We start from the raw sequence: 45,917 nt of genomic DNA, 5'->3' as shown, positions 1-45,917 counted from the left end.
GCCGGAGGCCGTTCGATCGCCAGTGTCGCCCTCCGGTTCCGCTTCGCTCCACCTACGGCCAACACTGGCGATCGAGGCGTCAATGCACTAACAATCCCCGCGGACCACTCGGTGGGGGCCAGTCACTGCCGGACTCTGGCACATGGGTCGCCTCGACGACCTTGCCTGGGTTTATGCGAGCGAGAATGCAACCAAGCAGGAAGTCGACCAGAGCAATCCCCCTCGCGATGCCGCCTTTATCGCAAAGCGGGACGCCTGTTCCGATGCCGCGTGTCTGTGTGATCTGCTGATCAGCCACACGAACGATAGCCTCGGCGGAGAATCGCCGTATTCCGCACGTTGAAACCACGGCCCCCGAATGGCTCCGGCGATTTTTCATTGCTGATGATATCCCGGTCCCTCGGCTTGTTCGCATAATCCAGGCTCCATGCCGGCAATGGCCGCGATCTTGCGAACCGCCATTCCAACCGAATCCGGGTGTGGCCGGTAGAAGACGGTCCGGTCAGCGAAACCGGGACATTTCCGAATTCCAGCATCCGGCGCTCGGAAGTATCCTTAGCTAGATGCGCTGGGTCGCGACGATACGCGCGCGTGCCAGTCCGTTACGGCCGACTTGCCAGCCATAGGATCAAGTCCGATCAGCACCGCAAAATCGATCACCGTGAGTGCGGCGATGTCGGCGATCGTAAAACTGTCTCCGGCCAGGAATGAACGGCGGTCCATCAGTTCTGTATCAAGCCACTGCATCGCGCGCGCCAAGACCGCCCGGTTGGATTCACCAAAGACCTTGTGCTGCTCGATCAGCGCTGCCGTCGCCGGATGCGCATGACGCCAGAACATCTTCGTCGGTTCGCCGAGCTGGATATCGATCCGTCGCGTCCACATGTCGATGACGGCCCTTTCCTTCGCGTTGCCGCCGAACAGCGGCGGCTCGGGATGCTGTTCGTCGATATAGCGGCAGATGGCGATTGTTTCACATATCGTCGTGCCATCGTCGAGTTCGAGCACGGGTACTTGGCCCAGTGAGTTGCGGCCAAGATGATCGGCCGACTTATGCTCGCGTTCGGGCAGGCTCAGCATGACTTCGGGCAAGGCAATGCCCTTCTCCGCCGCAAAGATGCGCACGCGGCGCGGGTTCGGCGCCGGCAAGTTCGCGCTGTACAATTTCATGTCATTTGTCCCTTCGAAGATCAGATACGGAAGTCGAGCGAGACGCCGACCGTGCGAACCGAGTCGGGGCTGAGATACTGCAGATATCCGCCGGGATTGAGGGTCGTGACCGGGCTCGGATTTTTCTGCGCCGCCCAATGCTTGTCGAGCAGGTTGATCGCGAACAGCCCGACGCGCCAGCGACCGTCTTCCGCGCCGATGCCGATGTTCATGCCCAAGAGGCCGAAGGCCTTCTGGATCGTCCCGGGATCGCCATTCGCCGAATAGTTGACGTCCGACTGGCCGCTGAAATTGACTTGGAACTGCCCCCGCAGATCGTTGCCGATCGCGCGCTGGTAATCGGCGACCAGATTATAGCTGAACCGCGGTGCGCCCGAGAGCCGATTGCCCGCAGCGTCGAAAAAGCCGTCAATCGAATTGGGATTGGCAGGCGGCGCCACGCACGGCCCTCCCTGCGCCACCTTGGGCTGGCCGAAATAGCATTGCACGCCCTCGAAACGGCCGTAGCGCGCATCGACATAGGCACCGCCGCCGCTGAGGGTCAGTTCCGACGTTGGACGCGCGACGATGCTGAATTCGATGCCCTTGCTCTTCAGCGACCCGGCGTTGGTGATCCGGTTCGCGTAGCTGGCGCTCGAAAGATCGGCGACCTGCGCCTGGAAATCGCGGACCCGCATCCGGAACGCCGTCGCGTTTACGGTCAGCCTGCGGTCGAACAGCGACGCGCGGATACCCAGTTCGATATTGGTCGGGATCTCGGGGGCGACGCGCTGGTCCTGGTTGACGTTGGATACGGTGAGCCCACTGAACCCCGGTCCCTTGTAGCCGCGCGAATAGGTCGCATAGGCCATGACGTCGTCGGTGAGGTCATATTGCGCGCCGATGCGGAACGAGAAATTGGTGTTGTCGACCCGCTGGCGCAGCGACAGCGTGACGGCACCGGGGATGGGCCGTGCGCCTGGAACCGTCCCACGGCTATAGTTCAGCCGCAGATCGTCATAGGTCAGGCGTCCACCGAGGATGAAGTTCAGCCGTTCGGTCGCGTGGACATTGGCCTGCGCATAGCCAGCGATACTCCGCGAATGGACGCGGTTGGTCAGATTGGCGTCGAAGATGGTGCCCGGCGGCGCGGTAGGGACGAGCCGGATTACGTTGCCGTTCGACGCTGGGACGATCCATTCAAGCAACCCCTGCTGGTCGATATAGCCGGTCACCCGCTGGTCGAAATAGAAGAGACCCGCGACATAATCGATCAGCTTGCCGCTGGGCGAGGTCAGGCGCAGTTCTTGGCTGAACTGGTCGAGCTTGTTCGACCCGCCGTTGCGATCGACATAATTGATCGTCGTATTGTCGCCGTCGTAAAAGGATTCGCGCGTCGATCCGCGCCAGGCGGTCAGCGATGTCAGCGCATGATCGCCGATATCGTAATTGACTTCCATCGACACCCCGCCGCGCTGCGCCGAGCCCGACGAGCGGCCCTTGATCGCCACCTCGCGATTGCTGTCGGATGCGACGATACCGTATTGGGCGAGGCTGACCGCAGGCGCATAGCCCGGCGTCACTTTCGTCCACACCATCGAGCAGCAGAAGCGCCCGACCTCCGAATAATCGCCCGACAGAAAGATGCTGAGACCGTCGGCTGGTTCCCACAGGAATTTGAGGCCGCCGCCGTAGTTGAGCTGGCCGTCGACATCCTTCGGCTGGAACGGGCTGCGGTTGGTGACGACGCCGTCGCGTTCCTTGATGAAGCCGAACGCGCGCACCGCCATGGTATCGGAAATGGGCAGGTTGGCGATCAGATTGCCGACATGATGGCCGTTCGATCCGAACTCCGCGCGCCCGACCAGCTCGCTTTCGCCGATTTTCGGCCGCACCGTGGTGAAGGAGATCAGGCCCGCCGAGGCGTTTTTGCCGAACAGCATGCCCTGCGGCCCGCGCAGCACCTCGACCCGTTCGATATCGATCAGCGTCGATATGGTCGACGGATCGCCGAGCACGACGCCATCGACGACTGTCGAGATGCTTTGCTCGATCCCGGCCGAAAAGCTGCTGGTGCCGATGCCGCGGATCAAAAAGCCGGAGTTGCCGGCGCTGGTGCTCTGCTTGTACTTCAGGCTCGGATCGATCAGCGTCAGCTGCTGCGGCGACGTGATGTTGAGCTGCTGCAGCGTGTCGCCGCGAACCGCGGTCACGGCGACGGGAACGCGCTGGACGCTTTCGGCGCGCCGCTGCGCCGTGACGACGATATCCGATCCATATGCAGACGCGCCGGCCCCATCGTCCTGCGCGCTGTCCGCAGGCCGGTCGCCCGCCTGCGTCTGCGCCGCGAGTGCGGTGGGAAAGGCGACGCCCGACAGGCCGACGAGCAAGCAAGCAACGGTTTTGCGTATAGGCATCAGGATATCCTCCCACCCGGATTTGCCGCACTTCTTATTGGTGCGAATTGCATTCATAGATTCTAACTTGAGCAATAGTCAATACGCTAAGGCTTGCTTTTTGGCAGCGGGAGTGTTTGATCATCCGATGGCCCCGACCAGCCCTTCTCTGCGAGGCAGCGATGGCGATGCCGCCGCGCCTCCGACCGTCCTGACGCGCCGCGCGATCTACGATCTTGTCTGGTCACAGCCGATGTCGAACGTCGCGGTGGGGTTGGGCCTGTCGGCCAACGGGCTGGCGAAAATCTGCGACCGCCTGCTCATCCCCTATCCGACCCGCGGCTATTGGGCGAAGGTCTATGCCGGCAAGGACCAGCCGCAGACGCCGCTACCCACGGCGCCCGACGATGTTCCAGCCGAGGCGACGATTACCCGCAATCGCCTGCCCTCGCGCCGGCCGCGCAGCCGGATGTCGCGCGACGAACGCAGTCAGCAGATACTGGACGAGGCGATGCGCATCGCGCGGGCCGAGGGTGTGCACGCGGTTTCGCTGAAACGGATCGCCCGCGATATCGGCATCAGCGAGGCCCAGATCTATAATTATTACAAAAGCCTAGCCGAGGTCCTGGTCGCGATCGCGCGGACCGAGCTCACGGAAATGAACAAGGCGCGCCTTTCCGCCGCCCGCAACTGCACCGACCCCAAGATGCGCTATACGCTGACCACGATCGCCTACCTTCGGCAGGTCAGCCAGCGCGGCGAAATCGTCCAGGAGCTGCTCGCGCTTCCCGACGTTCGCCTTGCCCTGCGCAGCGAGCATGAGGATCGCCGCCGGGTGAACCGTGACGTGCTGGGCAGCGCTTTCGAGGAAGCTTACGGCGTGCCGGCCTGGGCGAGCACGTTCGTCGGCACCCTGTTGACCGCGATGTCGCTACGCGGCGGCCGCCTGCTGGCCCGCGGCAAGGCCGACCTCGAAACCATCGAGCGGCTGATCATGCCAGGCATCGGCGCCGGCATCGACTATATGATCGACGAACATGGCCACCGGGCGGCGGCGTCACAACAGGTCGACGCCTGACGCCAACGCGCCGTCGGCGGACCGGTCGCCCTGCAAGGCCGACAGCGTCGCCTCGACGGTGTCGCCGCACAGCCGCCTCGCCCGCTCGCGCGCCGAACTGCCCTGGAATACCTGCTTTCCCGACTCTTCGGGCAGGGTGATGAGAAGCTGGACAATGATATTGGCCTCGCGCGCCGATATGCCAAAGGCGCCCCGCAATCGGCGCACGAGCGGCAGCAGCAACAGGCCGCTTCGCGCGGTGACATGCGCCGTCTGTCCCTGATTCAGCAACGGGTCGGCCAGCAGGATGTGGAGCAGCGGGCCGCGATCGGCGACTATGTCGAAATACAGGTCCGCGCATGCCCGCGCTGCCGCGACCGGGTCCTCGAGCGCGGCCAGCCGTCCAAGTTCGCGTCGATCGACGCTGGTCAGTTCTTCTTCGACGAGCGCGGTGCCGAGCGCGATTTGGCTGGGGAAATAATTATACACCAGCGCCTTGCTGACCCCCGCCGCGACCGCGAGCTGGTCATAGGACAGCGGCAGTCCGCCCTGCGTCAGGACCCCGCGCGCGGCATGGCCGAGCAAGTCGGTGCGGCGCTCGTCGCGGCTGGAGCGGGGGGAGCGGTGGCGTGGCATGTCCGGCATCGGCCCTCCTATCCTGGTCGCAGGCTTTTCGCAGCTGATCGATGCGGCATAGCCTAGTGCCTGCCCGGAGCAAATGCCTGCCTGCCCTGTTCTGTCTGCGACTGCTGCAGGTCATTCACCAGCGCGACATAGGGGCGATAGGCGATGAGGATGAGAAGCAGCGAAATCGCCGCCATCACCACACAAACCAGCAGGATCGAGAGATGGATCATGTTGGGGTCGCGGAACACATGATCGTTGAGCACCGCGATCAAGGTCGGACCGAGGCCGAGGCCGAGCATGTTCACGACCAGCAGCGAGATCGAAATGGCGGTGCCGCGCATCTGGTTCGGCACCATCTGCTGCAGGATGGCGGGGCTCAGGCCGTTCATGAACGTTGGTAGGAAGATCGATGCCGCCAACGGCAGCAATGCCCAACTCGCGTCGGGAAGCAGCGTATAGCCGACGATGAACGGAATGGTCAGGAGCTTGACGGCGATCGCGATGCGCAGCCGCCCGCCGGGCCCGTGACGGCGGGTCATGACGTCGCCCAGCCATCCCCCCATCAGCACGCCCGCCGTGCCGAAGACCAGCAGCAGCAAGCCGTATGTGTGCCCGATCTCGACCGCTGTCCAGCCATGGCGGCGGATGAACATCGAGGGCACCCACGCCGCGACGCCATATCCCGCCACCGCCGAAAACCCCATGAACAGGTTCACCGATATAAATGCGCGGCGATTCTCGTTGAGGAAGGCAAAAACCTCGCGCAGCGGCGGCGCCTCGGGCTTGCCGGTACCGTCGGGCGCGTCCGACCGGCGAAGCGCTCCCTTTCGCGCCGGTTCGCGGAGCGACAGGGCCAGCAGCGCCACCAGCAGACCGGGAAGCCCGACGATCAGGAAGACCGTCTGCCAGGGCCTGATCTCTCCCACCAGGGGCACATATGCAGGGCCGGCTTCGATGGCCCCGGCGATCACCGTCGCACCGATGACCAGCGCCAGCCCGCCGCCGATGAAAATCCCGATGCTGTAGACGGCGAGCGGCAAGCCGACCTTCTGCGGCGGAAAATGGTCGCCGATCAGCGAATTTGCCGCCGGTGTGAGAACGGCCTCCCCCGCCCCTACGCCCATGCGCAGCATCAGCAGCGCCCCATAGCTGCGCACCAGTCCGCATCCAGCCGTCGCGACGCTCCAGAAGGCGATGCCAGCAGCCACCAGCGTTGTCCGGCGCTGCGTGTCGACCAGGCGCCCGAGCGGCAGGCCGGCGAGAGCATTGCATACCGCAAAGGCGAGCCCCTGCAGAAGGCTGATCTGGGTATCGTTGAGATTGAGGTCGGTCTTCATGGGCTCGACCAGCAGGCTGAGGATCTGTCGGTCGAGGAAAGAAAAAACATAAGCCAACGTCAATACGCCCACCACATACCAGCCATAGGCCGTTGAGGGATATCCCTCATCGGTCGGTGCGAGACCGCGAGGTAGCGCGGCCTCTCTCGCGATAGCCCCTTCGTGCAACGTCGCCACTGGCTTCTCTCCCATATCGCACCTCTTTGTCTTTGGTGTGCTCCACCTATCACTAGTAGTGCGATATTCAATATAAATTCAGCGATCAGACGACAGGCCAACGGTTGACCGAGGAGGAGAATAAAAGAATGTGCTTGGGCCGCGGAAACCCGTAAACAGGGATGTCATCTGGAGCGTCGAAGCTCGACCTGCACAAGGGGCGGGCAATCGCAGCCGGAGATCTCCGTTAGTAAATCCGATCGTGGCCGTCAGCGGCCAGGCGGCTTTAAGGCCCAAATTGCGAGAAACAGACGTTGGGAACGCGGCGCGAATTCCTTGCACGGAGAAGGACTTCAAGTCCGGCGTCTTCAAGTCCGGCTCCGGTAGTCGGCTACAGTCCGGGCACGGCTCCGCCCGCCAGCGCTTCTTGCACGCAGGCCTGCTGGAAAGCGCGCGCGGCGCCCGGATCGGCGCGAGCCAGCGCCGCCACCGCTGACGTCGCCGCGGCGAGTCGTTCCTTGGGCAGACCCTCGGTGCGCATGTCCCACCAATCGCGGACCTGCCAGCTCGGACCCGACACCTGCCCGTCGGCGGCGAGCTGACCGACGAACATCTCGACATGCGCGCGGCACGCCGCCTGGCGCGAGCCACCCTCGCCTGGGGATGACGTCGGGGCCGTCCGCCGGAGACGCTGGGCGCGGTAGCTTGTGAGCAGCGTGCGGCCATCGATCAAGGGCACGCGCTTCACTTGCAGGGCCGGATCGCGCCGGCAGACCATTCTCAGGCTATGGTCTGCGAGGTCGTTGGCGGGCCTTTCGGCCTCGCCCTCGCCGAACGATCGCAGTGTCTTGCCCGCGGCGGAAAAGACCGTGCCGCCGAGCAACTGCGACTTGAGCGTAAGGCAGTCGGCTCGGTACGTCGCCGTCGTGAACGCCCCACTGTCGGCATCATCCTGCGGCAGCACAAAGGCGGTGCCGAAATCGATCGTCGCGTTGCCACGATCGACCCAGCGGAGATCGAAATATTTAGCGCCATTTGGCCCCAGCGTGTCCGGCACGACGTCTGCCCGCCCCGCTTTGGCAATGAGCGCGGCAAGCTCTTCGCCGGCCGCGCCTTCGTCGCCGGCCGTCCCGGCCAACGCAAGCCGATATTGTCCCTGGGCCCCGTCGATCAGCCCGAGCGCCGCATAGGCTCGCGCGAGATCGCGATGCCAGCCGGGCCCTATCGTGAGCATATGATGCCGCGGCGCCACCAGGGTCTCGAGGATGCCCGCGGCCTCCGCCAGGTGGCCCGCGCCGATGGCTTCGGCGGCAAGTCGCGCCGACCCGGCGTCGCGTTCGGTCTGGCTGCCCGCAAGGGGAGGAGGCGCATCGGCTGCCCAGGCCAACGCCGCACTGCCCGCGACGAGAAGCAGCGCGGCGACGGCCATTCGCCGCAGCAGCGCGGATCGCATCGCCGAAACTTTCACGCGCTGTGTCGTTCGACAGCTGCGCCGCGGCATATAGACCCTCGTCATCGAACTCCCAATCCTTACCGCGCGTCCCCCGGGCAATGTGCGGGGCCTTTGGCAAGGATTCTGCCGTGGCCGACGCCTCGGGGGGTGCTGACTGCCTCTGGCCGATTACTTGCGGTACTGCCACTGGTAGGCAGGAATATTGTCTTTGCGAAGGAAGTCCGCAGTCCAGAAATGAAGCATCAGTCCGGGCTTGCCGCCATAGGCTGCAGACTGCACGAAAGCGTGGGTCGGACACGGGAGCATCTGCGAACGCGAAGTGTCGATCAGCTCAAGACATTGACCCACGAACCGCGCCGATTTCGGTCCTGTCCCCTCAGCGCCCGTGAGACGCGCGATGACCGTTCCCGCAGGAGCCGTGATCTTCTTCAGATGGAGGTCCGCCGTGTCATTCTCCACCACCGTGACGACGCCATTTGCCACCGATAACCCGATCTTGTGATCGACGCCGTACCACTCGCCGTCGATCGCCTTGACGGGATCAGCCGGCAAGTCCGGCACCGTCTGGGCGGTAGCAGGCGCTACAGCAAGCATCAGAGCTATAATTATGGTCGCAGTTCGCATCGTTTTCCCTCTCGCGATGATAAAGCTAAAAACCAGTGGTCTTCATCGGATCGCAGCTGTTCCTGAGAAACTGCATCGCCCTGAAAAGCCGTTCCCCCTGCACCTCGTCGGCTGGCCAGAACACGTCGCTAAAACCTTCATTGAGGCGGCGGACTTCGATCATCGTCTTGACCGAAGGGCCGTAATCGGATGCGAGCAGCGCCTCCGACCAACCCGAGCGCGGCCAGAAATAGACTTCGGATTTAACCCAGTCGAGATACGCGGTCTTGCCGTCGGACGTCTTGATATCGGTAACGCAAGGCTCCTTCGGATCATATGTGCTGGCGCCCACGAGTCTCGTCACCGGGACGGCCAGTTGGAGTCGCTGCATCGCGCCCAATTGATCGAAACGGGTCGAGAATCCAGCAGGTAGCTGGTTCTGCGATGCGAACAAGTTCAGGAAGCGAACCGCGTTCTCCTGTGTTTGTTCTTGCCCCAGGGCGACCGGGACGGGCCCCAATGCGGTCAACCAGACTGCGATTGCAGTAAAAATTTTAATCCGAAAGGCCATACCCTATCGATCCTGTTTTCAAAGCGTTTGGCAAATCGCGGAAAGAGCTCGCGCCGTGTCGCCTAGCATAGCCATGCGGTCGCGTTCCTCGGGCGCTTCCAGCTGATCCCGATGCAGCGAAAGCCCAAAGCTGGTACGAACATCTCCGCCGACGGGATCGGTTCCGTTGAGAATTGCGCCCGTCAGATTTAGAAAGCTGTCAGCGGCGGTGGCGACCGAGGTCTCTTGCCAGTTAACGAGAAACACGCCCGTCGTGCCGTTGTGATCGACGACGATGCGGGTCACGCACGGGTCTTCGGGCCGCGCCGACATGGTATGGGCGCCGACGAGCGCATTGCCGAAATTCGAAACGAAGAGCTTTGCCGAGGTCTCGGAAAATTCCTCCTGCAGCCCGAGAGCACGGGCCGCCTGCTGCGCGAAAGCAAAACCGTCATTCGCCGAGGCGCGCACCCAGTCGGCCGCCGCGACGGGATCCGAGCCGGGTATCGAACGATCAAAGAGCAGCGTGCCATAGAGCATCTTGCTCTTCGCATCGCCGCCCTCGGCTCCGATCTTTGCATAAGGCTTCGCCGCAGCGAAATTCTTCGGGGTAATCGCGCCTACGAAAAGAGCCTGTGAATATTCCGAGGCTGCCAGGATCGATCCCGCGTCGGCCGCCTTGCGCAGAAAATCGAGATATCGGCCGTGATCGACGGGGACTCCGGTGCCATAGAAATAGTCGAGAGCGAGCGCGTGGAGGCCAAAGGGAAGACCCGTGTCGGCGGCGCGCTGCGCCCAGCGAAACGCCTGGGATGGATCCTTGGGCACCCCCGCCCCGGTGGCATAGGCACTGGAGATGAGGGCCATCGCATGCGCGTCGCCTCGTTCGGCGGCGGCGAGAAGCTGCGGCGCCGACGCCGGAAGCCCCGCAAGCCGCCTGAGTTCGGGCGCTGGAAGCCGGACCCATTGCGCCTTGGCGATGCCCCAGGCGTCGCTTGTAGCAACAACGGATTGCGCGGCCGCAGGCGCCGCGCCGGGCGGCATTGCTGCCACAAGAGCGCCAACCAGCACCATCGCCGCTGAAGGAATGCGTATTTCCATAATATTGATGTCCCCCGACAATCGATCGAATGATTTTGCAGCGCCCGCCCTTCAGCGCTCGATCGAGATCCGCACCGAAGGCTGCACCTCATTTGCGGCTTTGCCGCGGCATGCAAAGTCGGACGGGAATATATATTCACGTCCGGCGCCGACCGTCGCTCGCTCGCCCAGCGACGATGTCACCCCCGCGCCGACGCCGTCGCGGCGGCAAAGATAAGTCTTGTCGCCGCCGGCACCAATCGAGCAGGCGCGCGCCTCGACCCCCGTATTGACGCATTTCCACGCCACTCTGATTTCGTCGCGGTCCACCTTGACGGCGTAATAGACCGCGACGCCGTCGCTCTCGTCCTGGAAATACCATTTCGAGAAGCCGGTCTGCGCCATGGCGGCCGCCGGATTCACGGCTGCAAGGACAGCCATCAGAAATAAGCAGCGCTTGCCTATATTCATCGTTCAACTCCTCCATGGGCGGAAATCACCGTCCAGCCCGTGATTCGTCCGATTTCAGCCTTGCGCAGGCGGTCGGCGACCGCTTCGCGGTAAGTGTCGAAGGGGCCAAGGCAGTTGAGGATCCCGATGCCGGTGACGCCGCTGCGTTCCAGGTCGCGTTGGAACGCATCACGCGCGCCTCCGGCATCGGGAAACCCGTCGAGCGCCAGACGCGCACGATAGATGCGCGATTGCCGCACGATCATGTCGGGTCCGGCAGGCAGGTCGTTGCACCAGTAGAAGATCACTGTTTCCTCGCCCGCAGCCGCCGCGCCCCCTCCGGCGGTGACTGCGCCCGTCAGCGAAGCCAATACGCCTGCGCCTATCGTCCCGACTTTTCCCATACCCCTCTTCAAGCCGTTATTTTCGGGGCTAATTGCCGTGGGCGGCTGGCTACGCATATCCCCATTTGTAGGGTATCGGCCCTCTCGCTATCGAAAGACCGATGCCACGCAGCGATTCGAATGAGGGGACGGGACCGGCGGATGCCGATTATGCGCTCGATTGGCTGAACGAGCCCGAGCGGCTGCTCGATCGGGCCCGAGCGGAGCCCGACGCGCTCGAAGCCTATTTTCACGGGCTCGACGCTGCGCATGCGTTTACGGCAACCTCGCTGGTCGACACCGAAGCACTACATCTGGCCGTCGCCACACTGCGCACCCGGCAACTTATCGCGTCGACCGGCTTCGACTTTCCGGACATCGCTCGCCACATCGACTGGGACGCGGCGGAAGTCGTCCAAGTGCAGGCGGAGGTTCGGGTCGAGCCGTTCGGAAGCAGACCGATGGGGCTGCCGTCGCTGATCTATGTACACGGCCGGGAAGCAATGACGTGGGATCTGCCCGATGTCATCGCGAACGCACTTACGGACAAATCCGAAGACCGAGCTCTTGTCATCGCCACGCCGGCGACGCCCGAACGGCCGTTGCGGCGCGCCTGCATGGCGTTCGCGATGACGGGCCTCGAGACGCGCGTGACCGAAGCGACGCTGAAAGCAGGCAGTATCCGTGACGGCGCGCTTGCTGCGCGCGTAAGTTATGCGACTGCGCGCGAGGCCATGTCATCCGCGCTCGCCAAGGTCGGCGCCCGGCGGTTGCCCGGTTTGCTGCACAGCCTTTCGCTCCTCGCCTTCGGCATTTTTCAGACAGGCGAAGAGGCGCCGGCGATACTCGTCGATCGCTGGGGACTGAAGCCGCGACAGGCGCAGATCGCGATGCTGCTCGCGCAGGGGCTTACCCGCGCTGAAACCGCCCGCGCCATGGAAATTTCCGAAGCCACGGTGAAAAAGCAGGCCGACATCCTCTTCCAGATCCTGGGCGTGTCGGGCGCGGCCGAGATGGTCCGCTTGATCAGCGTCGCAACTGTCATGCAGGCGCTGACGTCCGCAAGCCACGGGCGCATCAGCTGGATCGACGGCAGTTCCGAACCGCTCCGCTTCGTCCATGCCGCGGGCGGGCGGCGAATTGCGATCTCCGAATATGGATCTCCCAAGGGCCGCGCCGTTGTCATCCTCCACAGCAGCATGACGACGCGGCACCCGCCCCGGCAGCTGGTCGCACAGCTCTTGAGCGAAGACTATCGGGTGATCACCATTGATCGCCCCGGCTTCGGTTTGACCGATCCGAGCGGAGCTGAAATCGGAACAGTCGATCGGGACATTTTTGCCGACGCTGCGCACGACATGGCGCTCGTGCTCGACAAGCTGCGGATAGACCGGACCGACATCATCGGACGCGGCGGCGCACAGGCCGCGGTCGCGTTCGCGGGAGTTTATCCAGACCGCTGCGGAAAGGTCGTCCTCGTCAATCCCGACCCCATATCTTCGCGCGACGAGCGCCGGTGGGGCGTGCTCGGTTCGTTCAAGGAAGCCTATCAGCGCCGCCCCGGGCTGATCCTTCCCGCCGCCCGGCTTATCGCGCGGGCGATGACGCGCGACTATCTCGGGAAGGTCCTGCTCAAATCGATGCGCGGCAGCCCGCCTGACGAGTCCCTGCTGGCCGATGATGATGTCGTTGACGATTATTACCGCGCCGTCCGAATGTTCGCCACCGGGCGGCTCGAGGGCTATGTAAGCGAACAGCTTTATTTTGCCCGCGGCAACACATTCGAATATCCCGTCGACGGCTCCGGCTGGTCGATTCTCATCGGCGGGCACGATACCCTTTCCGATCCCGCCAACGCCCTCGCCTACTGGCGTGACCTGCTACCCCAAGGCGAGTTTGAAATACTACCAGACCATGGACGGCTATTTGCATATGCGGATCCAGCTCTGATTGTCTCGCGCCTCAGGAGTTGATCGGAACGCAAATGGCCGGAAGCGGAACGGCAGATCTTGGAGCAAAAGTCGCCGAAATCGGACATCGGTTGCTTTGGCAAGCTCGCGGCGGGAACGGTCCGAGATCGGGCAGATAGCGATTTGACGCAATGCGGCGGCAGACATGCGCACGACGGCCAGCACTCACCCCAGGATAATATCCGCGGTGAACGTATAACCGACGCCGTAGACGACCTTGATCGCGGACGGGGCATTCGTGGTCCGCTCGAACTTGCGGCGCAATCGGCTAACGACCGCGTCGAGATGACGATTGTCGAAATGTCCCCCGGGGCGGGCAAGCGCGGCCACGATATCGTCGCGCGCGCAAACGTCTCCCTGACGTTCGCACAACAGGTTCAGGAACGCGAATTCGGTCGCCGTCAGCTTCAGCACCTGCCCGTCTGGCGTGATCATTGCCCAATTGGCGGTATCCAGGATCCAGCGCCCCTTGCCGCTCTCCGCGATCGTCCGCCGATTTCCGGTGCGCCGCAGCAGGCTGCGGATGGCGGCTTCGATCTCCCGCAATGTGCTGTGCTTGACGAGATAGATGTCGGCACCGCTGTCGAAACCGCGGACGCGATCGGCGCTGTCGCCGAAGGCGGTCAACATGATGATGCCGCAATCGTGGCTTTGGCGGATTTCCATCGCCAGGTCGAAACCGTTTCCGTCGGGCAATCCCACGTCGAGGATGACGACTGCGGGTCGAGGGCCATCCGCGAGCGCCGCGCGCATGTCGCGCGCCGCGGCGACACCCGTGACATCAAAACCGCGCAACGCCAGAAAGTCGCCAAGATCCTGGCGCAGGCGGGGTTCATCCTCGACGATCAGAATGTGAGTCACGCCGTCACGCTCCCATAGAGAGGTCGGTCCCGGCGTTCGACCCGCAGCGGAATCCGGACGACGGCCACGGTGCCGCGTTCGTTGTCGAACTCGAAATCGACCGCTGCACCGTGATAAGTCAGGAGCCGGCGGGCGGAATAGATTCCCAAGCCAGTGCCCGCGATCGTCATACTGTTGGAAGCTCGAAAGAAACGACGCCCGACTTTGTCGCGCTGCCCTTCGGGAATGCCCATCCCTCGATCGCGCACCTCGATCACGAGGCGGGCGCGCTCCTCCCGGACGGCAATGCGGACCGGGAAATGGTCCGGCGAATATTTCAGGGCATTGTCCACAAGGTTGATCAGGACCGTAACCATCATTTCAAGATCGGCGAGGAAGATGGTCTCCGGTTCGGCCACGACCTCCAGGCGATGGCTACATCCCATCAGCGCAAAATGCTTCTGCACTTCCCCGAGAACGATGCCGATCGGGATTGGCTCGGGCCGATAGGTATGTTCGCGGTCGTTGGCCATGAATCGATCGATCAGGGCGAACAGGCGATCGAGTGCTTCGTCTATCCCCACGAGCCGTTCCCGGGTCGCTTCGGGCGATCTGTCGCCGACCAGGCCGATCATTTCTGCTGAATTGCGAATGATGGCGAGCGGCGTGCGGAACTCATGGCTGACGATCCGCATAAGATCGATCTGTTCTTCGCGTAACGCGCGCTCGGTCGCGAGGCTCACGCTCAGATCCTTCTCGAGCCGCCGCCGTTCCTGCACTTCACGAGAAAGGCTCGCGTTCCTTTCGCGCAAGTCTGCGGACAACCGTGCGCTCACCATGAAGAGCAGGCATGCAAAGAGAGCGATCAGGAACAGGGTGCCCTGCAACAGATACCAGGCATTGCGGTCAGCGAGGACCGGTGCGCTTTGAAAATCGGCGGTCAAGCCGATCTCGAGGACGCTCTGGACGATGCTCGCCAGCATATATTGAGCAAGTACGGCGATCGTGGCCCAACGCAGGGCTACCGGCTGCACGCGGTCGCGCGCGAGACCGAGGCACATCATCGACATGATGATCACAGTGAATATGGTCGAGGCATGAATGCGCGCTGCAATATTGCCCGGATCCACGGCGACGAGTGCGCTCCAGACTGCGGTATGGGCGATCAGCAATGAAATGCCGATCCAGCTATAGCGAGGCTGGCCGAGAAAGCGTGCGAGCCCTTCGGCCAACAGGACGAGCCCGATCTTGATGACCGTGTTGGGGATGACGATCGCACCCTCCGCCGGATCGCCGCCGCGCACGAGCATCAGCGATATTCCCGCTGCTATCGCGACGAAACCCGCGGCGAGAAACTGGAGTTCGTAAAGGTGCCGCCACGCGCGCCAGACAAAAATCCAGACCAGCGCCTGAAGACATGCCGTTGCCAGTGTGACGATCAGAATCGTCTCTAGATCAAGCATGTCGTTCGCGCGCCCATGAAAGCGCCATCCGATATTTCCGGTCGCAACTCAATGCTTTGCGTTGGATTAACCTTGGCATTCCGTACCAGCGTCGGCAGAATCGGTCAGAATTGATCGGAATTGATCGGTAGAAATGCCGGCCTTTGCTCCACTAATCTGGCCCGCAACATGACCCGGCGCGGGCGTATCAGAGAGGCCGCATCCGCAGCATTCGCGCGGACACCATGCCCTCTGGGCCGGATGGCGGCATGTGATCATGAATCAGGGGAAAAATCATGCGTCCACTGCGCGTAAAACTGCTTGCCGCCGCCACCCCGCTCGCCATCGCGGCCATGCTGACGCTGCCCACGACGGCACGCGCCGACCCGACGCCCGAGTGCAATGTCGGCACCGGCGCGAACAGCACCGAATGCGGCGAGAACAGCGACGCCAGCGGTCTCAACAGCACCGCCGTCGGCCGGGACAGCACCGCGAGCAGCACCGCCACCACCGCGATCGGGCATGGCAGCACCGCCAGCGGCTTTGCCGCCACCGCCACCGGCAGGGGCAGCGAGGCCAGCGGCATCCGCAGCACAGCGACGGGCGCGAACAGCATCGCAAGCAGCGATTTCAGTACCGCAACCGGTGCGAACAGCGTCGCAAGCGGCTATTATACAACGGCCACCGGTACCGACAGCGTCGCGTCAGGCGACGGCAGCACAGTGACGGGCGTAGCCAGCTTGGCGTCGGGCCTGCACGGCACGGCGATGGGATTCCAGGCCGAGGCCGGCGGAACGTCGACGAACGGCTTTACCAATTCCGGCACGACCGCGCTGGGCGCCCTCGCGCAGGCGGGCACGGGCGCCGCCGGCCAAAACAACGCGACCGCCGTGGGAGCGAACGCCAAGGCCAATGCCATCGACGCGTCGGCTTTCGGCCAGGACGCGGGGGCCTCGGGCGACTATAGCACCGCGATCGGCACAATCAGCCGCGCCACAGGCACCCGCAGCACAGCCGTCGGACAGAACAGCATCGCCAATAGCGCGAACAGCACCGCGCTCGGCCAGTTCAGCGTTGCCGGCGGCGCAAACAGCACCGCAATCGGCCAAAGCGGCAGAGCCGATGGCGCGAGCAGCACCGCCGTCGGCCACGACAGCATTGTCTTCAACGACTATGGCACTGCGACTGGCGCCAGGAGTCTGACAGCGGGCGAATCGAGTACGGCTATCGGCCATTCCGCCCAGGCCGGCGGCTTGTGGACCGGCCAATATTATTCCAATGCCCGCTCGACAGCGATCGGCGCCAATGCGGAGGCGGGCGGGACCGCGGCCGGACAGACCGACGCGACCGCGGTGGGCGAAAACGCCAAGGCCCACGCCCTCGGCGCTTCCGCCTTTGGTCAGGGCGCCAGCGCCACCGGCGACGGCGCGGTCGCGCTGGGACAGGGATCGGTGGCGGATCAGGCGAACACGGTCTCGGTCGGCGCGGTGGGCGCCGAGCGCAGCATCGTCAACGTCGCCGACGGCACCGTCGCGGCCGGATCCACCGACGCCGTAACGGGCGGGCAGCTTCATACGACCAACCAGGCGGTCGCGGCGGCGCAGGCGACGGCGGACACCGCGCTTGCCGGCGCGACGGCCGCGCAAGCGACAGCAACCACCGCACTGAACAATGCTGCGGCCGCCCAAGGCACGGCCGACACGGCACTGGCCAACGCGGCGACGGCGCAAAACACCGCCAATACGGCGCTGGCCAACGCCGCGACCGCGCAGGCGACCGCAGAAGGCGCCGCAAGCGAGGCGGCCATTGCGCGCACCGAGGCAGCGACCGCACAAACCCGTGCGGACGCGGCTCACGACCTCGCCAATGAGGCCATCGCGAGCGGCGCGGTAACGCGCCAAACGGCGGAGCTGGCGCTCACCAATGCGAACAATGCCCAATCCGCCGCCGATGCCGCCGCCGTGAAAGCCACGGAGGCGGAGACGGTCGCCGTTGCCGCGCAGACCAATGCCAACCTCGCCCGCTCGATTGCCGAAAGCGCCTCGGCCAACGCCCAGATCGCCAAGGCGAGCGCCGACGAAGCGCTGGCACGTACCGATTATATGGCGATCAACGGCAGCGGCGCCCGGCCGACCGCGACCGGCGCGAATGCGATTGCGATGGGCTCGGGCGCGAACGCCAGCGGCCGTGACGCGGTCGCGATCGGCACCGGCGCCCGGGCGACCGACGGCGCGGCCGTGGCGATCGGGCTCGGCAATGTTGCCTCGGGTGATGGAGCGGTTGCGATCGGCGACCCCAATCTCGCGACGGGGCGCGGTGCGGTGGCGATCGGCGCAGACAATCGCGCGACCGGGCTTGCCGCCGTGGCCATCGGCGCCGACAGCGTCGCCGAGGGGCAGTCGGCAATCGCTCTGGGCAGCAATGCCCGGGCGACGGCAGCGGGAGCGGTTGCGATCGGCGAGAATGCGGTTGCGAACCGGGCGGGTCAGGTATCGCTCGGATCGACGGCCTCGACCTATACGCTCGCGGGCATCGGCTCCGCCGCGAGCCGCGCGGCGCAGTCCGGTCCGGTGAGCTACGTGACATCGGACGCAGCGGGCAATCTCGCGCTCGCCGATTTCGGTCCGGGCGATCTGGCAAAGATCCGCTTCGACCTCGACCGCGTCCGGCGCGACGCGCGCTCGGGCACCGCCGCAGCAATGGCGATGGGCCATGCACCGATGCCATCGGAGCCGGGGCGGACCAGCTACTCGCTCAACGGCTCGACGTTCCGCGAAGCGCAGGCGATCGGCGGCGCGATTGCGCACCGGCTGGATACCGAAAACCCCTTCGCCCTCACCGCGGGCTTCGCTTATGCGGGACACGGCAACAATGCCGTCCGCGTTGGCGTGGCGGGAGAATTCTAGAGCATTGGCAGTCGCGGACCGAGCGGTTGCGCCTGAGATCTATCTGTGGAGGTCATCCGGGCCGGAGCCTTGACGCGCTCTGGCCGATTGCGGCCAGTCCATTCTTGGAAGCAGACAATAAGAATGCGGACGTTGTTGCCTCCGCGATCGAACCGGCTGCTGGCCGATTGCTCCGATAGATAGTCTTCTAACTTTGGACGTGCATCCCATTGCAATCATGATACATGCGCGCTCGCAATCGCTTGGGCGCGAAGTGATTGCGACCTGGCAGGGGCCCAAGAACAACAATCGAAGGATTATCGAAGCTATGAAGAAGTTTCTGACGGTCGCCGCGATCAGCGCGGCGCTGGCACTGGGCGGCTGCGGCAAGAGCGAAGACCAGGCGGCAACGCCGGCCGGGACGGTGAAGCGCGAAGCCGGCAACTGGAAGACCGACGTCAAGCTGGTCAAGTTCGAGATGCCAGGCGTACCCGACAATGTGAAGGATCAGATGTCGAAGCAACTCGCAGCCGCCAGCGGCACCGAACAGTGCCTCACGCAGGAACAGGCTGAGAAGGAAGACGTCGCCGGCGCACTGTCGAAGGGCTATGGCGAAGCCTGCACCTGGAGCAAGAACCAGATCGGCGACGGCAAGATCGACGTCGCAGGCACATGCACACAGGGCGCGCAGAAAGTCGAACTCGCACTCGCGGGAACCCTCGGCGCCAAGAAGACCGATGTTCTCGTGACGTCGAAGGGCAAGTCGCCGATGGGTGGCGGTGACATGGAAATGCAGATGCAGGTTACCAGCAGCAATGTCGGTCCCTGCAAGGGCTGAACGGCGCGCAAAAGCGAGCGGATGAAGGGGCGCGGTTCATACCGCGTCCCTTTTCAACGTCCAGACGAGCCGCATATCCGCTATCGAAAAGCCGTTCAGACGCTTGCCACTCATGGCCGGTTTCGGACTGGCAGCTTCCAAGAGGTAAACCTGGAGAAGCAGACGTTCGATACCGATGGAACGAGGCTAACAGCTCGCGACCGTTCGCGGACGTTCGTTGCCACCACCCAAGTGCCCGAAAACAGATATTCGATTGTTGACCGACAGGCACGCGTGCGGTTCACTACGGGTATGCTCAAAGGTGAAATCACGATCCGGCATGCCACTTTGACCGACGCCGGGGAAATCGCTGCAATCCACTGCGCGAGTTGGCGAGATGCATATGCAAATGTGCTAGACCCCGGGTTCTTGTCGGGGCCAATTGAAGATGATCGACGCGCCATATGGTCGGAACGATTGGAGAGGCCTGATCCAAAAAGGCTGATCCTTATTGGAGAAGGCAGCGATACTGTTCCAGTGGGCTTTGGATGTGCATATCGCGATCTTGATCCAGTCTGGGGTAGCTGGATTGACAATTTGCATGTCCGCCCCGGCCTTCGTGGTAGTGGCATTGGGCGGCACATTATAAGGGCTGTTGCCCGCCGCATTGAGGCGGACGCTGCAACCCGCGGCCTGCACCTCTGGGTGTTCGAAGCCAACGAGGCGGCTTTACGATTTTATCTTCGATTGGGTGGTGAGGTCGTTGAACGCGACACATCACAAATACCAGCAGCGAGGGAAGCGACAATCCTGCGCATCTTTTGGCGGGATATCGCAGTGCTGAGCGGGCGACACTGTTGAGAAGTTGCGGCCACTTTCCAAAGTGGCTGGCTAAAAACTGCCCGAGTACTCCCCATGCCGTTTCTGCCATATTGGCGGTCGGCCGTCCCTCCAACCGTCGCAACCGCAGGCCTTGGCCGACAGCGGACCGTCCGCTCGAGAGCCTGGAATATGCGGAACGGACATTGGCGAGCATTCGTCACAAGTTGCGCAAAGGAACGATGCGGCCGCCTCGCGTGACGAAGGCCAACACGCGATTTGGCTCAAGCAAATCGCCGAATAAGCGGCATGACTCTTCGCGCCAGTGCGGGAATGAAACGGGCCAATCGGGACCGACGCGGAGATTCCAGCATGAACCGGGGCGGCATGTCGGGCCGCCGAAGCGCGAGCCGGGCAAGATCCTCGCCGAGCAACATGCCGGCGCACAGCCCATAGCCGTTGCACCCTTGGCCCGCGAAAAGGTGCGGCCCGAGTTCGAGCAGTTGCGGCAGCTTGTCGTGCGTCATCAGGATATGACCACGATCCAGCGTCTCCCATTGCGGCGACGCGGCATCGGGAAAGGCGCGCATGAATTTTTCGGTATAGATGGCCACCGCATCGGACAGCGACGGTTGGCCCGGCCCAGGCAGTACCGTCGCGACAATCCGTCCGTCGGCCGTAAATGTCCCGCCGAATACCGAGACATCATCGAGATCGGCAAAGGTCGGCGCGCCCGGCAGGGCTTGCCGCTGCGCCTCGGTTAGCGGCGCCGAGCCAATCAACAGGCAATCGATACGCCACGCGATACGATCTAGTCCCCATCCGGTGCCGGCGCCGCCATGCACGGCCGAAATCACCGTCGTGGCGTCGATTCGTCCCGCACCGCTCTCTACCGCCCAGCGCCCATTCGCCTGGCCCCGGATGCCGGAAACCGGGCTCTGCTCAAAAATGCGGACGCCCTGATCTTCGCAAACCCCGGCGAGACCTCGAACATAAGCGCGCGGGTTCAGCGTTCCGCCCGAGGCGAACAGTAACCCCTCGACATAGCGCGGGCTTTGCACATGGTCGGGAAGCGCCTTGCCGAGCAGGGTGACATCGGCTCCTACCCGTCGCCATTGGTCGGCGAGATCTGCGAACGACGCGCCGGTGTCCGGCTTGGCTGCCAAGGCCAGATAGCCGCCGCCGACCGCGCCGCAATCGAAGGGCATCACTCGTGCCCGCTCGATCAGCGCTGCGCCCGCGCCGGCTAGCGCGGCGTTTAGCATCGCGCCCCGCTCCGCGCCGAGCGACGCCTCGACGCCGCGCGGCGTCTGCGCGCCCCAGACCGGCGCGACCCCCGCCGCATTGGCCCCCGACGCGCCGGAGCCCACGACATCGGCCTCAACCAGCATGACAGAGAGGCCGTGGCGGCTCGCGACGTCCGCGGCGGTCAGTCCGATCAGTCCTCCGCCGATGATCGCAACGTCGCATCGCGCATCGCCTTGCAACGGTGCGCGCGCGTCCTCCTCACGCGCCCCCCACACCGCAGGCGGCGCTGCCACGTCGTCGCTCATCGCCAAGTCAGGCGCCGAGAGCGGCTTCGAGATTGGCAATATATTTTTCGATATTGCCGCGCGACAGGCCGCGCAGTTCCTCGCTCTGATCCGGATCGACCGGAATGAACTGGGTGCGGATATGGAACATGCAGGCATCGGGGCCGGCGGGGACCACCTGAATGCGCCCGCGATAGCCGGCCCAGGGAAGCGGGCCGTAGTCAACCATGTCATAGCCGATGACGCGCTCGACATTGTCGAGTTCGATGAGCCGTTCGACGACCGATCCGCCGCCGATCGCGGGATCGAGATGATAGGTGCGCAGTGCGCCGATCCCCCGCCCCGTCGCCTCGACCCGCGCGACATAGCCGCGCGTCAGTATGTTGCCCGAGAAATCTCCGATAAACTCCCAGGCTTTATCCGCAGGCGCCGCGATGCGGCGTGCAATTTCTACCGACAGCATATCACTCTCCTCAGCGGATGAAGTCGGCGCCGGGGTGCGCGCGCGGGAAGGTCTTCAGATAATCGACGAAGCGGCCAAGTGCCTTGTCGCTGCGCGTGAACATGCCGCGCGTGAAGCGGATCGTGTTCAGGATCTCGACGTCCTGATCGACCACCGCGATTTCGAGCGCCTGCGCGAAATCGAGCGTTTCCTGCACGCGCCTGTCGTCTTCGGGCGTGCCGTCCGACTTTTGCGTCGCGATCACGAAATAACTGCGGAGCGTTCCGGGCCGGTGGATGCCGCACGGATAGAGGAAGGCGAACCAGCGTCCGTTCACGCTGCCCATCTGATAAAAGATATTATTGCCGTGGATGCCGACCTTATATTCGATCGCGGCGCCGGTTTCGCGAAAGCGGCCCTTCAGATCATAATTATAGCCATAGTCATGCCAGTTGATATCGTTGGTCGCGTCGCCCTCGATCTCGATACCATGGACGATGTTGATATGGTTGAAATCGGTGGTGTTGCACATGAACACCCATGGATCGGCGAGCAGGTCGAGGTGGGGTATCTCGGCATGGAAGGCGAGTTCCTCGTCCGGAAAGCCAAGGTCGGGAAGATCGTACAGCGCTTCCTCGCCATTGAACGCCCAGATCAGGCCGAAGCGTTCCTGCACCGGATAGCGGAAAACGCGCATCGCGCCGGTCAGCGGGTCGTTGGTGGCGGTCCGGGCGCATTTGCCGTCCATGCCGAATTCCCAGTGATGGAAGGCGCAGACCAGCCGGTCGCCCGCGACCTTGCCGATCGACAGGTCGGCGCCATTGTGCGGGCAATAGGCGCTGACGACATTGGGGGTGCCGTCCTCGCTGCGATAGACGACGACCCGGCCGTCGAGGAAATTGCGCCCGAGGACGCCCCCCGGCTCCACGTCGGTCGACCGGCACATCGGATACCAGTTTTGCGAAAAGCGGTCGTCCTGCCCTTCATAGGTCACGCCGCGGCCGTGCCGACGGCGATCGAGCAATTCGATCGCCGCCTGCTGGCCGTTGAGCATATCTTCGAGATCGCGAACATGCGCCGTCATCGGTCTGATCCTCAGAAATTGAAGGTCGCGGCGACGCCATAGCGACGCGGCTGACCCGGATAGGCGATGTCGTTGGCGGCGGCGGAAAACTCCTTGGCGAAGAATTCCTCGGTGTAGCGTTCCTTGAACAGGTTGGTGACGTAGAGACCGATGGAATAGCGCTTTGCGTCATAGGTCAGCCGCGCATTGACCAGATGGACCGCATCCTGACGGTCGGCATTGTCGACGTGCCAGAAATTGCCCGAGCGGCCCGAATAATCGACGCGCGCGACCAGATCGGCGTCCGGGCTGACCTCCGCCTTATATTGGCCGAACAGCGTGTAGGACCAGCGATAGGTCAACGGCACCTTGTTGCCGCGGAACAATGCGGTGCCGTCGAAATCCTTGATCTTGGTATCGATGAAGCCGAGCGAGGCGCCGAACTGCAGGTTGCGTGACGGCCGTGCCTGCGCCTCCACCTCGAAACCGAGGATATCGGTCTTCGCGACGTTGACGATGCCCTGATCTGCGACGTTGAGCACGAAGACCTGCTGGTCCTTGTACTTCATGAAAAAGGCCGCAGCGTTGAGCGTGACCTTGCGGTCGGCAAGGCTGTTCTTGGTACCGATCTCCAGCGTATCGGCGACCTCGGGGCGATAGATTTCGGGGAAAACCCCGGTCGGCGGATTGAAACCACCGCTGCGGAAACCGCGCGCGCCGGTGACGTAGATCATGTGATCGGGCGACAGGCTGTATTTGACCGACAGCTTGGGCTGCCATTCGTCGAAGCTGGTCTTGCGGACCGCCCCGCCGCCCAGCCGGTCGGTCTGCGTCCGGCGATCGTGATCGTAGCGCAGCGCCGCAGTCAGTTCGAGCGCATCGGTCGCATTATAGTTGAACTGGGCATAGAGCGCCTTGGTCAGGATATCCTCGTCCGCGCCGGCCACCGGCAGCGGCAGATAGGCCGAGGGCGGAAGGCCGCTGGCCGTCGCATCGGGCGACAGGAGGATGATCGTGTCGATGCTCTTTTTCGCATCGAGCAGATAGGCGCCCGCCGTCCAGCGCAGCCGCTGCGACGAGGGCGAGGAGAAACGGAATTCCTGGCTGAAGCTTTCATAACCGCGGATCTGGCGCGCGCCGAGGAGCGAGGCAGGCGTCCAGTCGAGGTCTTCGAGCAGGTCGATCTTGGTGTCGTTATACGCGCTGACCGACGACACCGTGAACGGATCGAATTCATAGTCGATCTTGAGCGACCCGTCCTTGGTCTTGCGCGGGCTGGTACCGAGGAAGTCGTTCTGGATAGGGATGCCGGTGTTGTTCGCCTGCCCGTCGGGAAGCGGAATATACCATGACGCGCCGCCCTTGAGATCGCCATAAGCGCCGCGCAGGTCGATCGTCAGGCGATCGGTCGGCGTCAGGATCAAACGCCCGCGCAGGTTCAGATCCTCCGCGAAGTCGACCTTGCGACCCAGCGTGACATTGTGGAGTACGCCGTCGAACTTGCGATAGTCCGCCGCGATACGGAACAGCAAGAGATCGGGGACCAGCGCACCGCTGAGCGAGCCCGACAGGCGGCGATCATCGCCATTGGCATAGTCGATGCCGATCCGGCCTTCGAGGTCGTTGGTCGGACGGCGGGTGGTGATGTTGATCGCGCCGCCGATCGCGTTGCGGCCATAGAGCGCGCCCTGCGGCCCCTTGAGCACTTCGATCTGTTCGAGATCGTAGAGCGCCTGCTTGATCATGTCGGTGGAGGTCATCTGCACGCCGTCGATGACCAGCGCGACCGGCGCTTCGCCGTTGCGGACCTGGCCGATGCCGCGAATGCTGATCGCGACGGTGCCCGCGTCCTGCGCGTCGACCAGCGAGATGTTGGGCATCAACACAGTCACGTCGTCGATGCTGCGGATGCCCGCATCCTCGATCGCCTGCGCCGAGAAGGCGGTAATCGAATCGGGAACCTGCTGCAGATTTTCGGAGCGTTGGCGGGCGGTCACGATGATCTCGTTACCGTCGCTGACCTCTTGGGCTTCCTGTGCGGCGGCGGTGCCGCCCAAAAGACAGGCCGAACCCAGCAGGCCGCCCAACAAGGAGCTTCGAAAAATCATCATGCAGTCCCCTTCATATGACGCCGGGCTTTTTGTCCGGTCGTTGAAGCCAGATCCTATGGGGACGATCTGCGCTTCGTATATCGGGAGAAAAGGTGGAGAAGGTCAGATCAGGCGCATCTTGCGCGCTGCGGCAATCGCCCGCGAACGCGTCGCGACGTCCAGCTTGCGATAGATGTTGATGCGGTGCGTCTTGATCGTGCTTTCGGCGACGCCCAGGCTGCGTGCCATTTCCTTGCTCGACATTCCGTCTGCCAGCGCCCGGAGCACCTCGATCTCGCGCGGCGTGACGATGATCTCGCTTGCCGCCGGCAGGATGGCCAGCGCCCCCCGGCGCGCGCTCGGGCTGTTCTGCCGCAGCCGCGCGACGACGCTGCGCTGTGCCGGTTCGAAAAGGTGGAGAGCCTCTTCACACGCTTCAAGCGCCAGCGGCAGCAAGGCACCGAACTGCGACACGATGCCGATCAGCCCCTCGCTCTCGGCGGTTTCGAGCGCAAGACGAAAGCGATGCGCCGCCTCCACCCGCTCGCCACCGACGGCAAGGGCGGCAGCGCGCAGGATGTTCATCTCCATATCGAGCGCAACCGACCCCGCGTCCGCCACATCGGCGGCAAACGATGTCAGGTCATGGCCGTCATATCGACCGCTCTGCAGGGCGCATGCCAGCACGGCGATGCCATAATCGCACGCCAGCCGGCGGTCGCGCTGGCGGAACAGCTCCTGCGGCGGCCCAAGCGTGTCGAGCAGATGCGCAGCCTGGTCCATATGCCCCATGCTGAGCAGCATCCGCACGCGGATCAGGTCGAGCTGATAGCGCAACCGCGGCAGGTTGCGACGCTCGGCCGTTTCGCGCCCGCGGTGAATGATCTGTTCGGCCTGCGCCAGATTGCCCGTTCGCACCGCGAACCATGCCTGCGTCGCATAGGCGGCGACGAAAACATCGTGCCAGCCCTCGGTCGCCTCGATCACCGGCAGCGCGGATTCCAGCAGGTCGGTCGCGGTCGAGAGATTGCCCGACAGATAGAGCGTATAGGCGAGCAAGGCGATCGCCACCGCGACCTGCGGGCTGCCTTCACCGAAATGGCGCGTTGCCTGTTCCAGACTGCGACGAAAGAAGAGTTCCGCCTCGCGCCGACGCCCTGTCCGCATCTGCGACAGGCCGAGATATTGATAGGCGTAAACTTCGAGCAGCGGCAGCTGATGCAGGCGGGCGAGCTTGCAAGCCTTCTCTCCATGGACGCGGCACCACAGGTCGTCACCGCGGTCGAAACTGGCGAGGCTCGACAAATGATGCAGCAGGACGCGCAGCGTCGGATCATGCCCTTCGAAGGCGAGCTGGCGCTCGAGCACCGGCAGGCATTCGGGCGGGAAGCTGCGATCCTCGTAAATCAGTGTGACGAGATCGTTGCACAGCATTTCGCACGCGAGCGCGGGATCGCTCTGCTCGACCTCCGCGATCGGTCGTGCCGCAAAGAGGCCGTCGAGCAGCGACCGTGCCTCGACCAACCGGCCGTGCTGCGCGGCATAATAGGCTTGCCCCAATGTCACGCGTGGGAAATCGCCGGGCGTGACGGGGTCGAGATCGTCGAGATGGCGGAGCAGCGACAGCCCGCCGCGGATCGCCATGCGCCACCCCCCCGCTTCCTCGATGATCGCAAGGGCCGCCGCCTGATCGGATACCAGCGCCGCATGCGCCAGCGCCTCGGGCAACAGATTCTCGGCCGCCAGCCAGGCCGCCGCACGCAGATGGAGGGCGTCGAGACGCGCCGGACTGCCACGCGACAGCGTGTCGTACAAAAACTCGCGCAGCAGCGGGTGAAAGCGATACCAGACGCCTTCGTCGTCGAGCGGCGCGATCAGCAGATTCTGGCGGCGCATCTGATCGAGCATCAGTGCACCATCGTCGCGGCCCGAAATGGCGTCACCCAGCCCCTTGCAGATACGCTGCGCGATCGATGTTTCGAGCAGGAATTGCTGGATGTCGGGCTCCAGGCCGGCAAACACCTGTTCGGCCAGATAGTCGGCAAGGTCGGTCGAGCGCCGCGTCAGATGATCGAGCGTGTCGACATGGTCGCGCCCGGCCAGCCACAACCGCAGCAATTGCAGTGCGGCGGGCCATCCCTCGGTCCGGTCGACCAGTTCGGCCCACTCGACCTTGCCCGACTGGTCGGCGATGAAGGCGCGTGCCTCGCTGTCCGAAAAGCGGATGTCGCTCTGTTCAATCTGCAGCAGTTGCCCGCTGACGCGCAAGCCCGACAGCGCAATTTCGGGCTGCCCACGCTGTGCGACGATGATTGCCGCGTGCGACGGCATACGTTCGATCACATATTCGAGGAAGCGATTGGTCGCGGGCGACGCGATGCGGTGATAATCGTCGATGATCAGCCGCACTGGCTCTTCGCTGGCATCGAGCGCAAGGACGATCGCGCGCGCGGCGGATTCGGCGGCGAGGCCGGGCAGGCCCGCATCGATCGCTTCATGTGAATATGGCAGGGGCAACCCGGCGCGGTGCAGCGCCGCCATCAGATAAGCGAAGAACTGATCGGCCTCGAACTTCGAATCGTCGACGCTGTACCAGGCGACGGCGACGTCTTCGCTGCGCCACTGGGTATGGCATTGGCTGAGCAGGGTCGTCTTGCCATAGCCGGCGGGTGCCGAGACGACCGTCAGATGCTTGGTCGACCGCGTGATCCGGTCGACCAGCGCCTCGCGCCACAAAAGGTCGATCGACCTGTTCGGGGGAGCCAGTTTCGTCCGGATCAGCATCGGGGAACCATGCCACAATCCGGCCGCTCTGCTATCCACCTTATTGGTGGATTGTTCGCCCCGCTTGCCCCGAGCAGGAAAAAGGCCCGATTTCGAAAGGCGCACGACCCATGACCAAGACCATATTGTTCGTTCTGACCGGCCATGGCGCGCTGGGCGATACCGGCGCCAAGACCGGCGTCTGGCTCGAGGAACTCGCAACGCCCTATCAACTGCTGACCGGCGCAGGTTTCGACATATTGTTCGCGACCCCTGGCGGCGTGGCGGCACCGCTCGACCCTGCCAGCCTGGAGGAGCCATGGCTGTTGCCCGCCGGTCACTGGTTCCTCGATCAGCAGGACGCAGTCACGCAGCTCGAAACGCCGCTCGACATCGCCGATGTCGATGCGGCCCGTCTCGACGCCATCTTTCTCGTCGGCGGCACCGGGACCTTGTGGGACTTTCCCTCCTGCGCTCCGCTGGGCGCGCTGGTCACGGCGCTGGACGAACAGGAAAAGCCCCTCGCCGCCATCTGTCACGGCGTCGTCGGCCTGATGACGGCAACGACGCCCGATGGTGCACCTCTGGTCGCGGGCCGCTCGCTGACCTGTTTCAGCAACGCCGAAGAAGCCATGCTGGAATATGACAAGCTTGTCCCGCTCCTCGCGGAAACCGGGCTGGTCCGTCAGGGGGCCATCTATGACAGCGCAGCCCCGTTTGAGTCAAAGGTCATCGAGGACGGGCGCCTGATCACCGGCCAAAACCCGGCCAGCGCCGAGCCGCTTGCGAGGGCGTTGATCCGTCAACTCGGGGCAGCGCCAAGCTGAAGCAGGTACCCCCCTCGGCGGTTGGAGACTGGCAGCTTTTGGGCGCGAAACAAAGAGAGCGGACGTTCCGGTCAGTCCAGAGCGCTTGCTCTAGATAACGGCCTTATTGTGAAAGCTTTCGGCGAACGAAGCCAAGCGTTCCCATGACACTGGCGAGCTGCATTTCATGCTCGCCCTCGGCCATGGTGCGCCCGAGAATGTCGAGCACTGTGGCAGCGGCGCGGCGGACGGCATCAACCAGCGTCACGTCGCGGGCGACACTGGCGGTCAGAAGACCGGTAAAAAGATCGCCCGTCCCGACCGGCACCATCGGCAGACGCGGCGACGACAGCCGGGTGCAGCTCCTGTCCTCGAAGATGATATTCTCCAGCAAGCCGGCTGGCGTGTCGACAAGCTTGCAACCCGTCACGACCACATCTGCGCCGCGCCGCGCCTGAATTGCCACAACGGCTGCCTCCAGCTCGCGCCAGGTCAACGGCTGGCTGCCCGCGATCAACCCGACTTCGAACTGGTTCGGGGTCAGCAGATCGGCGAGCGGAACCAGTTCTTCGCGCAGGCATTCAACGACCTGATCGGCCACGAAGACCCCGAGATGGGCGTCTCCCATGACGGGATCGCAAATATAGGTGATACCGGGGTTTATCTGTCTCGCCCGCTTGACGAAAGCCGCCACAACCTCGCCATTCGCGCGAGAGCCGAGATAGCCGGAAACGATATAGCGGCTCGTCTCGATGAGTCCGCGTTCCTCGACCCCGCGCAGCAGATCGCCGACAAGCTCGGACTCCAGCACCCGGCCGCGCATGGTCTCGAAACCCGGATGGTTGGAAAGCAGCGTCGTCGGTACCGCCGCGACGTTCAGTCCATGCGCCTGCATCGGCAGAACCGCGGCGCTGTTGCCGACATGCCCGTGCACCACCTGGCTCTGTATTGAGATGACGGAGGTCGTCATAGGCATGGTCCGGGATTTCATTTTGAAACTCCGTCGTTGACGGTCGGGGCGGTGCGCACGCGGCGCGGGAGACAGCCGTTCAGAACAAGCGAGGCGACGAGGCCGATCATCAGGCCCCAGAATGCTCCGCCGATGCCGAACAGCTTGATGTTCGCGGCGGACGCGAGAAAGGTGATCAGCGCTGCCTCGCGGGACGCCGGATCGGCCATCGCTGCCGCAAGACTCCCGCCGATCGTACCGAGGAGCGCGAGACCGGCCAGCGTGGTGATGAAGGTCGCGGGAAACGCCATGAAGACGGCGGCCAGCGTCACGCCGAACACCCCGACCAGAATATAGAAGCAGCCCGCGGCAATGCCTGCGATCCAGCGCTTCGACGGATCTTCATGCGCCTCCTCGCCCGTCGCGATCGCTGCCGTAATGGCTGCGATGTTGAAAGCATGGGAGCCGAAGGGGGCCATGACGAGCGAACCGAGACCCGTCACCGTGACGACGGGATTGGCGCTCGTTCGGAACCCGTCGTTCCGCAGCACGAGCATCCCCGGCATATATTGACCGGTCAGCGTGATCAGGAACAGCGGCAGTGCGACGGAGAGCAGCGCGTTCGGCGAGAAGACCGGCATGGTGAAAACCGGCGCCGCGAATTCCAGCGTCAACCCCGAAAGGTCGACACGGCCTTGCGTCAGCAGAAAGGCGAGCCCGATCAGAAGGATGCCGACGACCGCGTAACGGGCCGAGAAGCGCTTCAGCGCGAGATAGGCGACGATCAGCAAACCGGCCAGCAACGGATCGGCACTCGCGCCGCCGAAGGCCCCGATACCGAACTGGAGCAGGATGCCCGCAAGCAGGCCCGAGGCGATGCCGGGCGGGATCAGGCGGATGACCTTCTCGAAACAGCCCGACATGCCGAGTGCGATAAAGGCGGCCGCCGAGATCATATAGGCACCGACTGCTTCGGCATAAGGCGTCGTCGCCAGCGCGGTAACGAGAAACGCCGCCGCCGGGGTGGACCAGGCCGTGATGATCGGCTCACGATAGCGCCAGCTGAGGAACAGTCCCGTCAGCCCCACGCCGATGGAAACCGACCAGACCCACGATGCCGTGAGATCGGGGCTCAGGCCGGCGACCTTCGCCGCCTGAAAAACGAGGATGAAGGTGCCGCCATAATTGACAATGACGGAAATCAGGCCGGCCACGACAGGATGCACGATGTCGCCGAGGCGGAGAGGAGTTGAACCGGGAGACATGGTGGTGACGACACTCCTGAATTTTTTGTCGCGGGGCGATGAGTCATCTTGACAATTAGCCGGTCAATGGCCGGATATGCCCATCCACTTTTTTAAAGAGGTTCAGACCATTTGTTCAGGCATTCCCAACTGGAATCCGTAAAGGCATGGATTGTCCGCCCCGCGCACGCGGCGATGCCGCTTCATGCGCGGATTCAGCGGGCCATCCGGCAACTGATCGTCGATGGCGCGCTCGGACCGGGCAAACCTCTGCCCGCCTCACGCGCGCTTGCCAGATCGCTGGAGGTGTCGCGCGACACGGTTGAAGCCGCCTATGCCCAGCTGCATGCCGAGGGCTTCATCAACCGGCGCGTCGGCAGCGGCAGCTTCGTGGCGGAAATGACCGAGTTCGCATCAAACCGTCACCTTTCTCAGCGGGACACGCTGCTGCGCAACCAGGCGCCAAATCTCGGCAAGCGCGGAGGTGCCATGTTCCGCAGCGGCGGGGTTCGAGAGATGCTGTCGCCAAGGCCCTTTGCCCACGGCATACCCGAAACCCGAAGCTTTCCCCTCCAGCTCTGGGAACGTCTGGAACGGCAGGTCCGCAAAGAGGTTGGAGCACAAACCCTGCTCCACGGCGATCCGCAGGGGACCGCGCCGCTTCGCCGCGCCATCGCCGACTATGTGAATCTCGAACGCGGCGCGCGCGCCACTGCCGATCGCATATTGGTGCTGACCAGTTCGCAGCAAGCCTTGTGGCTGTGTGCGAATATGCTGCTCGATCCCGGCGACCGGATATTTGTGGAAGATCCCGCCTATTATGGCGCAGGCAAGGCGTTCGATGCGGCGGGGCTGGAATGCGTCCCCGTCCAGGTGGATCGACAGGGCATCGTTGTGGATCGGATCATCACCGAGCCGCGCCGCGCGAAAGCGGTCTTCCTGACGCCCTCACACCAGTTCCCAACCGGCGTCACGCTGACGCTGGATCGCCGCATGGCGCTGATCGAATGGGCCATGCGGCATCAGGCGTGGATTATCGAAGACGATTATGACAGCGAGTTTCACTATGCCGGCAAGCCGACAGCCTGCGTGCAAGGCCTCGATCCGTATGATCGCACCATCTACATCGGGACTTTCACCAAATCGCTCTTTCCCGGACTGCGGATTGGCTATGTCGTCCTGCCGCCCCAGCTCGTAAAGCCCATGACCGTCGCGCGGACCCTGCTCGATGGCCATTCCGCTCCCATGGCGCAACTCACGCTGGCCCGGTTTATGGAGGGCGGGCATTTCGGCGCCCATGTTCGCACCATGCGCGGTGTCTATGCCCAGCGGCTCGGCGTGCTGGCCGACCTCCTCGGCAAGCATCTGTCGGATTTCCTCGAGCCCGGCATTCCCGCCGGCGGACTTCAAATGCCCTGCGTGCTGACCTGCGACATCCCGGAGCGTACTGCTATCGACGCGGCGCGACGCGTCGGAATCGAGCTTATGGGCCTGTCGGCGCTCCACGCCGCCGGTGATGGCAAAGCCGGCTTCCTGATGGGCTTTGCCGCCTACACCCCGCTCGAAATCGAGGTTGCAGTCAAGAAACTCGGCAATGCATTTCGAACGTTAGCGAAGCTTTAGATCGACCCGGACACACGTATCAGCGCAATCAATCTACACCGCTGGGAAAAGAGCGGTCGGTTGGAGACGGTCTGCTTCTAGACATACATCCTATTAAGCGGACAGGCGTCCGCCCCGCGCACTGCAGTCAATTCACTCGTTCTCCGCAAGTTCTCTACCGAGTTTTACCAAGTTGGGCATTATCTATTGAGTAGCACCTTTAGCGGCGTTTCGGCATCCGCGAGCTGCTCCGGGATTGCCACCAAGCCAGCAGTGACGATCATCCGGCCCTGGACATAATCTCTGGTCGCGTTGACGCAGTCGATCGCGATGACCTTGCCTGCCTTGAGGTAGACGACCGAGAAGCTGCGCGTCGCGGGGTCACCGCGCAGCACGGCCTGATCATGCCCGGTCGAGAGGCCCGCGGTTTGCAGCTTCAGGTCATATTGGTTCGACCAGAACCAGGGGATGGCGTGATAGGACGCCTCGTCGCCGACGATGCCCCTGGCGACGACATTCGCCTGATCATTGGCATTCTGTACCGATTCCAGCCGGATAACCGCCCCTTCGGCAAAGCCATTCTCATGCGCCGCACAGTCGCCGATCGCATAGATATCGGGCAGGCTGGTCTTGCAGAGCCGGTCGACAAGCACACCATTGCCGCCTTCGGCCCCCGCTGCGATCAGCGGTTCAACCGCGGGCAGGATGCCGATGCCAACAATGACGAGATCGGCGGGGATCAGTTCGCCATTGGACAGGCGGACGCCGGTGACATTATCTTCGCCCTCGATCGCATCGACGCAGACGCCGAGCCGGACGTCGACGCCATGGTCGCGATGCTCCTTCTCTCGTAAAAGCGCGACAGCACTTCGCCCGCAACGCGTGCGAGCACGCGATCGAGCGCTTCGAGCAGGACAACTTTCTTGCCCGCCTTGGTGAGCACCGCCGCGGCTTCGAGCCCAATATAGCCGCCGCCGATGACGACGATCTGGCCTGAGGTTTCGGATGCGGCCTTCATCGCATCAGCATCCGCGCGCGTGCGCACGCCCTGCACGCCGGGCAAATCGCCGCCGGGGATCGGCAGCATGCGCGGAGACCCGCCCGCCGCCCACACGAGCTTGCCATAGCCTATTGTCTCACCGCCATCGGTAGTGACGCTGTGGGCAGCGGGATCGACACTCACGACGCGCTTGCCCAGCAGCATCGTCACCTCACGCTCATCCCAATATTGGGCAGGCCGCAGCTGGATGCGTTCGAATTCCTTCTCGCCCGCGAAATATTCCTTCGACAACGGCGGACGCTCATAGGGTAGTTCACGCTCGTCGCCGACGATCGCGATGCTGCCGCCGAACTTCTGCGTGCGCAGCATGATCGCCAGCTGCGCCCCGCCATGCCCGCCCCCAACGATCACCACGTCGAAATGCATTGATCCCTATGCCGTCCTTCGTGCGGTCCGGCGGAGGCGAGATTCGACAGCCACCGCGCAAAAAATGCGCCTAATTCAGGAGTTGGCGCTTTCGGCAATTTTGCTGCGGATGAAATCGAACACCTGATGTTCGATCGCAAGCCAGGACGCTCGCCACGCATCTTCCGAGATATCGACCAAGGTCGCGTTGTGCCCAAATTTGAGACAACAGCCCTCGCCTGCCGGCGTCACCACCACGACCCCGCTATAGTCGGTCAGAGGGAATGGCCCGGTATCGACCAGCGTATAGCGGCATATGTGTACCGCTCCACTGCTCTGCTCGACCAGTTGCTCGATAAAGGCCGACCCATCGGGCGTAGTCACGCGGCGCAGCGCCCCGGGGCGCACCTCGGGCCCCGCCGGAAAATCCGCGCTGGTGAAGAACCCGCCTTCCGTCAGCCGGGGCATCCCCTCCCAGCTCACAAAAGACCAGACGAAATCCGCGGGGGCATCGAACCGCGCGGCGACTTCAAAATCGGCCACGGCGTCAGACCAGCGGGCCGGGGGCGAAGAAGTCGGAATCGACGCGCCACGTGTCGTCACACCGCCGCCAGGTTGCGACATAGCGATATTCGACTTCCTCACCGCCGCCTTTCGGTGTCAGATAAGAATTCGAGATCTCATAGGCGAGATCGCCATCGGCGCGGATGAAGCGCGGAACCTGACGCGCCTTTTCAAACGCACCGGTAAAGCCTTCGAACAGCGCGGTGATCGCGGCATGACCGACGAGCGCCGGGCCATCGCCAGCCGAGACGACGGGTTCCAGATCGTCGGAGACATAATAATCGCGCACCAGTCCGGCGGCGTCGCCGGCGGCAAAATTGCGCTCGAACAGGTCGCTACGTTCCTTGATGACCGCCTTGATCGCGTCGGGGGCAGTATTGGACATGCTGGTAACTCCAGAAAAATCAGCGAATGAAATCGGCCGACGGGTGCGCCCGCGGGTAAGTTTGCAGGAAGCGGAAATATTTGCCGAGCGCAGTATCGGCCTTGGTCAGGAAACCGACGCGGTGGTGGATACTGTCGAGGATCGGCTTGTCCTCGGCCGCGGTGCGGGCGAGGAGCATTTTGCCATAGTCGAGCCGCTCCTGAATCGTCTTGCCGCCTTCCATCTCGACGTTACGGACGAGTGCCGAGATGTACACGACGTGCGTCCCCGGCCGCGGCATCGAAAAGCCTGCCGCGATGCCGAGCCACCAGCCGTCGGTCATCCCCTGCTGAAGAAAGATGCTGGTGCCGTAGATGCCGGCTTCCCACGCCAGCTCCTCGTCATCCTGATGCCAGGCGTCGATCTTCATGCGGAAGCCCCAATCCTCCCACGCACAGGTCTTCGAGGGATCGTCGGCCTTGAAACGAAACCCGTGGACAACCGCGACATGCTGGGTATCGGGGGTGTTCGATGCGAAAATCCATGGATCGCAGTTATATAGTTCGGACACGAAAGCGCTGGAGACGAGTTCATCGTCGGCATATTCAAAATCGGGAAGCTGCCACAGCGGCTCGTGACCGTTGAAGACGTAGATGATGCCGAAACGCTCGGTCACCGGAAAGGTGTAGAGGCAGGCGTTCGCGGGGGGCGGAAAGCCCGCGCCGGTTTTCACGCACATACCGTTTACGTCATATTCCCATTTGTGGAAGGCGCACTGGACACGGTTTTCGATGACCGTCCCGACCGCAAGGTCGGCCCCGATATGCGGACAATAGGCGCTCTGGATCCGTGCAACGCCGTCGACGCCGCGATAGATGACGACCCGGCCGTCAAGGAAATCGCGGCCGATGATGGTCCCGACCGGAACCTCCTCTGACAGCGCGATCGGAAACCAGGTCTGGCTGAACAGCCCGTCCTCGCCCTCACGCGGGACGTGCATGCCAGTGACGCGCTTGCGCTCCGCTACCGGAATGGGTTCGCGAATATAGAGTTTGTCCTGCGGATTGGCGGTGGGCGCGTTCATGCTGACTCTCCTGACCATATGGCATCGAAATCACCGCGTTAGTTTCGCACGGTGCGGGATGAGGGCGATCATATGGCTGGCGGCGAACGTGTGTAGCCAACCAAAGGGGGGAGAGCGCCTCCCCCCTCCTATTCATTCTGCCGGCTGTGGTGCGGCGACGAGGCCGCGGACCTGCTCGATCAACGACATTTCCATCGCGCGCCATGTTTCCGCCCACTCCTCTTCGGAGACGAGGACGGGCGTGAATTCGCATTCGATCTTGAGGAAACAGGCGGCGGGCCCGCAAGGCGTTACCCGGACATAGCCTGAATAGTCCGTAATCGGCATCGAACCGCAGTCGATCACGCGGTACCGATAGGTCCGCTCAGCCTCGTCCACCGCCTCGAGGCGTTCGAGCACTGGCAGGCCTTCGGCGAGATGCAGGCGCTTGGTGATCCCGACCTCCGGCACGTCTCCAAAAAATTCGATGCGCTTGAACAAGCCGCCGGCGAGACGTTCGACTCCATGCCAGCTGATATGATTCCACACTGCATCGGCGGGAGCCTCGATACGTTCAGCGACGGTGGCAATGGGCATGATCAATTCACCAGCGAGGGGGACGGCGGGCGGCGGTATGAGCGATCGGTCAAGCGCGTCAGCGGTGCCGCCACATGGCGGACGAGAAAGGGAATTGCGCGGCGCATCGGTAGCGCGCGCGGATCGAGAATGGGCAGACGACATGCGGCGGGATCGCCGCGACCATCGATCAGCCTGGCGTATTCGCGCCCTGCAGCCGTCGCCGCGCCAATGCCCTGCCCCGAAAAGCCCCCGATCGCGTGAACGCCGGGCGCCAGCGACAGCAGGCGGGGGATACGCTCGGCCGATATGGCAACGGTGCCGATCCAGAAATGCGACCAGCGCAGCGCCGGGACATCGCCATACAGGCGCCGGAGCTTGGCCTCATAGGACCGCGCGACCTCGGCCGCGCTCATACTATAGCGACGTGGCGGCAGCAGCGACGCGACGATCCGGCCGTCGGCATCGGTCATCGACCAGAACGGGTTGCTTTTATTGGTATCGCTGACCGGGATGCCAGCCGGCATCATCCGTGCCGCCACTTCAGGCGCTGGTTCCGATGCAATCATCGCCATCGGCACATGATAGCAGCAACGCTCCAGTGCAGGCCACAGCGTGGCGTTCGCCGCATAGCCTTCGGTCGCGATCAGCACATGCGACGCGATCAGTTCGCCCCGGGGCGCTCGCACCCGCCAGCGCTCGCCGTCGCGATCGATGCCGATCGCTGGTTGACCGCAATAAATGGTGACGCCGGCAACGCATGCGGCCTCCGCCAGCCCCGTCGCATAAGCGAAGGGGTTGAGCGTTCCGGCGTCGCGGTAGAGCAGCCCCTGGCTGAAACGGCAGCTACCCGAAATGCGGCGTACCTCTGCATGATCGACGAAATCGACATGGCCGCCGCGCGCGTTCCATGACGCCGCCAACGCACGCATCGCCGCAGCCTCCTTCGGCGCGCCCGAGGCAACCAATATCCCCGACCGCTTCATATCGGCCGCTATGCCATGCGCCTCGATCAGCGAGGGAACCAACCGGGCGCCCTCGGCTATCATCATGTTGAGCGCCCGCCCCGCCGTTTCCCCCAGAAGCGCCTCGACATCATCGGGGGTGCGATCGAGATAGGCAGGAATCCAGCCGGCGGCATTGCGCCCCGAGGCTCCGCCGCCCGGCCGGCCGGACTCCATGACAGCGACCTCATACCCCAGCGTGGCGAGATGCAACGCGGACGACAGCCCCGCATAACCGGCACCCACGATGGCGACATCGGCGGCAGCTCGCCCCCGGAGAAACTGCCCTCGCTCAAAAGGCGCCGTGCGCTGCGCCCATAGCGCGGCAGAAAGAGACTGCGGATCAGGCGGCGGCGTTTTGGACATCTGGAGCAATATTTTCAACGAGCCGCGAAATCTCGTCCATCAGGCTCGTTTCCATCCCGGTCCATGTCCGCTCCCATTCGGCGGCGGTCACATCAACGGGCGTATAGTCGCATTCGATCTTCAGATGGCATGCATCGGGGCCGGCGGGGGTGACGCGCACATAGCCGCAATAATCGGTCACAGGCAGATCGCCGACATCGAGCAGGCGGTAGCGGTAGCTGCGTTCCCCGACGTTCAGTTCCTCGAGCCGCTCGAGGATCGGATTCCCGCCATAGGGATATATGGTCTTGGTAATGCCGACCTGTTCGATGTCGCCATCGAATTCGATCTTTTCAAAAAAGTCGCCGGAATATTGATCCAGTTTTGCGACGCCATGCCAGCGGACATATTGCCACACGGCATCGGCGGGCGCCGCAAACTTCCTCGCCAGAGTTGCTCTTGCCATAGCATTGTTCCTTTCCTGCCATACCGCCGCCGCCAGCCTTGGGGACGGCAGCCGCCTCCAAGGCTGAACCGGGCGACATCTAGAAGTTGATCCGCGTGTTGATGCCGATCTGCCGCGGCGGGTTGCGCGCGCCCAAACCCAGTCCCGCGATGTGGCCGCTCGATGCGGGCGAGACATATTCCATGTCATATGCGACATCGAACAGGTTGTTGGCGAACACCGCCACCTCGAACCGATCGGCGCGATAGGTCAGGCGGGCGTTGGCAAGCCACACCGTATCGCGCCGGTCGGCGTTATCGATCTCCCAATAGTAATGGCCGCCGGATCCGCTGATATCGAAGCGCGGGATCAGCTTGCTGCCATTGCCCAGCTCGGCGGTGTACTGGACAGCGGCGTTAACGCTCCATTCCGGCACCTGGTTGAGGCGGTTGCCCTTATAATCGCCGTTGGTCGAGGTTCCGGCGAACACGCTCGTGTCATATTCATCGATCTTGGTGCGCAGCACCGTGCCGCCAAAGCTGATGTTGAGGCCCTGCACGGGCACCGCCGTCACCTCCAGCTCGGCGCCCACGATGTGCGATTCGGGAATGGGATTGGCGATGAACTGCGCGGCACCGACGCGCAGGTCGAGGCCATAAACCTGACGATCGGTAATCGGCGTGTAAAAGGCAGCGCCGTTCACAAAGAGTTTGCGGTCGGCAAGCGCGGTTTTGAAACCGAACTCATAGTTCCACAATTCTTCTTTCCCGAACTGGCGCGTGACCACCGAATTATTATTGAACCCGCCGCTGCGGAACCCCTTTGCCGCGGTCGCATAGAGGAGGTTGCCACCTTCCAGCTTGTAAGCCAGCGACACTTTGGGCTGCAACGACCGGAAGGTAGCATCATAGATCCGGGGCAAGCCCGGTACCACGGCATAGAGCGGCGTATAGTCGGTCTGACGCCGGTCATCGATATCGTAGCGCAGCGCCGCGGTTACTTCGAACCGATCGGTTAGAGCATAGACGAGCTGGCCAAAGGCGGCATAGGCGTTGTTGTCGTCTTTTGTGGAAAGGCGATCGGCCCGCACCGGAGCGGGGAGTCCTGTGAGATCGGGACGCAGGAACAGACTGGTATCGATCTTCTGGTCGAGATGAAGATAATAGACCCCGGCGACCCAGCGCAGACGAGCCGCCGGGTTATTGGAGGACAGGCGCAGTTCTTGCGTCATGGCATTCACCCTGACGGACTGCGTTGCCGAAAGCAGATCGGCCGGCAACCACTCCAGATCCTCCGAAATATAGGATTTTACCGAAGAATAGGCCGTGACCGACTGAAGGGTCACATCGCCCGTATCCAGTTTGAACTTGACCGACGCATCGCCTAGCTTGCGCGTGCCAACACCCAGAATATTGGCGGTAACCGGCTCGCGCGGGGCATTGGCCGGGCCCAAAGCATAATAGGCCGCGCCGCCTTTCTGGTCCAGATAGCTGCCCGAAAAGTCGATCTCGACCCGGTCGGTCGGCTTTAACAACAGCGAGGCGCGCACGGTGTAAGTTTCATCAAAATCGACATTCTCATCGAGCGTCGTGTTGCGGATTTGCCCATCACGATTGCGATAGCTGGCCGCAATGCGCAGCCCCGCGACGTCGCCGATCGGGGTCGAAATGAAGCCGCCGACCTTGTAATCCTTGCCTTCGGCGTAGCTCGCCTGAACACTGCCTTCGAAATAGTCGCGCGGCTTGCGGGTGACGATGTTGATCGCCCCGCCCAACGCATTGCGTCCATAGAGCGCACCTTGCGGGCCCTTCAGAAACTCGATCTGCTCGATATCGAACAGATCCTGCGTCAGCTGATTCGGCGAAACCTGCTGCACTCCGTCGATCACGACGGCAATCGGCGGTTCGCTGAAACGGCTCTGGCCGATCCCGCGAATATTGACCATTGAAACGCCGGGTTGCTGCGCCTCGACGACATGAAAGCCGGAGACGAGGCTGGACAGGTCATTGACCGACGTGACTCCCGCCTGTTCCAGCGTGTCACTGCCAAAGGCCTGAATGGCATCGGGGATATCGCGGATGCTTTCGCTCTGCCGGCGTGCGGTCACGACGATGTCGCCGATTCCTTCGGCGTCGTTGTCCGCCGCGGCGACGGGAGCCTCCTGCGCAAGCGCCGGACCAGAGACGCCAGCCATCAAAGCCAGTGCCGACGACATCATGAGAAACTTCTTCATTGATCCCTCCTTTTAAGGCGCGTGTTCCTCCGCGCTTTCGGCCCGGACATGATCTGCGTCGTGCCCTGTGTCCCGGGTGCTCCCCCTTTCGGGAGATGCGATTTGGTGACCCTTCAATCACGCCCGCTATCTCTCCCCTAGCCCTCCAAAAGGGGGATGTTGCGGCGCTGCTGCTTTGAGAAAACACACGACAAGACCTCCGCCCGACGGGCGGCGCGACATGTCGCCTATTCTGGAATTTTTCGGCGGAACGCCGCCAATTCCGTCAGATTATCAGCAGCTCGCGCGCTCGTGAAATGGCTTGCGACTTGCTGATGACTCCCAGTTTTTCATGAATTTTCTTGCGATGACTCTTGACCGTGCCTTCTGATATCTGGAGCCGCACCGCGATCTCCTTGGTTAGATAGCCTTCGGCGATCAATGCCATGATTTCGGTCTCGCGCGGGCTGAGCGCAAAATTGGGCGTGACCACCGTGGGCCCGCGCCGCGGGCGCCGCCGCAAGAGTTCGTCGCCTTCGTCGAGTTCGCCCGCGCTGCGCAGCACCTCGTTGACGAAAGCCGCGATAGACTTGGGGACATGGCGCCCGTTGCGGATCGACCAGTCGAACACTTCGATCAATGCCAGCCGGTTGGTGATCGCGCGCCGCATCAATCCTGACTGCATCGCAAGACCGATCGCGACCAGCATATGCTCGACTGCAGCATTATAGCGCCGCAGCCCGAACACCGCGCGCATCGCGAGCAACCGGAAAGTGAAGCGGTGACGCACGTCGCTGTCGTCCAGATAATCCTTGTTCACACGCTCGAGCCAGCCCAACGCCTCGGCCGGCCGCCCCATTTCCAGCGCGAACCGGGCGGCTTCCATCAGCGCCTGTGCCTGAAGCCGCAGTCCGGGCAGATCGTGACAGTCGCGACCGATCAAGTCTGCAAAGACCGGATCGTCGAACCATAGCGCCGCTTCTTTCCACATCTGCGCGCGCACGAGTTCACGCATGCGCGCGATCGCCATCGACTGCGCGAGACGCGGCAGGTCGCGGCGGCGCGCTATCCCCTCGGCCGCGACGAGATATTCATTGGCGGCATCGTAACTTTGCCGAATTCCGGCGACAGCGGCCGCGACCGAATGGCCCGTCGCGCACAGCGCCATCCAGCTTCCGACATGATTGATCTGCGACATCGTCGCCTCGATCAGGACCTGCGCCGCCTCCAGTTCATTGGCTTCGTAATGAAGTTCGGCACGCAAGATCTGCGTCGCCACAACTTCATAGAGGCCAAAGTCGCCTTCCAGACGCGCCAGTCGCAGCCCATCCTCGATACACAGCACCGCCTTTCCGACCGTCTCCTGCGCAAGCGCGATATTCGCCTGCTGGATACGCAGGAAGATCGCAACCTTGGTCGGGCCGATCTGGCGAAGCGCGTTAATACCGATGTCGCAAATCGTCGACGCCTCCGCGAAGCGCGACAATTCGATATAGGCCATCGACAGGAGCGAAGCGATGCTGGCGCCGATCACCGGGTCGGACCCCAGATGATCGGCCATCAACTGTTCGAGCGTTGCGATGCGGGTCGCATCGACCGGTCGATCCTCGGTGATATCGACGACGATTTCTATGATCCGGGCAAAGCCGCGCACCAATTCGGTATCGGTGCTGCTGTCGAGCAATGTGAAGCCCGCGGTCCGGTCGCGAAACAGTTCGAACGCCTGGCGGGCTTCATGCACATGCCCGGTCCGCACCTGCAGATAAACCTGGCTGAGAAATACCATCGGCAGTTCGCACGCCTGCTTGAAGACGGCCGGCTGTTCGGATTCCATGAAAGGTCCGCGGCCCAGTTCGGCCAGCAGCCCGCCCGCGTCCTCGATGATCCGTGTGGCGAGCTCCCCGTCGGTCAGACGGCTCGCGTGGCGCATCGCTTCCATCGGGAAGCCATTGTCGCGAAACCACAACGCGGCGAAACGCTGCAATGTGTCGAACCGGCGAGCATCGGCGCAGCGCAGCCGCTGGCGCAGATGCTGTCCGAACGTCGGGTGAAACACGACCCATCGGCGGGCGTCGTCAAGATATTGCAGGAACTGCCCGGCGCGCAGTTGATCCTCGATCACTTGCCACGAGCAGGCCTGATCCGGAATGCTGGCGAAGGCTTCCGGGTTGAACCGGTTCAGCACGCTCGCGTCCATCAACGCCGCCAGCGTCGCTTCGGGAATACCGGTACAGACAACATCGTCAAAATAATGCGCCATTGCGACCGGGATCGGTCCTTGCGTCCCCTTTTCCAGCAACTGTCTGGTCGCTGCGCCATCCTGCGCCAGGAAACGCAGACCTGCCGCCCAGCCATCGACGATTCGATTGATCTGGTTCACCTGCGCGCGGGGCCATTCGCTGCCCAGCAGCTCACCCGCGGCCTCATCGGTGAAGCGGAAATTGTCGTGGGTGACGCAATGCACGACCCCGCGCAGCCTCGCATCGTGCAACATGCCGCTGCGCAAGGCATGGGCGGTAATGTAACAGCCGCTGCCTTCAGGCAGACCGAGGATGAAGGTTTCGATGAGGGTCCGGGCGGCCGGGCTGCGGATCCGTTCAAACCCGTCGATGAAAATATGGGTGTTATCGGGAAAACCGGGCAGTTCCGCCGGATCGAGAACGCGCTGAAAGGGCCAGTTCGTCATCGCGACCACACCCCCAAAAGCGATCGCGAGCTTACCGGTCAAGGCATCTCGATCATTGTCCTCGTCGGTCAGGGTGACCCAAATGACGTTCTTCCCGCGCGATTCCAACCGTCGATAATGTTGAAGCAGCGCCGTCGATTTACCGCAGCCCGGGGGGCCGAGGAGCAGTTTGACCGCGTCAGCATGATCATCGAGCAGTTCGCGGACCCGCTCGACCTCGACCGCAGAGGTCTTGAGCCGCGGCGGCCGGAACAGCGCCGACGAAAAGCCATGATCAGGCACCGCGGCGCCCTTTGGCGCCGGACCAGGAATAGCTGTCGGCTTCGTCAAATCCGCCCCCTCCTTGTCGGTCGGCGCCGTATCGAACCTCGCCCACGCGAGCTATGTCACGCCTTCGAACAGCCGCCAAGCATCAGGTGGCCGCCTCGGCCCGCGTGCCGAGCCGATCCGCCACGGCCCGCGCAACGAGCGGTGCCGAAGCGGGATTTTGTCCCGTCACCAGATTGCCGTCGACCGCGACATGGGCGCCGAAAGGTTCCGACGCGCAGCCATAGAGACCGCCCAGTTCGACGAGCCGGCTTTCGGGCAGAATGGGTACGACCTTGTCGAAGGTGGTCAGTTCCTCTTCCTTGTTGCTGACCGCCGTCACTTCACGGCCTGCGACGAGGGGCTGGCCATCACGGGCCTGCGCCGACGTCAGGCCGAGAACCCCGTGACATACTGCCGACACAATACCGCCCGCGCGGTCAATGCCCTCCGCCAGGCGGCGCACATCAGCATCGACCGGAAAATCCCAGGCAGCGCCCGCGCCGCCGACGAAATAGATCGCGGCAAAGCTGTCGGGCGAGACATCGGCAAGGCGCGCGGTCGCGGCCAATGCGGCGCTCGCTTTGGCATCCGCCTGAAAGCGCCGCCCGGCGTCGGTCAACCACGGATCGTCGAGACTGGCAGGATCGAGTGGGGCCTCCCCTCCCTGCACCGACGCCAGTTCGACGTCATAGCCCGCATCGACCAGCACAAAATAGGCGGCGGCGAGCTCTTCGAGCCATGTGCCGGTCTTTTGCCCTGTGTCGCCCAGATCCGAATGCGACGTCAGGACGAACAAAACCGAATTAGACATGGCAGATATCCCCTAATCAATGAACCAGCGTCACCTTGGACCATCGGCCCAGGGCCCGCAGCTCAACCAAAGGGGGGATAAGATCATATTGCTTACACGCGTCTTGTCGTCGTCTCGAGGTAGAGACCGCACGTTTTTGCATCGTGTCGATAGCAGCGTCTGGCCGGGTGCGGACAGGCCTCTGTGGATGGCTCCCGCGTTGCAAGCATAAATTGATGATCGGCGTTTTGGTCGGTTGCAGTCGTCTGTCCGGCCTGTTGATGCAGTCGGTAGGGACTGCTGGCCCTGATGGAGTCCGCGAACCGGGTCCCGATCGGCTTTTCAGGCTATGCCGCCTTTGACTGTCCGTGGGTTGTCCCAGCTCCCGGTCTGACCGGTATCGCCATCACATCACATCGCGCTTACAACATCGTTAGGCTGATCTCCGCAGCCAAGCTCCTTCTATTATCCTGCCAGTAATGGGGCGTGACGGGCTTGATAGACCTGCCCCCGCGTCATGAGCGCCCAAGCGATCCGGGCCATTTTGTTCGCCATGGCGACCGTCGCGACCCTCGCGGGCTTCCGAGCAAGCAAGGCAACGAGCCGCGGATCGGCCGTGTCGGGCTTGTATTTCGCGCGGCGGACCAATGAGGTCGCGCCTATGACCAGCAGCCGGCGCAGATATTTGTCCCCCATCTTGCTGATCCGCCCTAGCCGTTCCTTTCCACCGCTCGACTTTTGCAGCGGCGTGAGCCCGAGCCAGGCGGCAAACTGCCGGCCAGAACGGGACTGGTGAGGATCGCTGACCGATGCCGCCAAGGCCGTTGCGCCGACCGGGCCGATGCCAGGGATCGTCGAGAGACGCTGCGCGACCTCATCGCTACGCTGGAGTGCTGCCAGCCGAAGTTCGATCGCGTGAAGTCGCGCATGGATGTCGAGCGCTTGCTGCGAGAGCATCGCCACGATCACCGCCGCGTCCTCTGGCACCTCCGGCCTGCGCTCGCTGTCGACGATCTGACGCGCCATGATCAGCGCGCGATCCCGCCCTTCCGGAATGACGATCCCAAACTCGGCGAGCAGACTTCGGATCATGTTTATCAGCTGCGTTCGCTGCCCGACGAGCAGACTGCGACTACGATGCAGCGCCAGCGCCGCCTGCTGCTCGCGCGACTTCACCGCAACGAAGCGCATCGTCGGGCGCGTGACCGCTTCACAGGTTGCTTCCGCATCGACGGCATCGTTCTTCCCGCGCTTCACATATGGCTTCACATAGGCAGGCGGCATCAACCGCACCTCGTGCCCAAGCGCGGTCAGCTCGCGCGCCCAATGGTGCGACCTGCCACAGGCCTCAATGCCGACAAGGCACGGCCGCGTCTTCGCAAAGAATGGCAGAAGCTGCGCACGATGAAGCGTCTTTCGCACGACGGCATCGCCCGCCGCATCAACTGCGTGGACCTGAAAAACATTCTTGGCCAGGTCGAGGCCGATCGTGGTAATCTCCATGGCGCATGACTCGTCTGCTTGGCCTGCTGCCGGTTTGGTGGACACCGAGATAGGGTGTTTCCACCTATCGGAGGTCCACAATGCAAAGAAGGAAGTTCAGCCGCGAGTTCAAGCTTGAGGCGGTGAGGATGGTCCGCGAACGCGGG

Annotated in this window: 37 protein-coding genes and 2 pseudogenes; 9 read left to right on the top strand and 30 right to left on the bottom strand. The window is 63.2% G+C overall.

From position 1 onward, the window contains the following. Together ACIPPQ_RS20945 and ACIPPQ_RS20940 are read left to right on the top strand one after the other, a co-directional pair. Positions 1-91: pseudogene (locus ACIPPQ_RS20945) on the top strand (integrase catalytic subunit); the annotation flags it as partial. 51 nt (positions 92-142) lie between these two features. Continuing rightward, the gene (locus ACIPPQ_RS20940) at positions 143-343 is read left to right on the top strand and encodes a hypothetical protein (RefSeq protein WP_446545986.1); all 201 of its coding nucleotides are present in this window, start codon (positions 143-145) and stop codon (positions 341-343) included. Between the two features lie 212 nt (positions 344-555). Here the strand turns inward: ACIPPQ_RS20940 and ACIPPQ_RS20935 are convergent, their stop codons facing one another. Together ACIPPQ_RS20935 and ACIPPQ_RS20930 are read right to left on the bottom strand one after the other, a co-directional pair. Beyond that, positions 556-1,170 carry a glutathione S-transferase family protein gene (locus ACIPPQ_RS20935; RefSeq protein WP_446545985.1) on the bottom strand — a complete coding sequence of 205 codons (615 nt, stop codon included), beginning with the start codon at positions 1,168-1,170 and terminating at the stop codon, positions 556-558. Positions 1,171-1,190: 20 nt separating this feature from the next. After that, the gene (locus tag ACIPPQ_RS20930) at positions 1,191-3,566 is read right to left on the bottom strand and encodes a TonB-dependent receptor (RefSeq protein WP_446545984.1); all 2,376 of its coding nucleotides are present in this window, start codon (positions 3,564-3,566) and stop codon (positions 1,191-1,193) included. A gap of 127 nt (positions 3,567-3,693) precedes the next feature. Here ACIPPQ_RS20930 and ACIPPQ_RS20925 point away from each other — a divergent pair, with 127 nt between their 5' ends. Then, positions 3,694-4,623: a TetR/AcrR family transcriptional regulator gene (locus ACIPPQ_RS20925; protein ID WP_446545983.1), complete on the top strand. Its 930-nt coding sequence runs from the start codon at positions 3,694-3,696 to the stop codon at positions 4,621-4,623. Here ACIPPQ_RS20925 and ACIPPQ_RS20920 read toward each other — a convergent pair. The 8 genes from ACIPPQ_RS20920 to ACIPPQ_RS20885 all read right to left on the bottom strand — a co-directional run bounded on the left by ACIPPQ_RS20920 (position 4,603) and on the right by ACIPPQ_RS20885 (position 11,319). Further along, positions 4,603-5,247 carry a TetR/AcrR family transcriptional regulator gene (locus ACIPPQ_RS20920; protein ID WP_446545982.1) on the bottom strand — a complete coding sequence of 215 codons (645 nt, stop codon included), beginning with the start codon at positions 5,245-5,247 and terminating at the stop codon, positions 4,603-4,605. The two genes, ACIPPQ_RS20925 and ACIPPQ_RS20920, sit on opposite strands and share 21 nt — an antisense overlap. 53 nt (positions 5,248-5,300) lie before the next feature. Continuing rightward, positions 5,301-6,758, bottom strand: a complete 1,458-nt coding sequence (locus ACIPPQ_RS20915) for a spinster family MFS transporter (RefSeq protein WP_446545981.1) — start codon at positions 6,756-6,758, stop codon at positions 5,301-5,303. Positions 6,759-7,113: 355 nt separating this feature from the next. Beyond that, positions 7,114-8,238 carry a hypothetical protein gene (locus ACIPPQ_RS20910; RefSeq protein WP_446545980.1) on the bottom strand — a complete coding sequence of 375 codons (1,125 nt, stop codon included), beginning with the start codon at positions 8,236-8,238 and terminating at the stop codon, positions 7,114-7,116. Positions 8,239-8,343: 105 nt separating this feature from the next. Continuing rightward, positions 8,344-8,769, bottom strand: a complete 426-nt coding sequence (locus ACIPPQ_RS20905; RefSeq protein ID WP_446545979.1) for a hypothetical protein — start codon at positions 8,767-8,769, stop codon at positions 8,344-8,346. 55 nt (positions 8,770-8,824) lie between these two features. Then, entirely contained in the window at positions 8,825-9,349 is a 525-nt protein-coding gene (locus ACIPPQ_RS20900) for a hypothetical protein (protein ID WP_446545978.1), read from the bottom strand. An 18-nt stretch (positions 9,350-9,367) separates the two neighbouring features. Further along, complete coding sequence (locus ACIPPQ_RS20895; protein ID WP_446545977.1) at positions 9,368-10,450, bottom strand: tetratricopeptide repeat protein; 1,083 nt, start codon at positions 10,448-10,450, stop codon at positions 9,368-9,370. A gap of 30 nt (positions 10,451-10,480) precedes the next feature. Further along, positions 10,481-10,813 carry a hypothetical protein gene (locus ACIPPQ_RS20890; protein WP_446545976.1) on the bottom strand — a complete coding sequence of 111 codons (333 nt, stop codon included), beginning with the start codon at positions 10,811-10,813 and terminating at the stop codon, positions 10,481-10,483. Between the two features lie 62 nt (positions 10,814-10,875). Then, complete coding sequence (locus ACIPPQ_RS20885) at positions 10,876-11,319, bottom strand: hypothetical protein (protein WP_446545975.1); 444 nt, start codon at positions 11,317-11,319, stop codon at positions 10,876-10,878. A 44-nt stretch (positions 11,320-11,363) separates the two neighbouring features. Between ACIPPQ_RS20885 and ACIPPQ_RS20880 the strand changes: the two genes are divergently transcribed. After that, entirely contained in the window at positions 11,364-13,214 is a 1,851-nt protein-coding gene (locus tag ACIPPQ_RS20880; protein ID WP_446545974.1) for an alpha/beta fold hydrolase, read from the top strand. A 162-nt stretch (positions 13,215-13,376) separates the two neighbouring features. On the opposite strand, the gene ACIPPQ_RS20875 is transcribed toward ACIPPQ_RS20880, so the two are convergent. Then, a complete protein-coding gene (locus ACIPPQ_RS20875) occupies positions 13,377-14,072 on the bottom strand; it encodes a response regulator transcription factor (protein WP_446545973.1) in 696 nt (231 codons plus the stop codon). Further along, entirely contained in the window at positions 14,069-15,514 is a 1,446-nt protein-coding gene (locus ACIPPQ_RS20870) for a sensor histidine kinase (protein ID WP_446545972.1), read from the bottom strand. The genes ACIPPQ_RS20875 and ACIPPQ_RS20870 overlap by 4 nt, the downstream gene beginning before the upstream one ends. Before the next feature lie 275 nt (positions 15,515-15,789). Between ACIPPQ_RS20870 and ACIPPQ_RS20865 the strand changes: the two genes are divergently transcribed. The 3 genes from ACIPPQ_RS20865 to ACIPPQ_RS20855 all read left to right on the top strand — a co-directional run bounded on the left by ACIPPQ_RS20865 (position 15,790) and on the right by ACIPPQ_RS20855 (position 20,056). Then, entirely contained in the window at positions 15,790-18,399 is a 2,610-nt protein-coding gene (locus tag ACIPPQ_RS20865; protein WP_446545971.1) for a YadA family autotransporter adhesin, read from the top strand. A 307-nt stretch (positions 18,400-18,706) separates the two neighbouring features. After that, positions 18,707-19,216, top strand: coding sequence for a DUF3617 family protein (locus ACIPPQ_RS20860; protein ID WP_446545970.1), 510 nt, complete (start codon positions 18,707-18,709; stop codon positions 19,214-19,216). 21 nt (positions 19,217-19,237) lie between these two features. Beyond that, on the top strand, positions 19,238-20,056 hold the full coding sequence (locus ACIPPQ_RS20855; RefSeq protein WP_446545969.1) for an N-acetyltransferase family protein: 819 nt from the start codon (positions 19,238-19,240) through the stop codon (positions 20,054-20,056). Between the two features lie 242 nt (positions 20,057-20,298). On the opposite strand, the gene ACIPPQ_RS20850 is transcribed toward ACIPPQ_RS20855, so the two are convergent. From ACIPPQ_RS20850 to ACIPPQ_RS20830, 5 genes are all read right to left on the bottom strand, one after another. Beyond that, positions 20,299-21,567: an NAD(P)/FAD-dependent oxidoreductase gene (locus ACIPPQ_RS20850; RefSeq protein ID WP_446545968.1), complete on the bottom strand. Its 1,269-nt coding sequence runs from the start codon at positions 21,565-21,567 to the stop codon at positions 20,299-20,301. A gap of 7 nt (positions 21,568-21,574) precedes the next feature. Next, complete coding sequence (locus tag ACIPPQ_RS20845; RefSeq protein WP_446545967.1) at positions 21,575-22,009, bottom strand: SRPBCC family protein; 435 nt, start codon at positions 22,007-22,009, stop codon at positions 21,575-21,577. Between the two features lie 10 nt (positions 22,010-22,019). Further along, complete coding sequence (locus ACIPPQ_RS20840; protein ID WP_446545966.1) at positions 22,020-23,072, bottom strand: Rieske 2Fe-2S domain-containing protein; 1,053 nt, start codon at positions 23,070-23,072, stop codon at positions 22,020-22,022. Between the two features lie 11 nt (positions 23,073-23,083). After that, positions 23,084-25,162 (bottom strand): TonB-dependent receptor, encoded by a 2,079-nt coding sequence (locus ACIPPQ_RS20835; RefSeq protein ID WP_446545965.1) that lies wholly within the window; start codon positions 25,160-25,162, stop codon positions 23,084-23,086. A gap of 102 nt (positions 25,163-25,264) precedes the next feature. Continuing rightward, positions 25,265-27,925 carry a LuxR C-terminal-related transcriptional regulator gene (locus ACIPPQ_RS20830; RefSeq protein ID WP_446545964.1) on the bottom strand — a complete coding sequence of 887 codons (2,661 nt, stop codon included), beginning with the start codon at positions 27,923-27,925 and terminating at the stop codon, positions 25,265-25,267. 110 nt (positions 27,926-28,035) lie between these two features. Between ACIPPQ_RS20830 and ACIPPQ_RS20825 the strand changes: the two genes are divergently transcribed. Next, positions 28,036-28,731, top strand: a complete 696-nt coding sequence (locus ACIPPQ_RS20825) for a type 1 glutamine amidotransferase domain-containing protein (protein ID WP_446545963.1) — start codon at positions 28,036-28,038, stop codon at positions 28,729-28,731. A 103-nt stretch (positions 28,732-28,834) separates the two neighbouring features. Here the strand turns inward: ACIPPQ_RS20825 and pdxY are convergent, their stop codons facing one another. Then, on the bottom strand, positions 28,835-29,701 hold the full coding sequence (gene pdxY, locus ACIPPQ_RS20820) for a pyridoxal kinase (protein ID WP_446545962.1): 867 nt from the start codon (positions 29,699-29,701) through the stop codon (positions 28,835-28,837). Beyond that, the gene (locus tag ACIPPQ_RS20815) at positions 29,698-30,924 is read right to left on the bottom strand and encodes a benzoate/H(+) symporter BenE family transporter (RefSeq protein ID WP_446545961.1); all 1,227 of its coding nucleotides are present in this window, start codon (positions 30,922-30,924) and stop codon (positions 29,698-29,700) included. The genes pdxY and ACIPPQ_RS20815 overlap by 4 nt, the downstream gene beginning before the upstream one ends. A 111-nt stretch (positions 30,925-31,035) precedes the next feature. Here ACIPPQ_RS20815 and pdxR point away from each other — a divergent pair, with 111 nt between their 5' ends. Next, entirely contained in the window at positions 31,036-32,526 is a 1,491-nt protein-coding gene (gene pdxR / locus ACIPPQ_RS20810; RefSeq protein WP_446545960.1) for a MocR-like pyridoxine biosynthesis transcription factor PdxR, read from the top strand. Between the two features lie 179 nt (positions 32,527-32,705). Here pdxR and ACIPPQ_RS20805 read toward each other — a convergent pair. The 11 genes and pseudogenes from ACIPPQ_RS20805 to ACIPPQ_RS20755 form a co-directional block, all read right to left on the bottom strand. Beyond that, a pseudogene (locus tag ACIPPQ_RS20805) lies at positions 32,706-33,931 on the bottom strand (NAD(P)/FAD-dependent oxidoreductase). A 75-nt stretch (positions 33,932-34,006) separates the two neighbouring features. After that, positions 34,007-34,453 (bottom strand): SRPBCC family protein, encoded by a 447-nt coding sequence (locus ACIPPQ_RS20800; protein ID WP_446545959.1) that lies wholly within the window; start codon positions 34,451-34,453, stop codon positions 34,007-34,009. Positions 34,454-34,457: 4 nt separating this feature from the next. Continuing rightward, positions 34,458-34,859 (bottom strand): YybH family protein, encoded by a 402-nt coding sequence (locus tag ACIPPQ_RS20795; protein ID WP_446545958.1) that lies wholly within the window; start codon positions 34,857-34,859, stop codon positions 34,458-34,460. A gap of 19 nt (positions 34,860-34,878) precedes the next feature. Then, positions 34,879-35,922, bottom strand: a complete 1,044-nt coding sequence (locus ACIPPQ_RS20790) for a Rieske 2Fe-2S domain-containing protein (protein WP_446545957.1) — start codon at positions 35,920-35,922, stop codon at positions 34,879-34,881. A 132-nt stretch (positions 35,923-36,054) separates the two neighbouring features. Further along, entirely contained in the window at positions 36,055-36,498 is a 444-nt protein-coding gene (locus tag ACIPPQ_RS20785; protein WP_446545956.1) for an SRPBCC family protein, read from the bottom strand. Between the two features lie 2 nt (positions 36,499-36,500). Next, complete coding sequence (locus ACIPPQ_RS20780) at positions 36,501-37,727, bottom strand: NAD(P)/FAD-dependent oxidoreductase (protein ID WP_446545955.1); 1,227 nt, start codon at positions 37,725-37,727, stop codon at positions 36,501-36,503. A 97-nt stretch (positions 37,728-37,824) separates the two neighbouring features. Continuing rightward, positions 37,825-38,292 carry an SRPBCC family protein gene (locus tag ACIPPQ_RS20775; protein ID WP_446545954.1) on the bottom strand — a complete coding sequence of 156 codons (468 nt, stop codon included), beginning with the start codon at positions 38,290-38,292 and terminating at the stop codon, positions 37,825-37,827. Between the two features lie 79 nt (positions 38,293-38,371). Then, on the bottom strand, positions 38,372-40,504 hold the full coding sequence (locus ACIPPQ_RS20770) for a TonB-dependent receptor (RefSeq protein ID WP_446545953.1): 2,133 nt from the start codon (positions 40,502-40,504) through the stop codon (positions 38,372-38,374). 265 nt (positions 40,505-40,769) lie between these two features. Further along, a complete protein-coding gene (locus tag ACIPPQ_RS20765; RefSeq protein ID WP_446545952.1) occupies positions 40,770-43,499 on the bottom strand; it encodes a LuxR C-terminal-related transcriptional regulator in 2,730 nt (909 codons plus the stop codon). Between the two features lie 82 nt (positions 43,500-43,581). Further along, a complete protein-coding gene (locus tag ACIPPQ_RS20760) occupies positions 43,582-44,289 on the bottom strand; it encodes a type 1 glutamine amidotransferase domain-containing protein (protein ID WP_446545951.1) in 708 nt (235 codons plus the stop codon). Positions 44,290-44,733: 444 nt separating this feature from the next. Next, positions 44,734-45,771, bottom strand: coding sequence for an IS110 family transposase (locus ACIPPQ_RS20755; protein ID WP_446545950.1), 1,038 nt, complete (start codon positions 45,769-45,771; stop codon positions 44,734-44,736). Positions 45,772-45,917 lie beyond the last annotated feature (146 nt).

The sequence above is a fragment of the Sphingopyxis sp. LARHCG72 genome, assembly GCF_052871675.1.
Note: the sequence above shows the minus strand (reverse complement) of the source record. Positions and strands in the feature narration are given on the sequence as shown.

What these genes read in the sequence shown, in the direction of transcription:
- ACIPPQ_RS20770 (WP_446545953.1), bottom strand. Translation starts at nt 40,504, where the DNA reads ATGAAGAAGTTTCTCATGATGTCGTCGGCACTGGCTTTGATGGCTGGC.
- ACIPPQ_RS20910 (WP_446545980.1), bottom strand. Translation starts at nt 8,238, where the DNA reads ATGACGAGGGTCTATATGCCGCGGCGCAGCTGTCGAACGACACAGCGC.
- ACIPPQ_RS20920 (WP_446545982.1), bottom strand. Translation starts at nt 5,247, where the DNA reads ATGCCGGACATGCCACGCCACCGCTCCCCCCGCTCCAGCCGCGACGAG.
- ACIPPQ_RS20940 (WP_446545986.1), top strand. Translation starts at nt 143, where the DNA reads ATGGGTCGCCTCGACGACCTTGCCTGGGTTTATGCGAGCGAGAATGCA.
- ACIPPQ_RS20880 (WP_446545974.1), top strand. Translation starts at nt 11,364, where the DNA reads ATGCCACGCAGCGATTCGAATGAGGGGACGGGACCGGCGGATGCCGAT.
- ACIPPQ_RS20905 (WP_446545979.1), bottom strand. Translation starts at nt 8,769, where the DNA reads ATGCTTGCTGTAGCGCCTGCTACCGCCCAGACGGTGCCGGACTTGCCG.
- ACIPPQ_RS20885 (WP_446545975.1), bottom strand. Translation starts at nt 11,319, where the DNA reads ATGCGTAGCCAGCCGCCCACGGCAATTAGCCCCGAAAATAACGGCTTG.
- ACIPPQ_RS20835 (WP_446545965.1), bottom strand. Translation starts at nt 25,162, where the DNA reads ATGATGATTTTTCGAAGCTCCTTGTTGGGCGGCCTGCTGGGTTCGGCC.
- ACIPPQ_RS20860 (WP_446545970.1), top strand. Translation starts at nt 18,707, where the DNA reads ATGAAGAAGTTTCTGACGGTCGCCGCGATCAGCGCGGCGCTGGCACTG.
- pdxY (WP_446545962.1), bottom strand. Translation starts at nt 29,701, where the DNA reads ATGAAATCCCGGACCATGCCTATGACGACCTCCGTCATCTCAATACAG.
- ACIPPQ_RS20855 (WP_446545969.1), top strand. Translation starts at nt 19,238, where the DNA reads ATGAAGGGGCGCGGTTCATACCGCGTCCCTTTTCAACGTCCAGACGAG.
- ACIPPQ_RS20840 (WP_446545966.1), bottom strand. Translation starts at nt 23,072, where the DNA reads ATGACGGCGCATGTTCGCGATCTCGAAGATATGCTCAACGGCCAGCAG.
- ACIPPQ_RS20795 (WP_446545958.1), bottom strand. Translation starts at nt 34,859, where the DNA reads ATGTCCAATACTGCCCCCGACGCGATCAAGGCGGTCATCAAGGAACGT.
- ACIPPQ_RS20825 (WP_446545963.1), top strand. Translation starts at nt 28,036, where the DNA reads ATGACCAAGACCATATTGTTCGTTCTGACCGGCCATGGCGCGCTGGGC.
- ACIPPQ_RS20915 (WP_446545981.1), bottom strand. Translation starts at nt 6,758, where the DNA reads ATGGGAGAGAAGCCAGTGGCGACGTTGCACGAAGGGGCTATCGCGAGA.
- ACIPPQ_RS20785 (WP_446545956.1), bottom strand. Translation starts at nt 36,498, where the DNA reads ATGCCCATTGCCACCGTCGCTGAACGTATCGAGGCTCCCGCCGATGCA.
- ACIPPQ_RS20815 (WP_446545961.1), bottom strand. Translation starts at nt 30,924, where the DNA reads ATGTCTCCCGGTTCAACTCCTCTCCGCCTCGGCGACATCGTGCATCCT.
- ACIPPQ_RS20935 (WP_446545985.1), bottom strand. Translation starts at nt 1,170, where the DNA reads ATGAAATTGTACAGCGCGAACTTGCCGGCGCCGAACCCGCGCCGCGTG.
- ACIPPQ_RS20830 (WP_446545964.1), bottom strand. Translation starts at nt 27,925, where the DNA reads ATGCTGATCCGGACGAAACTGGCTCCCCCGAACAGGTCGATCGACCTT.
- ACIPPQ_RS20760 (WP_446545951.1), bottom strand. Translation starts at nt 44,289, where the DNA reads ATGTCTAATTCGGTTTTGTTCGTCCTGACGTCGCATTCGGATCTGGGC.
- ACIPPQ_RS20850 (WP_446545968.1), bottom strand. Translation starts at nt 21,567, where the DNA reads ATGAGCGACGACGTGGCAGCGCCGCCTGCGGTGTGGGGGGCGCGTGAG.
- ACIPPQ_RS20890 (WP_446545976.1), bottom strand. Translation starts at nt 10,813, where the DNA reads ATGGCGCAGACCGGCTTCTCGAAATGGTATTTCCAGGACGAGAGCGAC.
- ACIPPQ_RS20755 (WP_446545950.1), bottom strand. Translation starts at nt 45,771, where the DNA reads ATGGAGATTACCACGATCGGCCTCGACCTGGCCAAGAATGTTTTTCAG.
- ACIPPQ_RS20790 (WP_446545957.1), bottom strand. Translation starts at nt 35,922, where the DNA reads ATGAACGCGCCCACCGCCAATCCGCAGGACAAACTCTATATTCGCGAA.
- ACIPPQ_RS20930 (WP_446545984.1), bottom strand. Translation starts at nt 3,566, where the DNA reads ATGCCTATACGCAAAACCGTTGCTTGCTTGCTCGTCGGCCTGTCGGGC.
- ACIPPQ_RS20775 (WP_446545954.1), bottom strand. Translation starts at nt 38,292, where the DNA reads ATGGCAAGAGCAACTCTGGCGAGGAAGTTTGCGGCGCCCGCCGATGCC.
- ACIPPQ_RS20865 (WP_446545971.1), top strand. Translation starts at nt 15,790, where the DNA reads ATGCGTCCACTGCGCGTAAAACTGCTTGCCGCCGCCACCCCGCTCGCC.
- ACIPPQ_RS20925 (WP_446545983.1), top strand. Translation starts at nt 3,694, where the DNA reads ATGGCCCCGACCAGCCCTTCTCTGCGAGGCAGCGATGGCGATGCCGCC.
- ACIPPQ_RS20845 (WP_446545967.1), bottom strand. Translation starts at nt 22,009, where the DNA reads ATGCTGTCGGTAGAAATTGCACGCCGCATCGCGGCGCCTGCGGATAAA.
- ACIPPQ_RS20870 (WP_446545972.1), bottom strand. Translation starts at nt 15,514, where the DNA reads ATGCTTGATCTAGAGACGATTCTGATCGTCACACTGGCAACGGCATGT.
- ACIPPQ_RS20900 (WP_446545978.1), bottom strand. Translation starts at nt 9,349, where the DNA reads ATGGCCTTTCGGATTAAAATTTTTACTGCAATCGCAGTCTGGTTGACC.